This is a genomic window from Acinetobacter sp. SM34, from assembly GCF_022012365.1.
In the GTDB taxonomy this organism is placed as follows: domain Bacteria; phylum Pseudomonadota; class Gammaproteobacteria; order Pseudomonadales; family Moraxellaceae; genus Acinetobacter.
Window position 1 is genome coordinate 230,685 of record NZ_JAKLTP010000002.1, and the last position, 51,286, is coordinate 281,970.

Consider the following 51,286-nt stretch of genomic DNA (forward strand, 5'->3'; position numbering starts at 1 on the left):
AAAACCATCGCTAACATCCTCTTCAGCTATAAACTCTATTATTTCACCTGTATCTTGATCTTTAGCTATAATTTTCATTGTAGTGCCTTGTGTTGATTTAGCCCTATAATTTATCATTAAAACTTAATTCAACCCATCTTCATAACACCACTTCAAATCATCTAAAACAGTATCAACTTAATACTCCACAGCAATCACAAATGTATTCTCGCCCTCTAAATAAGTTTGAAAATTAAAAGCATGCTTGCGGAAGTATTCACCCAATTGTAAAATAGTACCCTTATCAATAGTATTTAGAGGTACTTTTAAACGAATTGGATTTTCCTTTCGTTTAGCAATAACTTCATGGAGTTTAATAAATAATTCCTCGTATTTGCTTGTGGTAATATTAGTCATTTTAGTCACCATTGATTACCCAAAATACAATTATAATTTAGATACACCCTCCTTAATGTAAGAATAATTTTATACTTTCAAGAAGTACTTGTTTCTTTCAAACAATCCCGACACACACTTTGACTTCTTCATCATCAATTGTGTAATCGATTTTAGTCGCACCATGTAGGCCGAATAAACACATTAAGAATCGGAGCATTTGTTTCTCCTGAATCTGGTGCGCCCGATCAGATTCGAACTGATTATCTCCCAGTTATAAGCGGGATATGCTTATACCACTTAAGCTTAAGGCCCATTGGCACGCCATGTAGGACTCGAACCTACAACCATTGGCATAGAAAACCCATGCTCTTTCCAATTGAGCTAATGGCGCAATGGTGGCGGTTATTAATTTAAAAACCACTAGAAATTAATAGGAACCGCCATAGATGCCCTGATATTGCTTACACATAACATTTCTCAGGGCATAAACAATCCCATCTGCATTATGAAGACTTAGTATCCCCCTTCATATAATGATAATTATTGTTTTTTGAATTCTTCTTATCTTTAAGCTTTTTATAACAATATCCGGCTACCACACCTGTACCAATCAAAGTTAATAGTTTCATCTTTCACCTCAATCAATCAGAAATGCAAGCATATATAACTATCACCTCTATTCATTACACTCCAAGCACGTTTCGATAGTTTTTTGTATGGCAAGTAAATTTATGTGTATTAAATAAAAAACCCACCATCTGGCAAGCTTTTGTTGGTATAGAAAAAATTAGGTTAAACACTTCACCTCAAGCTGATAATCATCTTGAGTAACTCTAATTTTAAGCTTCTTATATTTTCGCTTACTAGGCTCCATAGCTGAACCGACTACTTCTTCAAAGAATTTGCGATCTTTCATCAGCTCACCATACGCCTTATAACCAATTAATATTTTTTCAGGTGTTTGATTTTTTGAGACCATATCACCAATAAGTTTATCTAGTTTTTTTACATTGATATTTGGCATTTGAATTGAACCCAAACATTAAAAAAACATCATACTTTAATTTTATGAATATCTCATATCAAAAAAGCCCACCTTTCGATGAGCTCTTAAATTTAATTCTTTGGCTTTCTTAATATGGCTTCGATCCGATCTTGGGCTTTGAATCGAATTTTATCGAATTCAAAAGTTTACCTATCTAGATCACCACCAATACAAATATTCATACTGCTGCCTTATAAATAAATCCGCCATAAAAAAACCCAGTCTGGGTAGGCTGGGCTATAAACTTTGAATCTTTTTTCGTTGGTAGCGGGAGCTGGATTTGAACCAACGACCTTCGGGTTATGAGCCCGACGAGCTACCAGACTGCTCCATCCCGCATCAACGAGGTGACTTTATACGTCATAAGCAGCATCAAAGCAAACTTTATTAGAAATATAGTCACTTACAGAGGCAATTAGATTAATTAAACATCTTAACCCATACTCGACTCAGTCTTAAACAACGGATGAGAAATCCTATAAAGGCTCAATCTTCTTCTCTCATCTTCCAAAAAAGCCTTTGGCTCTTCTAGCCATGTTGATGCTCGTGAATCAAAATCTGAATTACCTAACACCCAATCAGAAATTGAGCCATATATAAAAGTATTATCGGCAAATACCAATTTTGCTTTATTAGGGATGTTACTTATAAGCACTTTGTGTGTTGGTAATGAACCCAATACACTTATTTGAGTGTATCGGTATTTATAAAATTCTGACATAAAACAAATTACTGAGTTGGTAGCCCACTATACCATCTACAATATGAAAAAAGCCCACCATTTGGCGAGCTTCTTAATTAACTTAGTGCATCACATACAATTCGGTCATTATAACAGAAATACACCATATCTCGGCATGCCAGTCAAATACTAATCAATACGTAATCGCTTATCATGTCCGGCCAAATAAAACTTCCCAGCATAGATCATATTTCTTAAAACGTTCCGGCCCAGTTTAAATTCATCTTCCATTTTTCGATCTGACAAACCTCGTACATTTCTCTCAATAAATAACTGAACTGCCACCTTCGCTGAATCACAAATCAGTTTTGATTGTTTTACATCAATGATGAGCTTCCGCACTTGCTCAGCTTCAAAATCATTAATCTTGCAAATGATCTGGTCCTTACGCGCAGCCACCCCTTTATTATTTTCACAGATCAACCAGTAGATCTGATTAACGCCTAAACTATCTGGCTCATTACCCGACTTCATGCGACAGGTCTAGATATATGCACCGTACTGCTTCAGCCACTCTTCCGCTGTAAATTTTGACCACTCCATTACTTGAGTCTTAACCATCGCATTCATCCCTATTTCCCTTAAATCTCTCTAACGTCTATGCCGTGTACTGATTTCATTAAGTGTTTCTTGTTTCGATAACTTGGCAATTTTCTCGTTGCTGGTGACTTCACATCCTCAATGATTAGCTGCTCATCCTTCAGGTATGTGAAATCTGCAAAATACCTCAAAGCAGATTTGGCCCTCTTTTCACCTGCAATTTTTACTTTGGGTACCAACTCAAATTTGACCTGACACTTTAAATCTTGAATTTCACCTCTTTGCATTTGCGCTGTAAGCTCGATATAGCGCCCATACTCTTTTTGGCTATCCAAACTTCATTCCATCCCTCTCAATCTTCACAGCATTAAATTTGTTGCGCTTGGTGGTAGTCTTTCGACCACTGCCATATAAGCCTGTCACCCTTCGTAAATGGGCTAGTTATGGAAAGGGTGATTTAACCCCCAGTTCGTACACAAAATGGTGCCAAATAGCGTTTGACGGATATTCGTAATTTGATTGGTGTGTGATGATCATTGAAGAAGGCCACTTTAATAGTGGCTTTTTTATTGCCAACTCTGCTTACACGTATTTATTTTTATTGCTTACATAGTGCTTACATGGATTCAGATATTAAAAAACCACTTACGATTAATGCACGTAAGTGGTTGTTTTATATGGTGGGCCCAGACAGACTTGAACTGTCGACCAACGGATTATGAGTCCGCTGCTCTAACCAACTGAGCTATAGGCCCTTATAAGCTGAATTTGTTATATATCAACAAGTTCAAGCGAGGCAATACTAACGAAGATTTTTTCAAAAAACAAGCATTTTTGCTTTCACTTGCACAGTAACACAACAATTATTTAGCACGTTTTAAAAGGTTATTATTTTTTCATAGAACTCAGTTCCATCCTACCCTAAACAATCTACAAATTTACTGAGCTTGTGTATCTATAATAAATTCTAAAAACATTTATATGAAGATGCTATACCAATATTTCCCGCTAATAAATTGAGAACAACTCACAATTTTTAAGAGAGGTTAGTAAATGAAGAAAATTGAATGATGATCGTGTCGCTTTTAACAATCACCTTTTAACAGATTGTGATTGAGTATTCAGTTTTAAAAATAACCAAACTAAATCAAGTCATCCCTCTCATCACATTTTTGAAATGCAAATCATGGGAAAAAGATGGATAACTTATATCTAAAAACTCTTATTTAAATTTTTATATAAATTTTAAATAACGATTTAAAAAATCAAAATAGTAAAATTCTTTAAGCTTTGACTGGTGATCAAGACTCAAAACTGCGTTGCTTATGCTCTTCAATGCGAATTTCGATTAAAGACCACACAACCACGAGCATAAACAAACAAAATGCTAATAGAAAAGCCGAAACATACATCATTCTTTTCAATCCTCATTAAACATCTGCCCGGTCGGGTCATGTGTTTAAAAAAACTTTATCTTCGACAAAAGTCTAATAGGTATTTTTTAATCTGGATAGCCATTATTCAGTCTTAATTTATATTAAATAATATTTTTTAAGTCTTTATTTGAGCTATTTTATATATAAAACCAATTAATGGCTGTATTTTTAAAAGCTATGTAAAATGTATTTATTTGATTGTTTTTAACGCATCAGCACTTGACTATAAATACGAACAGGCAGAAATTAGCCCACTTTCATATTACCAAATATCCCTCATATCCATGTTAAAAAAATTTATTGGTGAATCTGCATTTAAACTTGCAGGATGGAATTATCACGTTGAACCAGATGTACTTGAAAATAAGCAGGTAATTGTTGGGTTTGAACATACTTCCATGATGGATGCCGTGCTTTCCCTAGCGCTATTCCAGATTTATGATATAAAAATTCATACCCTGATTAAAAAAGAATTATTTAAAGGCCCGATGAAACCTTTATTAGAGGCCATTGGCGGGATTGCGGTCGATCGTAAATCCAATAAAGATATCGTGTCATTAATGGTTGAACATTTTCAGCAGAATGAAAAATTCAATCTGGTAATTGCCCCTGAAGCGACCCGGGCCAAAACAGGTGAAACTAGAAAACCCATCCGCACAGGTTTTTGGCATATAGCCAAAGCTGCAGGTGTACCTATCGTTTTAATGTATGCCAATTCACAAACTAAACAAGGTGGAATTTTAGGTAAAATTTATCCTACGGAAATTAATCATGACCTGGCTTTGTTAAAACAGCTTTACAAAGAAAAAGTAGGATTGGATATTATTATTCCCGAACCTAAAAATATTCCTGAAACCAAAAACTAAGTAGCATTTGTTTAAAAACTCAAAAGCTAGCCCTTTCTAAGAAAAAAGGGCTTATGGTAGAATTTAAAACATTCGATTAGGCATAAAGCCAATCTACAAGGAGCATAGTTCGCATGGCGGGTCATTCCAAGTGGGCCAATATCAAGCATCGTAAAGCAAAACAAGATGCTAGCCGTGGTAAAGTTTTTACCAAATACATTCGTGAGTTAACCACAGCTGCAAAACTTGGCGGTGGTGATGCCGCAAGCAACCCACGTTTACGTGCTGTAGTTGAAAAGGCACTCTCTGTAAACATGACACGTGACGTGATCAACCGTGCTATTCAGCGTGGTGCGGGTGGTGAAGACAACGACGACTTAAAAGAAGTCACTTATGAAGGTTATGGTGTTGGTGGTGTTGCCGTTATTGTTGAAACAATGACTGATAACTTAAACCGTACTGTTCCTGATGTACGTCACTGCTTCTCTAAAACTGATGGTAACTTAGGTACTAACGGTTCAGTTGCATTCTTATTTACTAAACGTGGTGAGATTAGCTTTGAAGATGTTTCTTTAGAAGATCAAATCATGGATGTCGCATTAGAAGCTGGTGCTGAAGATATCGAAGTAGATGAAGATGAAATTCTGGTCATTACTACTCCTGAAGCATTCGGTGAAGTACAAGATGCTTTAGCTGCAGCAGGTTTAAAATCTGACAATGCTGAAGTGGTCATGAGTCCTTCTACCAAAGCTGAAATCACAGATATCGACCAAGCGAAAAAAATCATGAAAATGATTGATATGCTTGAAGATCTTGATGATGTTCAAAATGTTTACACCAATGTTGAATTCTCAGACGAAGTATTAGAACAGCTTGAAGGCTAATACTGACTGAATTTAAAAACGCACCTGAAGGTGCGTTTTTTATAAGCTCTAAAAAATCAAATAGCGACTACCTGAATATAAGAATAAATTTTCGCCTCAGACCCGATTGAGTAAGCCACTACAGTTCAACACCTTATATTCCTTAATCACAAAACTGGAATGCAATGCCACCACATGTTCAATTTTCCCGATGCGCTTTAACAGAATTTCACTATAATTTTCCATATCTTTAGCCACCACTTCGACAATAAAGTCAGCGGATTGCCCCGTCACCAAAAAAGCATTGATTACTTCTGGAATACTTTCCAATTCTTCTAAAAATTTGGCAAAAGTATCGGTATCATGCTTATTTAAAGAAACCTGCAATAGCACATGCAAACTAAAACCCAGCTTGGCATAGTTAATATCACGCTTTAAATGCGTCATGATATTTGCTTCAATCAAATGCTTAATACGTCGATGTACAGAACTGACCGAAAGATTAATACGCTCAGACAGCTCATTTAAGTTCACATCTTCATGACTCAATATTTCAAGGATCTGTTTGTCAAAACGGTCGAGCTCCATCATGGACTCCCTATTTTTCTGTTCTAAAATGATGAAAGCTAGCATCGCGGACACCGGACTTAATCACGATCGGGATAAATTTCTTGGGCTTTCTATTATTTGTCTCAACAGAATAAAATGAAAGAGCGGATGGCAACTTTTTTCATAAATTTACTTATTTGTAAAAATAATCACCAGAATTAATTTTTATTTAATCTTTTTTTCTCATTAAAAATACTTTTTTAACTTTTTATCAGTCTTGTGTCTGTTATTCAAAGCACAAAGATGAGATGAGCGAAAAGTCTAGACACCACGCCAATCCACCCGTGCATTACGTTCGGTTTGATAGATGCGCAGCACATATTGTCCTAAGGGTAATGACGTTAAATACTCTTTGTATTGTCTAAATTCATCCGACAATGTTTCTTCGTACTCTTTTTCCCACGGCGTACCCGGAATTTCAAGAATGGGAGCAAGCATCGAACATACCGCAATATCGGCAAGGCCCAGACGTTCACCGACAAAATAACGCCCATGATTTTCAATCAATCTTTCATTTAAATTTTGAATTAAGCTCTCCATTTGCTGTTTAGACTCGGCCACCTTGTCTGCATTCAGTTGATAGCCTTTTGAAAGCAAAGCTTTAATAATTGGTTTGGAATATTTTTCAAACTGCCGTAAATAACCCTTTTCACCAATTAAAATATCTAAAGATTCTTCACTTTCTGACAAGGCGTGAGAAAGTCTCCAGCGGCGCACATGCCTACCCAGTTCGGTAGCCAGATCATTGATTTCCAAAGCCAATTGACGTTGTTGCGGATCAGCACGCAATAAAGAATGTTCTGGATAAACTTCATCCAGATATAAGGCAATTTCAGTCGAATCCGCGATCCAGAGGTCTTGATCACGTAAAATAGGCAATTTATTCTGCCCCGTTTTTAGCTGTGCGAAAGCACGATGTACACCCGGTACTAAATTTTGTGCGACATAATCCAATTCTTTATGATCAAGCAACCAGCGCGCCTTTTCACAAAAATGAGATAAAGGAAACTGGTATAAAATTCGCATAAAAGCTCCGCGTTTATTTTTTTAGTTCTGCCAAATCAAAACCATCTAACTCAGTCCGATACTTTAGTCACCCTGCTTCGGAATTACAATGTACTTTTTATTCAAATTAAATGGCTAAATATCGAATCGCCTGTGTCTTATTTTTATATGTTTTTTTGTCTTGATTATCTTTAAAGCTGATATATCTTCAGTAAAATCAAGGAAGATAAATTTAAAACCAGTGAAATAATGTTGATTTTTAAACACTTAATATATTCCAAATAAATAAAAATCTAGCAGTTTTTATCCTAAATCATATTTCTTCTAAGCTTTGCAAAAGCAATTGCTTATTTTCAAACTCAATTGCCTGTAGCGTTCTGACATCGATTTAAGGTGTCATTATGTCTCGTTTAATTTCTGAAAATATTCATGTGATTGAGAACGATCTCGATGCATTTCATGCTGCTTATCATGTAGCAGATTTTGCTTTGGAAGGTCGCAATCAACGTGATCAACAGCGCTTGCTACCTTTTGCTGAAATTGATCTGTTCAGCCAGAAAGGCCTAGGTGGTCTTCGTATTCCTAAACAATACGGTGGTGCATTTGTTTCCAATAAAACCCTTGCTCATGTATTTCGCATCATCAACAAAGCAGATTCCAGTGTAGGACAAATTCCACAGAATCAAATTGCGCTGTTGAATATGATTCAAATTATGGGGACAGAGCAGCAGAAACAATTTATTTATCAGGAAATTTTACAAGGCAAACGTCTGGCCAACGGTGGTCCGGAGCGCAATACCAAAGATACCAGGACCCTAGCAACCACCTTAAGCTTTGAAAATGGTCGCTATTTTGTCGATGGTGAAAAATTCTATTCTACTGGTAGTAGCTTTGCTCACTGGCTGGCGATTAAAGCTATTCATCCTGAAGGCCATGTGGTTTTAACCATTGTGAATCGTGAGGCTACCGGTGTTGACGTGGTTGATAACTGGAATGGTTTCGGTCAACGCACCACATCTAGTGGCACAGTCAGACTTCAACACGTTGAAGTTAATCCGCTACTGATTTTTGATGAGCGTCTACTTTCCAGTCAACCCAATTACCGCGGTGCCTATTCACAATTATTACAGGTGGCAATTGATGTCGGCATAGCCGAAGCAGCTTTTGCCGATACCGTAAGCACGATTCATAAAGCGCGTCCGATTGTCGATGCACAAGTCGAAAAAGCCAGTTTTGAACATTACACCTTACAGGAAGTAGGGAAATCTTCCGTTCTTTTAGATGCAGCCATCTTACTGCTGGATGAAGCAGCTGAATATTTGGATGAGCTTGATCAACTGGAATCGGTGACAGATGAGCAGGCTGCAAAAGCCTCTATTTTAGTTGCTGAAGCCAAAGTCTATGCCAATGATGCAGCGCTGCATATATCTGAAAAATTACTGGAACTCGGTGGTAGCCGTTCAAGTCTGAGTCAGCACAACCTGGATCAGCATTGGCGCAATGCCCGTGTACATACCCTGCATGATCCGGTGCGCTGGAAATTGCATGCGCTTGGGGATTATTACCTGAATCATAAACTCCCTGCCCGCCACGCCTGGATTTAAGGATATTCACCATGACTTCATATCAAAATCTTACTTCATTTAATTCCGAACAGCTGGCGCATGCACACATTATTCAGTCTGATGCAGAAGCGCTAGAAATTGCACGCAATTTAGCTGAACAATTCAGAGTAGGATCCGTACAACGCGATGCCGAGCGTATCCTTCCGTTTGAAGAAATTGAAGCCTATAGCCAGTCTGGACTCTGGGCCATTACCGTACCAAAACAGTATGGTGGTGCAGAGGTATCCAGCTATACCGTAGCTCAAGTAATTGCACTGATGAGTGGTGTAGATGGTTCAATTGGCCAGATTCCACAAAACCATTTTTATGGTCTGGAAATCCTGCGCAATAACGGCACAGAACAGCAAAAACAAAAACTCTATGCCGAAGTATTAAAAGGTGCCCGTTTTGGCAATGCCTTGGCAGAATTCAAAACCAAAACTGCCGCACAACGCCAAACAGCTATCCGAAAAAATGCTGAAGGCTATGTAATTAATGGTGAAAAGTTCTATTGCACCGGCAGCCTGTTCGCGCATCGGATTCCCACACTGGTGGTCGATGAACAGGATCAGCAATTCCTGGCTTTTGTGCCACGTGATAATGAAGGTCTGACTTTGATTGATGACTGGAGCGGTTTTGGCCAACGCACTACAGGCAGTGGAACGGTAAAGTTTAATAGCGTGCAGGTATTAGAGGAAGATGTGGTTCGATTCGATACTGCCTATTCTCAGCCGACCATCTCGGGGCCTTTTGCGCAATTGATGCATGCTTCTATTGAAACCGGGATTGCCCGTGCGGCCTTTGAAGAAACCTTGAACCGCATCCGTCTGGCACGACCATGGATTGATTCAGGCGTAGACAAAGCGACTGATGATCCACTGACCTTATTTGAACTGGGCCGAATTGTGGCCGATGTCCGCGCCTCAGAAGTGTTACTCAAACAGGCAGCGCGTTCGATTGATGCCGCAAAGCCAGCACCTACTGCAGAAAATGTCGCTAAAGCCTCTCTGGATGTTGCCAAAGTGCGGGCGCATAGCAGTGAGACCGCATTAAAAGCATCCTCAAAACTGATTGAACTGGCTGGTAGCCGCGGCAGCCAACGTGAAGACGGCCTAGATCGCTTCTGGCGCAATGCACGCGTACATACCCTACATGATGCTTCGCGCTGGAAATATTATTTCATTGCCAATCATATTTTAAATGGCGTACTACCACCGCGTCGGGGGACATTGTAATGACAATAACAGCACAATCCGTACCCAAGAAAATCTTGCTGAATGCTTTTGACATGAACTGTGTCGGCCATATCAATCACGGATTATGGACCCATCCGCGTGATCAGTCGCACCGTTTTAATGAACTCAGCTACTGGACAGATTTAGCCCAAACCCTGGAACAAGGGCTGTTTGATGGCCTGTTTATTGCCGACATTACCGGAGTGTATGATGTCTATCAAAACAATATCGACCTGACTTTAAAAGAATCGATTCAGTTACCAAGTCATGACCCCAGTACTCTGGTTTCTGCCATGGCTGCTGTGACAAAAAACCTTGGATTCGGTATTACCGTCAATTTAAGTTATGAATCGCCTTATCAGTTTGCCCGTCGCTTCGGCAGTCTGGATCATCTGACCCAAGGCCGGATTGGCTGGAATATTGTCACCGGCTATTTGGACAGTGCACAACGCCTGATTGGTGAAAAAGGTTTGAAAGACCATGACCTACGTTATGAACAAGCCGAAGAATTTTTACAGCTTTGCTATAAATTCTGGGAAGGTTCTTGGGAAAATGATGCAGTCTTAAAAGACAAGCAGAATCGTATTTTTACCGATCCAGCCAAAGTACATCAGGTCAATCATCAGGGCCAATTTTACCAAAGCCAGGGCGTGTTTCAGGTCTCTCCTTCTATCCAGCGTACTCCAGTTTTATTCCAGGCAGGTGCTTCACCGCGTGGTATGGCCTTTGCCACCCAGCATGCTGAAGGCATGTTTATTGGCGGTGATCAACCTGCAAAAATCAAAAAACAGGTCGATCAGATCCGTCGTCAGGCAACTGAACAAGGGCGTGATCCTGAAGCAATTAAGATTTTTGTAGGCATTACAGTCGTTACCGCAGAAACGGATGAACTGGCTCAGCAAAAACTGGATGAATACAGCTCTTATGCAAGCCCCGAAGCAGGACTTGCGCATTTCTCAAGTTCTGTCGGGATTGACCTGTCTAAATTTGCCGATGATGAAGCAATTCCCTATCAAAAAACCAATAGCATTGCTTCGGTGAATAACAAGTTTAAAGAACAGCAGATCACACCGAACGATCTGAAAGCCCAGCATGTGCTTGGCGGACGTTATCCCCTGATTGTCGGTAGTGGTGCAACCGTGGCTGAAAAACTGATTCAGCTGATTGATGAAACCGGGATTGATGGCTTCAACCTGACCCGTACCGTTGCGCCTGAATCGCATCAGGATTTTATCCGTCTGGTTATTCCCGAATTACAGCAGCGCGGACGCTATAAGACTGCATATGAACAAGGCAGTTTAAGACACAAGCTGTTTCAGCAAGGCGACCGACTGTCTGCCTCACATCCTGTTCAGCAATTTCGATGTCAAAGCTCTGCATCAACTTCGAATTCCAACTTAAAGCAAAAACAATCAGCATAAATTTTGAGGTGCAACATGGCACAAAGCGCTAAAACTAAATTCACCATTATTGGGGTGATTATTGCGGTAGTGGTTATCGGACTGGTGGTCTGGAATCAACAAAAGAAATCCAGTTCAGATGAACTAGTGATTGGCATTAGTCCATCCTTTGCCAAGCCTTTACAGGTCGCAGCTGATGAAGCCAAGCAGCAAGGTCTGAACGTGAAACTGGTGGAATTCTCTGACTGGAATACACCGAATATCACGCTTAATCATGGCGATATTGATGCCAATTTCTTTCAGCACCAGCCTTTTTTAGACAATGCTAAAAAAGAAACAGACTTTAAGATCAAGGCCTTCGCTAAAGGCGCAGCAACACATGTCGGTTTGTATTCAAAGAAAATCAAAAGTTTTGATGAGTTAAAAGATGGTGCCAAAGTTGTGGTTCCAAACGATCCAGTGAATCAAGGACGTGCACTATTACTTTTACAACAGGCAAAACTGGTGACCCTTAAAGATCCAAACAACCACTTGTCTAGCTTAAAAGACATTGCAGCTAATCCGAAGAACTTACAGTTCGTTGAAGTCGAAGGCCCTCAAACGGCTCGTGCCATTGACGATGTAGATCTGGCTTTTGGCTACCCGCACTATTTGCGCTTGGCAAAAACAGCAGATCCGGAACAAGCTTTGTTATTTGACTCTAACAAGGACAACCGTTATGCCATTTTGTTTGCGGTACGTGAGGACTATCAAGACAAGAATGACAAACTGAAGAAATTTGTCGAAATCTATCAGAACTCGCCGAAGGTAAAACAGGCTTTGGATGCAGATTTCGGTGCCAAACTCTGGTTCCCGGGCTGGAAATAAGGGTTTAAACAATGTCTCAAATTTCCAAGCTTAATATTAAAAATCTGCTGATTGGCCTCACTATAGTTGTAGTCATTGCAGGATTGTTTGCCTATCGTTATGAGCAAAACCAGCAACAGGATAATGTCCTGACGATTGGTATTAGCCCACCCTATGCAGAACTATTACAGACAGTTGCAAAAGAAGTAGAGAAAGATGGCATTCATGTCAAACTGGTTGAATTTTCAGATTGGCAGGCACCCAATGTGGCAGTACAAAACGGTGATATTGATGCCAACTTTTTTCAGCAAAGCGTGTTTTTAAAGAATGCGATTAAACAAACCAATTACGACTTACATGCTTTCGGCATAGGAAGTGGCAGCCATGTAGGTTTATATTCCAAGCAATATAAATCTTTAGATGCCTTGCCACAAAATGCACGTGTGGTTATTCCAAGTGACCCTGTTAACTCGGCTCGTGCATTGATTTTGTTGCATCGTGCAGGTCTGATCCAAATCAAAGACAGCAACAATGAACTGTCAACCCTGCAAGATATTGTGGCGAATCCGAAACAACTCAAATTTTTAGAAGTTGAAGGTCCTCAAACAGCACTTGCATATGACGATGCGGATCTGATTTTTGGTTTCCCCCATTATTTAAATATGGCTAAAAAAGCCGATCCACACAGTGCTTTGTTTTTAGATCCAATTGATAAGAAATACGCCATCCTTTTTGTTACGCGTAAAGATTATCAAGACAAAAATCAAAAGTTAGAAAAATTCATTCACGCCTTTCAAAACTCATCACAAGTTCAAAATATTTTAGACAAAGATTTTGGTAAGAACATGTGGTTCCCTGGCTGGAAATAAGGAGAAAACGATGGTGAGTTTTGGTTCTCAGGTGGACTTCTCTGTCCCGCACATCAAAATCCGAAATCTGAACAAATATTATGATGTTCAGGGTAACTCGGTTCATGCCTTAAAAGACATTAATCTAGATATTCCTGAAGGTAAAATCTTTGGCATTATCGGGAAAAGTGGTGCCGGTAAATCTTCACTGATACGCACCTTAAATGGTTTGGAGCAAATCAGTGAAGGTCATATCCATATTCATCAGCAGGATCTGGCAGAATTGAAACATGCCAAACTGATCCAGTTGCGTCAGCGCATTGGCATGATTTTTCAGCACTTTAATTTAATGTCAGCGAAAACGGTTTGGGAAAATGTTGCCCTACCTTTAAAGGTCGCCAATTATAAAAAATCAGACATTGATGCACGTGTGAATGAAGTGCTGCAACTGGTCGGTTTAAGTGAAAAGGCACAGCACTACCCTTCACAGTTATCTGGCGGCCAGAAACAACGTGTCGGCATTGCCCGTGCTTTGGTGCATCATCCGGAAATTTTGCTATGTGATGAAGCAACTTCGGCCCTAGACCCGGAAAGTACTTCAGTGGTTTTGTCATTACTGAAAGAAATCAATCAGAAACTGGGTATTACCATTGTGCTGATCACCCATGAAATGCAGGTGATTCGTGAAATCTGCGATCAGGTGGTGGTCATTGAACATGGTGAAATTGTCGAATCTGGCGAAGTCTGGTCGGTGTTTTCCAATCCACAGCAAGAAATTACCCAAGAATTGCTAAATCTGGAACAGCTGGATTTACCTTTTGCCATCAGCCCGAATGTGATTTCTGAAAGTTCACATAGCATTTTAAAACTGCGCTATGCCTCCGATGTTCAACATTCACCTGATCTGAAACTTATTTTTGATCAGTTTGAAACGCCGGTACATTTATATCAGAGCCATGTTGATACTATCCAGAAGCATCTGGTCGGAAGTTTTATTGTAGCTGTTCCTGATCTGAATATTAACACCGGCTTACTTCAACAAAAATTAAAACAATACATTGCACAGATTGAGGTCATTGGCTATGCACGACCAGCTCATTGATTTATTACTGACCGGAACAATTGATACTTTGCTGATGGTCGGTGTGTCCGCCATTGTTGCCTTTATCATTGGCTTGCCTATCGCTGTGATTTTAGTCAGTACTGCCGAACACGGTATTTATCCCTCTAAAAGCATCAACCAGGGCTTGGGCTGGGTGGTCAACATTACCCGTTCGGTCCCGTTTTTAATTTTAATGGTAGCGCTCATTCCACTCACCCGCTGGATTGTTGGCACCAGTTACGGCGTATGGGCCGCGGTAGTGCCTTTAACCTTGGCGGCCACCCCTTTCTTTGCCCGTATTGCCGAAGTCAGTTTACGCGAAGTAGATCAAGGGCTGATTGAAGCGGCACAAGCGATTGGCTGTAATCGTAAACAGATTATCTGGCATGTACTGTTACCTGAAGCACTGCCCGGAATTGTGGCAGGCTTTACCGTGACTTTGGTGACTATGATCAACTCATCCGCCATTGCCGGTGCCATTGGCGCAGGCGGTTTGGGCGATATTGCCTATCGATATGGTTATCAGCGTTTTGATATGCAAATCATGCTCGCCGTGATTGTGGTACTGGTGATTCTTGTGATGCTGGTTCAGGCCGCGGGCGATTCAATCTCCAGTCAGCTGGATAAACGTAAAATTTAAGCTGTCCGATTTTAGGAGTTTTCAACAAACCATCTAGCCATGACCTGACTTTGTCATGGCTTTCATGTAAAATCATCGGCAATTTTTATATAACACGTTGTGAGTCTTTTCATGGGTTTTAATTGCGGTATTGTCGGCTTGCCGAACGTTGGTAAATCTACACTTTTCAATGCATTGACTAAAGCTGCCATTGCTGCAGAAAACTTCCCGTTCTGCACCATCGAACCGAACACCGGTATCGTTCCTGTACCTGACCTACGCATGGACAAACTTGCGGAAATCGTTAAACCACAACGTGTGCTTGCAACCACCATGGAATTTGTGGATATTGCCGGTCTTGTGGCTGGTGCCTCTAAAGGTGAAGGCCTGGGTAACCAGTTCCTTGCGAATATCCGTGAAACCGATGCCATTGCGCATGTAGTGCGTTGTTTTGAAGATGAAAATGTCATTCACGTGAATGGTAAAATCGACCCGTTGGATGATATTGCAACCATCAATACTGAACTTGCCCTTGCTGATTTGGAAACTGTAACCAAAGCAGTAACACGTTTAGCAAAATCAGCTAAAAGTGGCGACAAAGAAGCCGTTGCCACTAAAACTGTTTTAGACAAAATCTTGCCTTTGCTAGATGAAGGCAAACCTGCACGTGCAGCCGATCTTGATGATGATGAACGTAAACTGGTTCGTGGTTTTGGTTTAATGACTTTAAAACCAACCATGTACATTGCCAACGTGGCTGAAGATGGTTTTGAAAATAACCCGCATCTAGAAGCGGTTAAAAAATTGGCTGCCGAAGAAAATGCGATTGTGGTTCCGCTTTGCAACCAGATTGAAGCTGAAATTTCATTGCTTGAAGATGAAGACCGTGCTGAATTCCTGGAAGCTATGGGTATGGAAGAACCAGGTCTGAATATCGTGATTCGTGCCGGTTACAGCTTGCTTGGCTTACAAACTTACTTCACCGCAGGTGTACAGGAAGTTCGTGCCTGGACTGTGAAAGTAGGTGCAACTGCACCACAAGCAGCCGGTGTGATCCACACTGACTTTGAAAAAGGCTTTATCCGTGCTGAATGTATTGCTTATGATGACTTCGTTCAATACAACGGCGAAGCCGGTGCGAAAGAAGCTGGTAAATGGCGTCTGGAAGGTAAAACTTACGTGGTTCAGGACGGTGACGTTCTGCACTTCCGTTTTAATGTTTAATTCGTGATTTAATAAAAAAGCCCCATTATTGGGGTTTTTTATTGTCTCAATCAGCTGAATGCTCATCTTTCAGTAAGATCGGTATAGCATGTGAATTGATCGTTAGATTTAATGTACTTTTTCAATAGCCAATATCAGTACCCGCTTCAGAACAAGCAGGCTAGATCATGGGTAAATCTTTAAATTATTACTACTTGGTCTGACGATGGTTTGTCTGGAGAATTAGTCCTGTGTCCAATCATCAAAGCGCATTAAAACAGCATAGACGATTTACACATCGAGATATACTCGGTTATTTTTCTCATTAAACTTAGGCCTTAGGCTATTTTATCTGGTCTATTGTTTAAGTTTCAGCAGCTCAAACTTAAAACCTGCTTAAAACCCAAAAAACACCAACAATTTCACTGTAACTTATTGCTTTTCAGCAACGATTCTACAACTCAATTGTGAATAAAATTTGCCTATTTTACATACAGGTACTGATGCCTGTTTTCAAAGAATAATAGCAATGAAAAAACTCAGCACAATTTTTACCGCAGCGATCTTCACAATGCTTAGTGCCACTGCATTTGCTTGCCCTAAAGGCATGACCATGACGGGTGGTACAGGTCCAAATCATAAAGGCGGCACATGTGTTACTACAAAAGAAGCCAAAAAACATGCTGCTACGCAGCATGAAAAAAGCAAAGCACATGCTGCAAAAGAACATAGCAATATGATCAAACCGGCAGAAAAAGATATGCACAAAGCCAACACTGAAATGAACAAAGCAAAAATGGATATGAACAAAGCCAATACCGAGATGAGCAAACCAAAACCATAATTGCTAAAAAAAGCCGGTTTAATAAACCGGCTTTTTTATCTTGAAGCTTTTAAGTTAATTAATATTCACAATCTTGGCATCCATTTCAGCACGTTGTTTGCGTGCCTCAACTACCATTCTTTGCTGTAAATCTTTGCGCAATCCCAACAAGAACACAAATTCTGCCAACACAAATAAAGGGCCGATCGCCAGACCAATCACATCATCAAAAAATGCCGGCTTTTTCTTTTCATAGTAGTGACCAACAAATTGAAACAGCCAGCCCACCACGAAAATGCCGATACTCAAGCTGAACCAGCTCGCCATTTGCATTTGTGCAATCTGGTAGGCTAATGGATAGATAAGCGCAAAAATGACCAGCATTACAATCCCGAAAATGCGGTCCAGAATGAAATAATAGATGCAACTTGCTATCATTAATAATAAGGCAAGGGTCAGTTCAAAGCCTGCAAACAGTATACCTGCGCGTGCAGTCAAACAGACGATGGAAAAAACAATCAGCGGAATGCCAATAAAATGGGTAAAAATATTCTTTTGATCGAGGTGATAAGCTGCATACTGGCTTAACAGCTGTTCTAATTTGGTCATGTTATTCTTCCTTGCTCCACTTATTGTTCTACTATATAAAAAAATCCAGGGACAAGTTGTCAGTTAGCCGACAACTCAAATAAAAAAAGGAATTAACGTGCTCGAGACCATTTATATCGATCATTTAGAACAAAATGTCTGGTTCACCCAATTGCCTGTACTGTTTAAGGACTTTATTGTGAACAGTGCTGTGCAGCTGCATTTCGACAAGGAACAAACCATCTTTCATGCTGGGGATTTATTTAATGGCATCTATGCCGTTCTAGAAGGTGCAGTTCGCTTAGGCTATATTGATATTCATGGCAAAGCCGCAGTTGCTGCCATTGTAGAACCGATTATGTGGTTTGGTGAAATCTCTCTGGTCGATGCCAAGCCGCGTTCCCATGATGCCATTGCCACGCAAAAAAGCCTGATTCTGCATATACCGAGTACCGCGCTACAATTTCTGCTGCAACAACATCCAGTTTTTTGGTATCACATTGCGCAACTCACCAGTCAAAAACTACGCTTTGCTTTTTTAGAGCTAATTTCAATCCAAACCCAAAACATGACCCAGCGCTTGGCACAACGCTTGCTGTTTATTTTAAATGGATATGGCAATCATTTAAGCATTGAAAAAAACATTATTCATTTATCGCAAGAACAGCTGGCGCAAATGCTGACCTGTTCCAGACAAACCATCAATCAGGAACTGCAAGCTTTAGAACAGCAAAATATTTTGCGTCTATCTTTTAAGAAAATTGAAATTTTAAACTTGGCGGAACTGCATCGCATTGGCCATGCTTTTCCAGGCAACTGAAGTAAAAATACTGGTTGATCAACAGATTAAGTAAGGATTAAGCTTTAAATATTTACCGCCAACCAGAACAAATGAAGTGACTTGTCTGATCATTCGCAGGTTGAACAGATAAGATCTTATGAAAGTAACTGACACACATTCACATCATCAAAACCATTGGTGCATGCTGCAACTTCATGTTCGCTCTCTGAGGAAGATTGAACAGCCTGTACTTGTGCTGATGCAGTCGCTAGCTGACTAAAAGTGCTGATTGCGATAGTCATACTTATTGAAAAAAACACTTTATTAAACATATCTTTTACTCCTAATCAGCAACTAAGTAGAAATTATTTAGATTTTTATCAAAATAATAATATATTAAATTGTTATTATTATACACAAATTATCATTTAATGATAATTTTATATATTTATCATATTATCGTTTTATTATCTTATTCATCCCTTAAAACTATAAGTAAAAGTATATTTTAAAAAGTAGAGTACATAAAAAACGAGGCATAAGCCTCGTTTTGATTTCCATTCTAAGAGCCGATTTTTTTCGGATCAGTATTTCCAAGTACCGGGTTATCGATTGCATCTTTACATTGCTGCTTATCACGCTCGTAATCTGCCTGTTTCTGCGCCACTGAACTGGATTGATCCATGGTTTCACGTGCCCAAATTTCCAGACTGGTCAATGCCTTACGGCATAAAGCATATTTCCCTTCAGTTACGGAATCAGTCATTTTGACATTAATGCGCCAATCTGTACTCAGCTTGCGTGCCGGTTTACGGACCTGCTCTTCCAAGGCATCAACTTTTTTTGCATACACCAGACCATCCACCCGATTAATGAATTTCCACGCTTCATTGGCATAAGTGGTTGCATCATTGGTCAGTTTAGGTGCGGGTTTAATTTCAGCTTTTTCAGTTTTATTGCCATCATTTCCACAAGCCTGCAGCAAAACACTACTGCATAATAAAGAAACAATCAGCATTCCACGTGTCTTCAACATCAACATATCAGGCTCACCCAGATAAACAATTCGGCACTATGCTAGTGAATTCGAGTACAATACTCAATCATCATTTGACCCGTTGTTCAACTCTCCCGCAAAGGTGTGTCGTGTCTGAGCACAAAATTCCTCCAGTTCAAGCTGCTGGCTTTTGGCAAGGTGCTAAAGACAGCCAAGCCATTATTTTTACTTATCTTCCTGTTTCATTTGCTTTCGGTGTTTCGGCCAGCCAATTTGGCTTTAGCTCTTGGGAAGCGCTGTTTTTATCCTGTTCCATGTATGCCGGCGCCAGTCAGTTTTTAGTCGTAGCTTTACTGGGCAGTGGCACATCCATCTGGATGACTGCCCTCACCGTGATTGCTTTAGATATTCGGCACGTGCTTTACGGGCCAGCTTTACAAAATCTGATCCAGGACAAATTGAATTTAAAGAAAACTGCTGTCTGGGCTTGGGGTTTAACCGATGAAGTCTTTGCTTCGGGGATGATTAAACTTTCGCAACGGCGTCAGGAATGGTCAGAATCCTGGATGCTGGGCTTAAGCCTGTTTAGCTGGATGTCCTGGGCCTTAGGTTCATTTTTAGGTGGATTATTTGCCGATCAGGTCAGTACCTTACCTCAGTTTTTACAGGCCGCTCTGGATTTCTTGCTGCCCGCGTTATTCCTGAGTTTCCTGCTTGCTGCCTTTGAGAAAAAGCATAGCTTTATTGTCGCGGTCTGTTTAGTGGTATCCGCTATTGCCTGCTATTTCATTAATTTATCGGCTGCGATTTTTATCGGGATTTTCTCCGGTATTCTGGCTGGCCTATTTAAACACTATGTTTTAAAACAATATGATGATGAATTTGGAGAGGCGCATGAATCTTGAAATTATTCTGGTCGGGATCATTGTCGGGATTGCCAATTTTGCCTCGCGTTTTGGGCCATTTTATCTCATTCAAAAAAGCCGTCAGAATTCACAAAAACGCGGTGCAGTCTGGATCAAGATTGCTTTAGGCAGTATCGGTATTGCTGCAATCAGTTCCATGCTGGTGGTTGCTACCCTACCGCCACTGATGGAAAGTCCGAATAAAAGTTTTGCCATGCTGGTCGGTTTTCTCACCCTGGCGGGTCTGTATTTTAAGTTTAAGAAAATTGTCCCGGCGACCTTAACTGCAGCGCTTGCGTACGGATTGATTTATACTTATCTGCCGGTTTCCTTCTAAGTATTTTAAAAGTCTCTCCTTTTTAAAGGGGAGACTTAGAGTGAATTAAAAATAGAGATAACTTATAAATAAAATTGTTGGACAATATCATTAATTTATGTGAACGAAACCTTAACTCTTAAACCAGTTCTGCTATGCTAAAAGTCCATAAAATCAAGCATGGATGATTTACATGAGCGTGACCATTGGTACTCCACTTCAGTCTTCTGCTTTTAAAGTTTTATTATTGGGTTCGGGAGAATTAGGTAAAGAAGTTGTGATTTCCTTACAACGCCTAGGTGTAGAAGTTCATGCTGCGGATCGTTATGATCATGCCCCTGCCATGCAAGTGGCCCATTATTCTTATACTTTAAACATGGCAGATGCCGAAGAACTCAAACAACTGATTGAAAAAATTAAACCCAATCTGATTGTTCCTGAAATTGAAGCTATTGCGACTCAAGTTTTAGTCGATATCGAACAACAAAATATTGCCACCGTGATTCCCTCTGCCAAAGCAGTCAACCTCACCATGAACCGTGAAGGCATTCGTCGTCTGGCTGCTGAAGAACTTGGCTTACCGACTTCTGCCTACCGCTTTGCCGACTCTTTAGAATCTTTCCGTGCTGCCTGTGATGACATTGGCTATCCAAACTTTGTTAAACCGGTAATGTCCTCTTCAGGTAAGGGCCAATCACGGGTTAAAAGTTTTGATGAAGTCGATGCTGCCTGGGAATATGCGCAAACTGGCGGCCGGGTTAATCAGGGTAAAGTCATTGTTGAATCGCAAATTGATTTCGACTTTGAAATTACCTTACTGACAGTACGTGCCAAAAATGCCGAAACAGGTGAAATTGAAACCCACTACTGTGACGCGATCGGACATCGTCAAGATTCTGGCGATTATGTAGAAAGCTGGCAGCCGCAAGCCATGACTCCGGCGGCTTTAGAAGAAGCTAAACGCATTGCCCATAAAGTCACAACAGCTTTAGGGGGCTGCGGTATTTTCGGTGTGGAACTGTTTGTCAAAGGCGATAAAGTATGGTTTAGTGAAGTATCTCCACGTCCGCATGATACAGGGCTTGTCACCCTTGCATCACAATATCAGAGCGAATTTGAATTACATGCGCGTGCCATTTTAGGTCTGCCAGTGAATACTTCACGTCATAGTGTTGCAGCCAGTGCGGTCATTTATGCAGGCATTGATGATACCAATTTGTCTTTTTCTGGCTTAAATCTTGCTTTAACAAATCCGAACACTGATTTACGCCTTTTTGGTAAACCCGAAGGTTTTAAACGTCGTCGCATGGGGGTTGCAACTGCACGTGCTGAAACCACAGATCAGGCGCGTGAACTTGCACTAGAGACTGCATCTCTAGTCAGTGTTAAACAAAACTAAACTTGCTATCTTATTAACGGACCACTGTTCATGATCAATACCTCTCCACTGCTGAATTACGTTAAAAGTAACCATGACATACAGGCGATCAATCAATGGCGCACCGATGTTGAAAATCAGCTTCAGGAAAGTTTTGAAAATGGACAGTCGATCCGAGAGATCATTTTGGCCCGATCCAACCTGATTGATGAAGCCCTAAAGTTTCTCTGGAAACATGCTGAACTTGATCAGACCGATCTGGGTCTGTTTGCTGTGGGTGGATATGGCCGCCGGGAAATGCTGCCTTATTCTGATGTGGATATCATGATTTTATCGGAAGATAATATTACTGCCGAGCAGGAAAAACTGATTTCCACTTTTATCTCCTCGCTTTGGGATGTTGGTAATTTCAAACCCGGCATTAGCGTACGTACCATTTTCGAATGTGTTGAACAGGCCACCAATGATTTAACCGTTGCGACCGCGCTGATTGAGTCGCGTTTGATTACGGGCAACCCAAATTTAGCCAAATGGCCACGCCGTATTGTTTCCCAAACCTGGACCGATAAAACCTTTTATGATGCCAAAATGGATGAGCAGGCAAAACGCTATGCTCAGCACAACAATACCGAAAGCAACCTGGAACCGGATATTAAAAACGCACCGGGCGGTCTGCGTGACATCAACCAGATTGGCTGGATTGCCAAACGGCACTTCAGGGTCAACCGTATTTATGACCTGGTTCATTTAGGCTTTATTTCAGATTTTGAACTGGGTGTATTAGAAGAAGCTGAAAGTTTTCTATGGGAGATTCGCCATCATTTGCACCGTTTGACCAAACGTGATGAAAACCGTTTATTGTTCGATTATCAACGTGATATCGCTGCCCTATTTGGTTATACACGTGAAGAAAATAAATCACCGAATTATCCGATCGAACAGTTCATGAAGCGTTATTATCGGAGCGCGCAACAAGTATCTACCTTAAATGAAATGTTGCTGGCTTATTTTAACGAGTCTGTCATCACACCACGTTTACCCAATTATGAACGCAAGATTGAAGAAATTAATGCAAACTTCAAACTGGTTGATGGCAAACTTGCAGTTCAGCACCATAAAATCTTCTCGGAACGTCCAAGTGCAATTTTAGAACTGTTCTATTTATTGGCAAACCGTCCTGAAATTGAAGGCATCCGTGCCCGTACCTTACGCCTTTTGACTCTTGCAGCAAAACGTATTGACCAGAACTACCGTAATAATCCTGAACATCAAGCGCTATTCATGGCCATCATGCGTTCACCGCATCGCCTGTATAACACACTGGTGGCGATGAAACGTTATGGGGTATTGGGCAATTATATTCCGGCATTTGGTCAAATTATGGGACTGATGCAGTATGACCTGTTCCATATTTATACCGTAGATGCACATACCTTATTGTTATTGCGTAATTTGAATCGCTTTAAGGAACCCGAGTTTGCCAAAGACTTCCCTGTGGTCAGTTCGGTGTTCCAGCGTCTTCGCCGTCGCGACATTGTTTATCTGGCTGCTTTATTCCATGACATCGCCAAAGGTCGTGGTGGTGACCATAGTGAGCTGGGTGCAGAAGATGCAATTGCATTCTGTCGAACCCATGGCTTTACCGAACGTGAATGTAATCTGGTGGCCTGGCTGATTCAAAATCATTTGCTGATGTCGATGACGGCACAGAAAAAAGATATTTCCGATCCGGATGTGGTACAAGATTTTGCCCAAAAGCTGGGGGATATGGAGCATCTGGATTATCTGTATGTACTCACCGTTGCCGATATCAACGCGACCAATCCAAAACTATGGAATACCTGGCGCGCGTCCTTGATGCGTCAGTTGTATACTCATGCGCGTGATGTGATTCGTACCGGTCTTGGACATCCGGTGGATTATCAGATGCTGATTGAAGACACCAAATTTGCTGCCAGTGAAATGCTGGTCAATGACTTTGCGCTCGAAGAGGTAGAAAAAGTCTGGCAAGAGCTCGGTGATGAATACTTCATTAAAGAATCAGCCGATGAAATTGCCTGGCATACCCGTGCCATTTTGCAACATGGCAATAATCCGGAACCTCTGGTATTGATGCGTGCCCATCGTCAGTCAGCACAAGATGCGGTACAGATCTTTATTTACACTCAGGATCAACCCAATTTATTTGCCACTACCGTGGCGATTTTTGACCGGATGAATCTGGACGTGCAAGATGCACGGATTATTACTGCATCAACCGCCTTTAGCCTGGATACCTATGTGGTGCTTGACCGTTTTGGCACCTTGCTCACCGACCCGGAACGTGAAGAAACCGTGATTGAGGCTTTGGTTAAAGCTTTAAGCCAATCGGACAAATATCCTGGTCTGATGCAACGTCGTATTCCACGCCAATTACGCCATTTTGATATTGAAAATACCGTGGATATCACCCTGAATGCTGCACTTCAACAAAACATGGTTGAAATTTCAACGCTCGACCATCCGGGTTTACTTGCCAAAGTAGGTGGTTTATTTATGATGCAAGGTTTAGATATCCATTCTGCTAAAATTGCGACCTTGGGTGAACGTGCAGAAGATATTTTCTTTGTCACTAAAAAAGATGGCATCCCAATGTCCGATTCAGAAGCTAAAACTTTTGCTGCTCAATTGAAGTTAGCACTGGATGAAGCCTCAAATCTTGTCTCTGGCCAACATTAACTTAAATTTACGCGGTACCTATTTCATGAACTCTAGTTTGTCATTATTGCATCCTTATCCTTTTGAAAAGTTAAATAAACTTTTTCAGGGGATTCAACCTGCAGATTTACCACTCATTCCATTATCGATTGGTGAGCCAAAGCATCCTGCACCAGAGTTTGTGAAACAGGCCATTATTGACAACTTCAAGCATTTATCGACTTACCCGAACAGCAAAGGCTTACCTGAACTACGTCAAAGCATTGCCAACTGGTTAACCCGTCGCTTCAAGCTCAACAGCATTAGCGCTGAAAACCATATTCTGCCTGTATCCGGTACTCGCGAAGCCATCTTTTCTTTTGTTCAGGCTTTAGTCAACCGCGAAGATGCACCTTATGTGGTGATGCCGAATCCTTTCTATCAAATTTATGAAGGGGCAACCTTGCTTGCAGGTGCCAAACCGTACTTCATTAACTGCACTGAAGAAAACAATTATCTGGGTGATTTTGATGCCGTCCCTGCAGAAGTGTGGGAAAAAACTGCATTATTGTTTGTCTGCACACCCGGCAATCCTACCGGTGCCGTATTGTCAAAAGAGCAATTTAAAAAACTGATTGCACTTTCAGACCAATATAACTTTGTGATTGCTTCAGATGAATGCTATTCGGAACTCTGGTTTGAGCAAGCGCCTGTAGGCTTGCTTGAAGTCTGCGCTGAAATCGGCCGTGATGATTACAAAAACTGTGTGGTGTTCCATTCCCTGTCCAAGCGTTCAAACTTGCCGGGCATGCGTTCAGGTTTTGTCGCAGGTGATGCTGCATTGCTTAAACCTTATTTGCAATATCGTACTTACCATGGTGCTGCCATGCCGGTTCAGCATCAACTGGCATCTATTGCCGCTTGGGATGATGAAGCGCATGTGGAAGAAAACCGTAAGCTGTACCGTGCCAAATTTGAATTATTCCAGAATGAGCTGGGTCATTTATTGCCACTGAAAAAACCGGATGCAGGCTTCTATTACTGGCTAAAAGTGGACAATGATGAAAACTTTGCCAAAATGCTGATGGAAAAAGCCCATATTAAAGTCCTGCCTGGCCGTTATCTGTCACGTGATACCGAGCAAGGCAATCCAGGTGAAAATCATGTCCGTATGGCATTGGTTGCCGATATCGCACAATGTGAACAAGCCATTCAGCGTTTGAAAGCCATTCTTTAATGGGTTAAATAAGCAATAAGATCAACTATTATCCACTGCTACAACAGTGGATAATTTTTTTCACATCCACTTAAACCCAGCAGATAAAATGAGAAAGGGCGATCCATAAATCGCCCTATATGTTTTTTATTATCAAACTTACTTGGTCAAAGCCACTTCAATATCCCTTTCCAGATCTTCTGGCTTGGTGGTGGGTGCATAGCGATTAATGACTTCACCTTTTTTATTAATTAAAAATTTAGTGAAATTCCATTTAATGCCATTTCCCAAAACCCCTTTACTATTATTGGTTAAATAGCGAAAGATGATGTGTGCTTCAGGTCCTTTAACATCCACTTTGGCAAACATCGGGAAATTCACGCCATAATTTTTTTGACAGAATGCACCAATCTGTTCATTAGAACCGGGATCTTGCCCACCAAACTGATTACAAGGAAAACCCAAAACTTCTAATCCCTGATCTTTGTATTTTTCATACAACTTTTCAAGACCTGCGAACTGGGGAGTAAAACCGCATTTACTTGCAGTATTTACGATCAATAAAACTTTACCCTGATAATCGGCAAATGATTTATTTTTTCCATCTAACAACTCAGCCTCAAACTGATAAATGTTGGTCATGGATATGTTTCCTCATCATTTTTTTCTTGTGTTTTTAATTCTAAAGAAGCTGAATTAACGCAATAGCGCAATCCTGTAGGTTGTGGGCCATCTTCAAAAACATGCCCTAAATGCGCGCCACAATGATGGCAAACAATTTCCGTTCTGACCATACCATGGGTCGAATCCTGATGTTCTTCAACAGCTGAACTATTTACAGGACGATAAAAACTTGGCCAGCCACTGCCGCTGTCATATTTGGTTTCGGAAGAGAATAATTCTTCGCCACAACAACGGCAAAGATAGGTTCCTGTTTGCTTAGTATTCCAGTACTTACCGGTAAATGCTGGCTCCGTCCCCTTTTGACGTGTAATACGGAATTCTTCAGGTGATAACTCTCTTTGCCATTCTCTGTCTGATTTACTGAGTTTTCCCATGATTACGCACCTTTCTATCTTGCTATTTAAAATAGGATAATCCTATATTTACGTGATTCATTTTAAAAATTCTAGTCTTTATTTAACATTTTACAAAAGACATATAATATCTAAAAAAGCAAAAAGTAAGCAAAAATAAAAAACAAAGTAAGCATTTTATTTATTAAATGCTTTTTTGTGAGCAAATTTAGTGGTAGGCTTAGTACCATTCTTGCTCAGGATTAAAAAATGTCGCAAAAAAAGAGCGTAATTTTTAAAAATCTACTACCTGTGATTAAACAGTATCAACAGCTAGGATTTACGCATGAAAAAATTGTTGCTTTACTAAGAGATGAACATAATCTCGATCTAGTCACAACTGAGACATTTAAAAGTTATTTATATCGTTATGCAAAAGTGACCTCCACTCTTTCCGAGAACATCAAAATGCCGAACACTTTCCAAACCCCTCGCGAAATTAAAAAATCGTCTAAGCTCGAGCATGTATGCTACGATATTCGCGGACCTGTGTTACGAGCGGCCAACGAAATGGAAGAGGCCGGGCATAAGATTATTAAACTGAATATCGGAAACCCCGCCCCATTTGGTTTCGAAGCACCGCAAGAAATTATTAATGATGTGGCTTTAAACCTGCCTAATGCTGTTGGTTATACCGACTCAAAAGGGATTTTCCCTGCGCGTAAAGCCATTTGCCAGTATTATCAGCAAAAAGGCATTCTCAACATGCATGTCAACGATGTGTATGTGGGGAATGGTGTGTCTGAACTGATCGTGATGGCGATGCAAGGCTTGCTGGATGATGGTGACGAAATGCTGGTTCCAATGCCGGACTATCCATTATGGACAGCTGCAGTCAACCTGTCTGGCGGTACCGCAATTCACTATAAATGTGATGAAGAAAACTTCTGGTATCCGGATATTGCGGATATGGAAAGTAAAATCACGCCAAATACCCGCGGTATTGTGATTATCAATCCAAACAATCCGACCGGTGCGGTCTACCCACGCCATATATTGCAACAAATCGTTGATCTTGCAAAAAAATATGACCTGATTTTGTTTGCTGACGAAATTTACGACAAAATCATTTACGATGGCATTGAACATGTCGCGGTCGCCGCACTTGCAGGTGACCAGCTTTGTATTTCTTTTAATGGCTTGTCTAAAGCCTACCGTATTGCCGGCTTCCGTTCAGGCTGGATGGCCATTACCGGTGATAAATCACGTGCCATGGATTATATTGAAGGCTTAGACATGTTGGCATCTATGCGTTTATGTGCCAACCATCAGGCGCAATATGCCATTCAAACAGCCTTGGGCGGCTATCAGTCCATCAATGACCTGATTCGTCCGGGTGGCCGCTTATATGAACAACGCAATATTGCCTGGGAAATGTTAAATGACATTCCAGGGGTAAGTTGCGTAAAACCTGAAGGTGCCATGTATTGCTTCCCGCGTCTTGATCCTGAAATTTATCCAATTCAAGATGATGAAAAATTCATGCTCGATTTATTGCGTGCCGAAAAAGTGTTACTGGTGCAAGGAACCGGTTTCAACTGGCCAACTCCAGATCATTTCCGTGTGGTGTTCTTGCCTGCCGAAAATGAACTTCGTGAAGCGATTGGCCGCTTAGGTCGTTTCCTTTCCAAAATGCGCTAATTTTCTAGTTTCCCAGATAGATAAAAAACCGCGTTATCAAACGCGGTTTTTTATGGCTGTTTTTTAATCCTTCAGCGGATTACCAAACTGTTTTAAATATGCAATGCCCAATTGCCGAGAGCCTTGATTATTAATATGGTTCGTGTCTTTATTTCGATATAAAGGCACATTATTGATCATAATTTTACACTCTTGCTGATTACACATCGCCTTGGTTGGGTCAATGATTTTCAAGTGAGGGTATTTCAGTTTCGCTTCGGCAACAATTCGATTAAATTTCATCAGTTGTGTCTCATAATTTTTTCTAGACACAGTACATTGGGCATCGGTATTTAAAATTTCGTTGCGCAGATTACAATCGGCAGGTACCCCATCTTGATCTAGCCGAGGAACATCATTCAACAATATAACTTGATCACTGGACTGATAAGCAATTTTCAAAGCCTTCATAAAACCAGCTTTGAATATCTCCTCATTTGAATGATGAATGCCATCTTCAAGTTTCACTTCATGACCAAAATACGGTACATATGAACCCGCTAAAATAATGGTTGGATAATGGTTTTTTGCAAGATACGCAGTAATGGCCTCATTTCTTAATTTAAACTCGCTCAGCTCTTCCCAATCGTTGAAATTGGCATCCAGACGCTGTACCTCCGGTAAATAAAAAGTCGAACTTTGAGTGACATCATAGCCGCGCAAATTCGCATCTTTAGCCCATACATCCAGCATCGCGGTATAAGCATTGGCATGAGAGTCACCGAGCAATAGAAAATCTATTTGAGCTTTGGCTTTGCCCAATACACAATCATCCTGATCCGGTAAAGCTTCCGGATCCTCAATATCCATACATTTATTTCGAATTACATGCGCAAATGAATTCAGTGCTTCTTGCTTGATATAAATAGACTGTGGAAACCTGTCTGGAAAACCTTTATTGATATTGATGGTCTTGGCAATGGCAATAAAACTCAGGGCTGGCACCAGAAAACCGATGATAATCACTTTATAATTCGCTGCCATGACAAAACGTTTGCTGGGTTTTTCAATAAGCTGATAAGTTAAAAATGCCAATATAATGGACAATACTACAATCACGGCCTGATTTTCTGCGTTTAATGGCCGCATATAAATGCCGAATAACACAATAATGGGCCAGTGCCATAGATACAAAGGATAAGAAATTCTTCCAATCCAGGTACTGAAACGATTACTCAATAATACATTACTTGAAGGTGAACATTGGCCTAGATAAATAATCAACGCTGTCGCTAGACACGGGATGAGGGCCATTGCTCCAGGAAATGGCGTCTGTTTGTTAAAATACACTGCTGCTGCAAACAATGTGATTAAAGCTAGCCAAACCAGAATTTGCAGTATCTTTTTTGGCAGTTTGAGCTGTGGCAGAAAGCCAATCAATGCACCAATAAGCAACTCAAAGGCACGAACCGGCATACTGTAGTACGCCTTCTCTGCGTTTTGGGTCAATTTATGTTGGGCATAAAGTAATAAGGTTATGATTAATGTCGTGATGATTGCCCACATATATTTACGGGGCGTCTTTCTCACAAACAGCAATAACAACAAGGGCCAGAAAATATAAAACTGCTCTTCTACCCCCAGCGACCATAAATGCAATAAAGGAATCCCTTCGGCAGTCTGGCTAAAGTAATCGCCCACTTCATTGCGCATATAGATATTTGCCATCAGCAAGGTGGCATACATGACACTATCAAAATATTGGGTCAGATCCCCAGGCAGCATGACCTGCCAGGCAATGATGCTCACAACGCTGAGTACGGTAAAATAAGCCGGTGCTAAACGTACCACACGCTTCTTGTAAAATCGTGCGATAGAAAATCGTTTGGACTGAATCTCGTGGGTTAAAATGATGGTAATTAAATAACCTGAAATCACGAAAAAGACATCGACACCAATATATCCTCCAGAAAAGAAAGACAATCCGATATGGTTAAAAATCACCAATAAAACAGCGATAGCCCTTAAGCCATCAATATCAGCGCGATATGAAAAATTCATAATTCAAATAAGTACAATAAAGTAGCGGCATTGTATGCCTTTATTGAAAAAATTCAATTTTCAAAATAAAGGGTTATATATCCCACAATGCTATAAAAGTAGTCTTAAATATTACTTAATAACGCGTGTAGACAAGTTTTTATAGTATTTCTTCGTACTGGTCCTATTCATTATTGGACACTCATGTTATTTATTGTGATGAATTAACGCGAAATAGCTGCGAGTACATGGATGTCCTCAAACAATATCAAGCTCAGTATTTTTCTATGTTTAAGCATGTGCTTAGGGATTGGTATTTTGCGCTTCTCTTATACCGCGCTGTTACCCGGCACACGTGAAGCTTTCGGCTGGAGTGCAGGTTTTGCCAGTCTTTTAGGCAGTGCCAATTTATTGGGCTATTTAATTGGTGCTTTTGCAGCCATGCGATTGCCTCAAAACAAAAGCATGACCCTATACATTCAGATAGCCGCAATTGCCGGCATGCTCAGTTTAATGTGCTGTGCTTTTGCAAGTTTTCCGCAGGCCTGGTATATCGTGTGGCGCGTGATTTCGGGAATAAGTGGTGGATTATTGATGATTCTTTCGCCTAGTATCGTGGCGCAGTGCTGTGATATTCAGGATCGTTTTAAAATCAATTTTATCGGCTTTAGCGGCATTGGCCTTGGAGTTTTATTAGCTACACTTTTCTTGCCTTATCTGGATCAGATTTCCATACAGACAGCCTGGCTTATTTTATGTGGATTTGCGCTGATTATTTGTGTTGGCTTGAGTATTTTACTGCAACAATTTAAGCACCATTTGTCTGCGCAAACCGTTGCCACCAGCAGTAAAGTAACGCACAACACACTCTTTTATAGCTTGCTGATTGTGTATGCCTGCAGTGCATTTGCCTATATTCCACATTCATTATTCTGGATTGATTATCTTAGTCATGAACTGAGGCTGAATTTATTTTGGATCAACGTGAACTGGATTCTTTATGGACTGGGCAGTGCTTTGGGGGCTTTTTCCGCTTACTCACTGGCAAGAAAATTTGGCAATTTTACTGCCCTGAAAATTCTTTATAGTCTCTATATCCTGGCAATTTTTATTGCAACTCTAAACGCTAGTCCACTGCTGACTTTTGCCTCTTCCTTTTTTACTGGCATGCTGAATCCGGCAGTCGTATTTTTGACTTCTTATACCATTTTACAACTTTATGGTCTTGCCTATAAAAAGCTTTGGAGCATTGCAACACTGGTTTTTGCCTCTGTGCAGCTGATTGGCGGATTAAGTTTTAGTACCCTGCAAAAGTTTGGGATTGGTTACCATCAGCAATTTATGCTGGCAGCTATCGTATTATTGATCGGAACATTCATCTTTATTATTTCTCTGAAGCGTAATCCCATACCACAAACTCAATAATCGATTTTATATACCCTAAAATTACAGATTCAAGCGAAAAGATGGTTTGGATTATTCAACGATCTTTCGTCATACGGTATGCTTCCTGAGCAATCGCTAAACTTTTCTTTTTCCCGTCCATCGTATCTGGAATTTCGTTTGTAGTTCCATTTTTTGCAGGCTGTGGATAGGCTTGATTTGATTTAATTTGTACTCGGTTTTCTCGTTGAAAATCAGCGTCCGCGGTTTTCCCTGGACATGGTTTAGACTGATAAACCGTTGCTCCATTTTGATTGCATTTATACACATTGCCTGCATGTGTAAATAACGGAATCCCCAATAGCACAGCTATAGCCAAATGATTTTTCATATTTATACTCCTTGTAATTACTGCATAAAATATCAGCAATAGTTCCAAATCACTACTTTTTTTATTTTTCTCCCTCAGTCCAACATATAAAAAAAACCCACTACAAATGCGGGTTTTTAGACCATGATTAAATCATCAAAAACTTATTCCATGTTGTTAATGACCGCTTGACCAAATTCCGAACAACGTAACAAAGTCGCATCAGGCATTAAGCGCTCAAAGTCATAAGTGACTGTTTTCGCAGAAATCGCGCCAGAAATACCCTTAATGATCAAGTCGGCAGCTTCAGACCAGCCCATGTCACGAAGCATCATTTCAGCTGAAAGGATGATTGATCCCGGGTTTACTTTGTCTTGCCCAGCATATTTAGGCGCAGTCCCGTGAGTCGCTTCGTACATCTGGATTGCACCACCGATGTTTGCACCAGGAGCAATCCCGATACCACCTACTTCAGCAGCAAGGGCATCAGAAATATAGTCGCCATTCAGGTTCAGCGTTGCGATGACTGAATAATCAGCAGGACGCATCAGGATTTGTTGCAGAAACGCATCAGCAATGACATCTTTAATAATAATATCTTTACCATTTTTAGGATTTTTGATTTTAACCCATGGACCACCATCAAGAAGTTCACCACCAAAACGCTCAAGCGCGATTTCATAGCCCCATTCTTTGAAGGCACCTTCGGTGTACTTCATGATGTTGCCTTTGTGAACCAGCGTCACGCTTGGCTTGTCATTGTCGATCGCGAATTGAATGGCTTTACGTACCAGACGTTGAGTCCCTTCTTTAGAGACCGGTTTAATACCGATCCCACAGTTATCTTCAAAACGGATTTTAGTTACACCCATTTCTTCTTTCAGGAATTTGATAATTTTTTTAGCTTCTGGTGAATCTGCTTTCCATTCAATACCCGCATAGATATCTTCAGAGTTTTCACGGAAGATCGTCATGTCAGTCAATTCTGGGTGTTGAACTGGAGAAGGCACACCTTCAAACCAGCGCACTGGACGTACACATACGTAAAGATCCAGTTCTTGACGCAATGCTACATTGAGAGAACGGATACCACCGCCAACGGGAGTAGTTAATGGACCTTTAATAGAAACAACGAACTCACGAAGTGCTTCAAAAGTTTCTTCCGGCATATAAGTACCGTAGATTTTATCTGCCTTTTCGCCGCAATATACTTCCATCCACTCGATCGAACGTTTGCCACCGTAAGCTTTTTGCACCGCAGCATCAACCACTGCTTTCATTGCTGGGGTAATATCCACCCCAATACCATCGCCTTCAATAAAAGGAATAATAGGATTGTTTGGAACATTGAGTGACAAATCTGCATTTACGGTAATTTTGCTACCATCTACAGGAACAACGATCTTCTTATAACCCATTGTATAGGTTCTCCCTTTGTAGCTCGCGCATATAAAAAATATTTGCCGATTAGGCAATACTTTCATCCTTTCTTAACGCATAATAGTTTAATTGAATTCCACTGTGTTTAAGATTTATACGGGAAATAACAACATTTCCCCATTGAATAAAACTTAACCTTTTTTAGTCTTATGTAATTAAAGAAGTTATTTCCTATGAAAATCGTCATTCTCAACAAACCTTATGACGTCCTCTCCCAATTCCGTAAAGACGAAGCGCACATGACCATGGCGGACTTCGTAGATGACCCGACTTTGCGTTTGGCGGGTCGTCTTGATATGGACTCAGAAGGTTTAGTATTTTTAACCGACCACGGCGGTTTAAACCAATATATCACCAATCCGGCCAACAAGAAGTTTAAAACTTATCTTGTTCAAGTCGAAGGTGATGTTACTGAAGAAGCATTAGAACAACTTCGTAAAGGTGTTGAACTGAAAGACGGTATGACCCTTCCAGCTAAAGCCATTAAAGTGCAACAGCCAGAATGGTTATGGGATCGTGATCCACCGGTTCGTTTCCGTGCATCTGTGCCTACCTCTTGGGTTGAAATTTCAATCTGTGAAGGTCGTAACCGCCAGGTTCGCCGTATGACTGCTGCTGTAGGCTTTCCAACTTTACGTTTAATTCGTACCAAGATTGGTGCTATTGATTTAGTTCAACTGGGTCTTCAGCCTGGTGAAACCAAAGAAATTGAACCTTTATTATATCCAGACTTTAAAGATGTACCTGCCGAAGAGCCATACCGTTCACGTTCTTATGTGAAAAAACCGGGTGGTACAGGTGGCAAGCCAATGGTTCGCAAGAACAAAGACGGTTCTGTGAAGAAGTCAGGAACTAAACGTATCTGGCAAATGGATGAAAGTGAAAAACCACGTCGTAAGACCAATGGTACAACACGTCCGAATACCAAAGCTCCGCGCGGTCGTGGGCGTGGGCGCGGTTAATTATATTCTTTTACAAAAGGGTGCTCCATGCACCCTTTTTTTATAGCCAATCCAAAAATAGAAGTGTTTTATATGATGTAGACCGATTTAAAATTTGAATTGAAGTCAGCATGATGAAAACAACTATTCTTTCTATTTTGATCGCCAGTTTTTCGACTTTGAGTTTTGCTCAAAATCCTTTAAGTGTTCATGTACTGAATCTGGATTCAGGCTTGCCTGCTTCCAATGTATCCGTAGTACTAGAAGCACAACAAGGTGATAAATGGACCAAACTCAATGAAGCGAAAACCAATAGTGAAGGCCGGATTACGGACTTATATCCTAAAGAAACCACTCTTCAGAAAGGCATTTATAAAGTTACCTTTAAAACCGGTGACTGGTTTAAAACAAAAAATCAGCGTTCATTCTTTCCAGAAGTGCCTGTAGTTTTTGTAATTGATGGCAGTTTAGAGCATTACCATATTCCGCTTTTGTTGAGTCCTTATGGTTATTCGATTTATCGGGGGAATTGATAAATTTCTTAAGTATGATTTAGCTAAATTTAATCTTAAAATGCCTTAAATTTTGACCATTGTTTTCAATACGTATTGGTTTTTCTAAATGATATGAATTACCTAGTATATCTTTGTACTCTATTTCTAAATTATATTCTAAGGTATTAAAATCCCGTTTAAATTTTTCCTTAAGTGGCACACTAAGTTGAATTTTTTGAGACATATCAACTGACAATTTTGGTATAGTTTGGCATTCTGATTCACATATCACTATAGTTTCAAGTGCTTCCCCAACACCTATATTTGAAATATTAAAATTAAATTGAAACCTCTCATTTTCAATTAACTGGCAAAGGCCATTATCTATTTGAATCTGTGGCTTAATCCTAGTTTTGGCTTCTTCTCTTTCTTTACTTAAAAGTAAAACAATATTTTTTTGTTGTTCAACATTTTCCTTCATCTCATCAATTTGCAGCTGAAGAGCTCTTTCCTGCTGTTCTAAAGCCTTGGTGTTTTGATCTAACTGTTTACCCTGCTGGACATATCCTAAAATCAGCCAAAAGAAAGCTACGGGTGCGAAGCTACCTGCAAGAAAATCACCTAAAGAATTTAAATCATTCTTCTCAAATCCAAAGTTAGCCCAAATGCAAAAAATAGTGATTCCTAAAAACCAAACTATCGTTACACCAATCCCAATAAATAAACTTTTCTTATTCATTTTCTACTGAAAACTCTCACAAAATTTTGATACACGTAAACGTCATCTGCTGCTGTTTGAGGCAGGACGACTTTTATCATTAAAGTTTCTGCGACCCCTTAAATTAGTCATGTACTTTGACGAGTTCAGCAGATGACAATGGTTTTGGTTACTTTTGACGAAACAAAAGTAACTCGAACCGAAGGTTTAGCTTAAATCTAAAAAAATTGAATAGAACTAAATATAAAAAACCGATGCCTAAACACCGGTTTTACATGAAGTTTAAATAGTATGCAAATTAAGCCTTTAACCACTTTTCAGCTTTGGCCTGATCTTCAACTTTGAGCTCAACTTCAGTCAATTCAGAACCGCCTGCCTGAACTTCAAAAGTCATCAGCTCATCACGGCGGAAAGCAAGTACCGTATAAGTACCCTCTTGGTTTGCATACTTCTCAACAAGTTTAACTGTCGCTTTCAGGCCATCAATCGCGATAATGACATCATTGGCAGACAATCCCGCTTGAGCAGCTGCACCATCACGACGTGCTGATTGAACCAATACACCTTCAGGCTTATCGACAGTTTTTAAACCAAATGGCAATGACTTGTCATTTTTAATGTCAAAACTTAGACCAAAATCAGGGAACAATTGATCCAGCGGTAATTCATCTGTGGTATTGATCAAATGATTGATCTGTTCTAGCCAGTTATCACCCGTCAATTCATTACACAATTCGAAGATGGTGCGCTCATGCACTTGAACACCATTTTGCGCATTTTTATACAATTTACGCATTAAGGCATCCAGGCTTGAACCCCGTAAACGCAAACCTAAGTCCAGACACAGCGCCACTAAACAGCCCTTGTTATAGTAGCTGGTACCGGCGTTATTCGAGTTTTCATCCTGACGGTAGAATTTAACCCAGGCATCAAAACTTGAATCTGTAACACTTTGAATCGCACGTCCCGGATTTTGTAAGTAGCGGTCTATCTGTGCCTTTAATAATTTCAGATAAGATTCTTGAGAGATTACTCCACTACGTAGCAGTATCAAATCATCATAATACGAAGTGAAACCTTCAAAAATCCACAATAATGAAGTGTAGCCTTCTTTGTTTAAATCATAATTGACGAAATTTTCAGGACGGATAAATTTTACCAGCCATGAATGGAAATATTCATGACTGCATAGCCCCAAGAAACGCTGATAATCTGCAGACGGTTCATCAGGTTCATCCGCTTTCGGCAAGTCATCACGCGGGGTAATTAAACTGGTACTGTTCGGATGCTCCAAACCGCCATAACTATTGCCTGTCGCCATGGTCATAAAGGTATAGTCGGAAAATGGCGCAGAACCAAACATTGAAATTTCAGTGCTACAGATTTTTTCGATGTCTTGCTGCATGCGCGCGGCATTCATGGCATGTTTGCCAGACAGCACAAATTCATGCGGAATACCATTGGCTTCAAAGCTAAAGCGCGTTTGCTCTGCCAGCTCGAATGGCGAATCAATCAACTGGGCATAGTTTTCTGCTTTAAGCGTAAACCGACCTTTCACTAAACTTTTAGAAGCTAAGCCTGTAGCCAATTGGAAATTTTTCAGCTCATCTGGCAAGAATACTTCCACTTCAACCGCTTTATCTTCCTGCCCTTCTAGTCCCAAACATGCACAGGCCGGATTCACATAGAGACGGGTTTGATCGACATAAGCACCACGTACAGATAAATCATACGCATAGACATCATATTCCACCGTAATCAGCTCATGATCGGTGTTAAACAAGCGCCATTTATTCTTTTCGAATTTCTGGATTTGTAAAATGCGGCCATCTTCATCATAAGCACGGACGGATTCAATATGCTTGGAAAATTCACGAATCAGGTAACTTCCCGGAATCCAGGTCGGCAATGACAATACTTGGGTTGGATCAGCAACAAAACGTAAAGTGACATGGAGCAGATGTTGACGATAATCGTCAAATTCGATTTGATAATGCAACATAATGGGCAATATAAAATTTAAAAAAACCTAACTTGAGGTTAGCTTAGCATTTTTTTACATTACAATGCTGAACTGTCGCAATTGTCTACAGTTTGGACTAGTCAGCACCAAAAAAAAGGCATAGCATGCCTAAGATTTTTTTGTATGTATGGCTAAGGGATTAGTCAATAAGGAACTTCATTGAAACACCTGATCTACCTCATCGCAGCACTCAGCGTTTTATGCTCTACCTTCGCAAATGCCACCCTGCTTAACCTTGTACCTGAAAGTGTTGAAGCCCCAGCTTGGACTATTCTAGATACCCAATCTGGACAAGTCATCGCCGAGCACAACAGCCATGAGCAACGTGCACCGGCATCCATGACCAAAATGATGGTCGCTTATATCGCACTGAAAGAAATTGAAGCGGGTCGTTTAAAGAAAGATGAGATCATCACGGCGACACCAGTGGTAAAAATGGTGCAGTGGGATGAGTCACAGATGTATCTTAAACAAGGTGATCAGATTACTGTAGATCAGCTTCTGGCAGGTCTGGTGGTGATGTCAGCCAATGATGCGGCTGTGACTTTGGCAGAACGTATTTCAGGCAATGTTCCAGCTTTCATCGAACGCATGAATAAGGAAGCCAAAGCGTTGGGAATGAACGATACGCATTTTGCCAATGCACCTGGTGTGACCATGCCGGATCATTTTTCATCTGCACACGACATGGCGCTACTGGGTCAAGCACTGACTATTCAGACCCCTGAATATTTGCACTATTCAGTGATGCCAAGTTTTAGTTATAACAAACGTTTTCACCGTGCAACCAACTTGGCGCTCAAATTTGACCCAAGTGTGGATGGTTTAAAAACAGGTTTTACCAAAGCGGCGGGTTATAACCTGGCACTGACTGCACACCGCCCTACCGCTAATCCCGCAATGCCTGAACGTCGCCTGATTGTTGTAGTGATGGGGACAAAAAATGCCTTAAAACGTGCTGAAGTTGCCCACACCCTGCTAGATATGGCGTATACCTATACTCGCAATGAAGTAGCCATTAAAGATAAACAGTTAATTGCTGAATTGCCGGTGATTAAATCTACTTTAAAAATGTTTAAGCTGGAAACCAAAAAACCGCAAATTGTGACCACGTCTTTATACGATCAGCCCTATGCCATTGACTTGCAGGCCTATGACACAGCCAATCAACGTATTATGCTGAATACAGGCAATGGCACCATTCAGGCAATCGAACCCTTACAAGAAACCAAAACGCACTTAAATGTGAAAATCAATGAGCAATTGCTTTCTGCTCCGCTTGCCAAAGTCATGCAACTGGCCACTGTACAGGTTTATCAAAATAACCAGCTGATCCGAACCATTGCCATTGAAGATCATGTGCAAATTGAAGAAGCCAATTTCTTGCAAAAAATTGCCATCTGGTTCAAGCAACTGTTTAGTTTATTTTCCACTGAAAAAGCTGAAGTCAAAATGTATCCTCTAGGTTAATGGATAGACTTGAGCCAGGTAATCTAACTATCAAATTAATCAAATAATCATTTAGATAAAAGCAATGAATTGAAGATGGCATATATAGCCATCTTCTTTTTTTGGGCCGAAAATTCATGGTGAATATGTTGAAAGCTCGAATTCAACTCTCCTCAAAACAAACTCAAATTGCCTATCCAACTTCACCCTGTCATTCAACCATCATCAAATTGCTGGAGTATGACGAGGGGTAAATCAAGATGCGTTGTTTTATGATCAGAAATACAGTTTCAATGAAAAAACTGTATTGAAATTAGAAAAACCATCCCCACTATTAAAAAAACGCCATAAAAGTATGGAAAATGCAGATTTTTGCTAAATTTAGTCTACAAAATTCGCTTTTCACTTTATTATGTACCCTTAAAAAATTGAATGGATCAATAACATGACTGCTATTGCAAATGACCTCGTAGTTTCTTTCCACTACACGTTGACTAACGCAGAGGGAGAAACTCTCGACCAATCACAAGGTGAGCCACTTGCATATTTGCACGGTGCAGGCAACATCATCCCTGGTTTAGAAAACGCTTTAGTAGGCAAAACTGTTGGTGAAAAATTCACTGTAAACGTTCCTGCTGCTGAAGGTTATGGCGAATACAATCCTGACCTAGTACAAGAAGTTCCAGCTAAAATGTTCCAAGGTGTAGACAACATCCAACCTGGTATGCAGTTCCAAGCTCAAACTGACGATGGCGTTCAAATCGTTACTGTTAAAGCGGTTGAAGGCGAGAATATTGTTGTAGATGCAAACTTCCCACTTGCTGGTCAAGATTTAACTTTTGAAGTTGAAATCGTTGAAATTCGTGAAGCTTCTGCTGAAGAATTAGAACACGGTCACGTACACGGTGCAGGTGGTCATCACCACTAAGATCGGCACCGGTCAGAAAAGGCAAAGTGTTTACTTTGCCTTTTTTATTGCCTTGAATTTTTGAGTGCAAATGGATTGGGCAAAAAAAATTCCGTTCATTACTTTTTTAAGTAACAGATTTATAACTGGCTTATGTGTTTTAAGCGCTGCATATCGAGAATTCGAATCTGGCTATAATTCCACTCGACAATGTGTTGTTGGATAAAATATTGCAGTTGCTTATTTAAAGTTTGCCGCGACACATTCAGTAATTCGGCAAAATCCTGCTGGCTCATTTTAAATTGAATGGTTGAATGGGTCTGACTTAGGGGCGTTGCCTGCTGTCCCAAGATGATTAAATGTCGCGCAATTTTTTGATTGATACTCGCGGTTTGTAAATAACGGTTTTTCTCCATCAAGCCATACATTCGTTCTCCCAGTAACTGAATAATCTGCCACATGGCTGGTGGCTGCTGCTGTAATTGCTCCAGAAAAACCTGACCTGAAATCACGGCGACTTCGACTTGCTCTACGGCATAAAAATCGAAATTTAGCGGTTTTTGCTGTAAAAATGGCACCAAGTTAAACACTGAATACATTTTCACATAGTCACTGACTTTAAACTCGCCCTCACTGAGCAACCAGCCAATCTGCATCCTTCCAGACAGCAACACATAAATATCATCCAGTTTTTGCTGATAACGCAAAATCTGTTGTTGTGGAAAAAAGCGCAGATATTTCACCTGCTGCAATAATGTTTGATGTGACTGTGCTGTGAATCCGGAAAAGACCGCATCCTCTGCAAAGATCTGCTGTAATTTGTCTGCGCGACTGAGCATGGAAATTTATCGATCTCATTCAAATAAAAAAACCTAGTAAACAAATACTAGGTTTTTTATATTTTTAGACCAACCAATTTTTAGCGCTATGTATATCTCGAATTCAGATCATTACGATTCTAGATAGCCAATTGGTTAATTTAGTCTTTAAGAGGCTTTTTCTAAAATTTGACCATTTTCGAAAGTAAAATTAGAAATGTCCTGTTTCACCACTTTCTTCAAGTTCACGCTTGGACGACCATCCACCCCAACTGGGATATCGCCTTCAATGGTGACACGGCGTACCACACGCAGGTCGTCGCCATAATCGTTGATGGCACGGTGCTGAGTTGCGCGATTATCCCAGATTGCCACATCCCCTACGCTCCAGCGCCAACGTACGATATTCTCTAAATTTACCGCATAGTCCTGGAAAAGTTCAAATAAGCGACGTGAATCTTGGCTGTTATAACCGACAAAGCGTTTGAAGAAGTGACCCAACAACAAGGTTTTCTCTCCGCTTTCAGGATGTACCCGCACCAATGGATGCTCTGTTTCATATTCAGTTGAATTGAATAGTGCACGATATTTTTCAGCATCAATGCGTGGATTGGTCGTCACTTTAGAGGCATAGTCATAATCATTGCTATGCACAGCACGCAAGCTATCTGCCAAAATTTTCAGTTCTGCTGGTAAATCGTTATAAGCTGATGTGGTGTTTGCCCAAACGGTATCACCGCCTGCCGCCGGTGCAACGATGCTGCGTAAAATGGAAGCCTTTGGATAATCTTCAATAAAGCTAATGTCGGTATGCCAGGTATCGGCACGTCCGCCACGTGAATCCAGCTCAAGTACATGTGCTGTTCCGCTTTTTACCGGAACGGTTGGATGGTTCAAAGGCGTTCCTAATAATGCAGCAAAACCCTCTTGCTCATCATCGGTTAAATGTTGCTGGTTTTTAAAGAAGATTGCCTTGTACCTGACCAAAGCGTGATTAATTTCATAAACCGTATCTTGATCTAGCGTTGAAGAGAGTTTAATCCCTTCAATTTCCGCACCAATACGGCCGGTAATTGGTTTTACTTGAATATGCTGATACTGATAATTTGGATCATATGGTTTTGTCTGAGTTTGGCTCATGGGTTATTCCTTATATTTCAATTTTTATTGCAAGGTTGTGTTGTTGAAATACAGTCTGCCCTGAATAGGCCATAAACACTGTCAAAGCTTTGACAGTGATCAGCACAATACGTGCTGAAGTTTTGAAATTTTCTGATTTAGTCATCTTGATGAATCACACAGACTCATCGCTCAAGGAAGAATTTAAATATTCAAATAAATCCAAACTATTAAAAAAATATAAATAATGTCGAATTTTAAAATTGAATTATTTATGATCAAGTCAAAATATAAAGAATGTCACTCGATGAATGAATGGAACGTTTCTTTCACAATACCATGTATGCAGCACGCTGGATTTTAGCCCCGGTCTATTTTGGGCTTTCATTTGCACTGTTGCTGTTGGCGATTAAATTTTTTTCAGGAAGTCTGGCATGTTTTGCCGCATATTTTGCAATATTCTGAAGCCGACTTAATTCTGGTGATTCTCTCTTTGGTCGATATGACCATGGTGGGAGGTTTAATTGTGATGGTGATATTTTCCGGCTATGAAAACTTTGTTTCACAACTGAAAATTCAAAATGAAGATACCCGCCTGAACTGGCTTGGAAAAATGGATGCCAACTCGCTTAAACTCAAGGTTGCTGCTTCGATTGTCGCCATCTCATCCATTCATTTACTACGCATTTTTATGGACGCTAAAAATATTCCGAATGACAAAATCAGGTGGTACATCATTATGCATCTGACCTTTGTGTTCTCTGCATTTATGATGGGATATCTAGATAAGATCAGTAAACACTAATTGTCCCATTCAAATATTCAAAGCCCCTGAGTTGGGGCTTTTTCTCACCAAGAGGATAAAACTTGATTACAGATAATCACCTTCACGCTCGGGTTGATACAACACGCGTTCTATTTTAACTTTCATAATGTGACCATCTGGCTGCGGCCATTCTATTTCCTGACCTTCAGCCAATCCTAAAATGGCAGCACCGACAGGTGCAAGTACATTGACCTGCCCTTTTTCACCGAGAAAATCATGCGGATAAACCAGGGTAATTGTTGTGGGTTCACTTGCAGGCGCAATGATAATCGATACCCGTGCATTCATCGTCACCACGTTTGCCGGCATATCTTTCGGAGCAACCACTTCAGCACGTGCAAGCTCATCTTCCAGATGTTGCATCGTGGGTGTCAGTTTAGATTGATGCTCAAGCATGGTTTCTAAACGTTCAAGATCTTGTTGTGAAATAACAATTGTGGGTCTTTGCATATTAAAATTCCTCTTTTTCCACTTTTTTTTCATTCAGTAATAATAAGGCTAACTATTTAGTTGATTTATAATTTATTTCAAGTATACATATGTATATAAACAATTACTCAACAAGAATAATACGATGTCGCTTACTGAACTTCATTCAGCAGTGGAGCCTGGCTCTCACGATTTTATGCAGAATATTCGCAGTCATTTTCAAACTCCAGAACACCAACATGAATTTTATATTGCTTCTGCACTTAAAACCGTTAATTTTGATGGTACATTTGCCAGTTTTGAGCGACTGGATCAGCTATTTACAGCATTTAAAAAGCAAATAGGTACACAAACTGCAGATTTTGTTGAAGATCCGCTAAAACTGAAGACAGTCTACCTGATCGCCAGTTATATAGGGCAATTTATCAGCCAGAAATTGGGCTTTGATGAAAAATGGCAAATTTTTGAAGAATTACAAACCAATTTTATAAAATTTCGCGATCGTCCCAATAACTTTGTACATAGCTATGCGCTGAATTGCAATAATCAAATTATTTTACCGCTGCACTATGTGGCAAAGCATTTTTGTGAAGATGATTTACCGCTCAGCATCAGCCAGGAAATTGAAGCAATTATTTTGAATTATCAAATTATATTTGCAGATGAACGCCATAAATTTACAGAACAAATGCACGATTTACAAAGCATGTATTTCAAAGCTTATCCACTCTTTTGCGGCTCTGCTTTTCAAAATCTGATCCAGATTTCTAATCTTGACCATAGCATTTCTAGTCTGGATCGTTTAGATGATCTGATGCGTGAAATTCGCCAGAATTATATGGTTTCAGTTGATAAATTCTTGGAAGACGATGCCAATTTTTTCTTTATTTTGTTTCTATCTGCTTATGTTGGACAAGTCATTGCTGAGCAAGCTGAAACTTCGCTACGCTGGTTCCGTCCTAAGCAAGTCAGCCAGATGCTGGGGCAGCAAATCTCGGATGCTTTAACTACCTGTCGGATTGCCCAGATTAATGCCTCGATTTTTTTTGTGACCCAGCATATTTGCCAGTTTTTATTTGAACCGGTCATTTCTGAATCAAGCAAACAATATGTTTTAAATGCCCTGCAAACCATCAAAGCCACCAGAAATCCTATTTATTTGGCGGAAGATACGCAAAAAACCAATAGCAATTTACATCAATCACCATTTTATGACGCTTTATATCGTGCAGGTCAGTTATGCCATTTTTTGTTGCTGCATATTCACGGAATGGTTCCCCGTACCTCTCCCGAGCAAAGCCTGACACCCACCAGTTTTCCACCGGGTCATACCTTTTTTAGCCATATGGAAGGACCGGATGGACCATTAAGGCAGCTGGATACCAACCCTGAAAAATATCCCTATAATGTGCTGGGTTATGAAATGTATGCTTGCCTACCGCATATACGTACTGATGCCATTTCCCTGCATGTACGTAATTATGGGGAACAGCAGATGAATATTCATTTGGTCATACCCTTTTTTCAGGTATTTGACTATCGTGGCTTTTGTATTTTGCAGCCTTATTTTCTGAGTAGTGATGCAATTACCAACAAAAATTTAACCGAGATTTATCGTGCAATGGGTGCATTTTATAAAGGTATTCAAGATAGCGAACAAAAACGCCCAGCCGCTTCCCAAATTTGGGCACAATATTACAAACCGAATAAACTCCCTTATCCAAAAGCCATGCAACAGAACATTCCACAGCTGGTGTCATAAAAAAATGCAAAAAAAAGCCTCCATACAGGAGACTTTTTTAAGTAAGAAACTTATTTTGCGTAAACAGGGAATTTAGCGCATACAGTTTCAATTTTAGCTTTAACAGCGTTAATTACAGCTTCGTCACCTTTGGCATCCAGGATGTCAGCGATCCAGCCAGCAAGGTCACGTACTTCAGCTTCACCGAAACCACGAGTTGTAACAGCTGGAGTACCAATACGGATACCAGAAGTCACGAACGGAGAACGTGGATCGTTAGGTACAGAGTTTTTGTTCACAGTGATGTGAGCAGCACCTAACCAGGCATCAGCTTCTTTACCTGTGATGTCTTGTTTGATTAAAGACAACAAGAACAAGTGGTTTTTAGTGCCACCAGAAACCACGTCATAACCACGAGCAATTAATACTTCAGCCATTGCTTGAGCATTTTTAACGACTTGTTGTTGGTAAGTTTTGTATTCAGGTGCCATTGCTTCTTTAAAGCAGATTGCCTTAGCAGCTACAGCATGAACCAATGGACCACCTTGGTTACCTGGGAATACAGCTGATTGTAATTTTTTCTCGATTTCTTCGTTTGCTTTCGCAAGGATTAAACCAGAACGTGGACCACGCAGTGTTTTATGGGTAGTCGTTGTGGTTACGTCAGCAATTTGAACTGGGCTTGGGTAAACGCCAGCAGCAACCAAACCTGCTACGTGAGCCATATCTACAAATAGGTAAGCGCCAACTTTGTCCGCGATTTCACGGAAACGTTGCCAGTCTACAATTTGGCTGTATGCAGAGAAACCAGCAACGATCATGCGTGGTTTGTGCTCTACAGCTAAACGTTCAACTTCTTCGTAATCGATTTCACCAGTTTCTGGGTTTAAACCGTATTGAATAGCATTATAAGTTTTACCAGAGAAGCTTACTTTTGCACCGTGAGTCAAGTGACCACCGTGAGCCAAGCTCATACCCAAAACTGTGTCGCCTGGGTTAAGCAGCGCCAAGTAAACAGCTGAGTTAGCTTGTGAACCAGCATGTGGCTGAACGTTAGCGTAGTCAGCACCAAAGAGTTCTTTAGCACGGTCAATTGCCAATTGTTCGATTACGTCTACGTATTCGCAACCGCCGTAATAGCGTTTGCCTGGGTAGCCTTCTGCATATTTGTTAGTGAGTTTTGATCCTTGTGCTTCCATTACTGCTGGTGAGCAATAGTTTTCAGAAGCAATTAACTCGATGTGCGCTTCTTGGCGAGCATCTTCGTTAGCGATTGCCTGAGCGATTTCCGGATCAAATTCAGCAATAGAGATATTGGCAAACATTAGCGAGGTCCTATTAAATTAGGGCTTTTAAGCCGTGCTAAGATTGGCGCGTATTGTAGCATGAAGTTTATAAATATTGAGAATGAACTTTACTCAGTTTTAAATAAAAAATGCTCATGCCTTGAAAAAAGCATGAACATTGATAGTCAAATCAAGTTATTGAATTGGCATTAGAGATTTTACATCTGTGACAATATTGTCGACATTTGCACTCACGACTGTGCTGTGATCCCAACGATCGGCCACATTTGTAATAAATTTATCGTCAATATACTCAAATGTCGTTCCTTTAGATGCAAGCACAGCCTTTAACAATAAGGTTGCAGCTTCAGGTACGGTGGTGTCATTTGAACCCTGATAAATAATCACCCGCTGATTTAACTTAACACTGCCCGGTTGCGAATCACCGACCAGAAAATTGTTAATCACAGGCACAGTCATAAAGCTATCTTGAGTACGACCATAACCGGTCAATGAATTATTATGGGTTGCTGCATATTGTCCCATCGCAGTACCCAAGGTATTTGCAACATCAGGAGCACATTCTGTTTCTGCAATTGGCACAATCGCGGCTGATTGAGGTTTAAATACCTGATCGTAATTCACAGACACAGTATGTCCTTGCATACCCGCCACAATTAAAGCCGTAAACATGTCTAATTTTGCATATACCGGTGCTTGTACATTTCCAGGCAGGCCTTTGACTGAGTTTTCACCTCCTGTCAAAATAGCTGCCAAATTTGAAGCTGGCGCAACCGCAATAGTGCCTTTGTAATTTAAATTTGCTCGGGATGCATATTGTGCAGCACCCAGAGCTGCATGCCCGCCTTGAGAATGCCCAACCGTCAGCCATTCTGTAGATACTTTTTCTCCCTGATCGGTTAAATATTTACGTGCCGCAACTACAGCATCGGTAATGGAATAAGCTTCACTTTTCAGATTCAGGAATGGATGATTTCCTTCCGATCCTAAACCTTCATAATCCGGGGCAACTACCACATAGCCAGCATCCAGTAATTTTTGAATCAAAACTGTTGTATTTCCCAAACCTTGCTCACTTGGCGCACATTTATCAGCCACACCAGTCGTTCCATGGGCCCACACCACAATTTTCCATCCATTTGCAGGAACGGCAGTGGTTGGAGTAAAGACTAAAGAAGTCGCCTGTACTTCCTTGTCATCAACACCTAACATTTTGTAAGTCAGTAATTGCCTGTCTGCATTTAGATCTGGGTATTCATCTCCGGTATTGGGATCAGTATAAGCATCCACTCGCACCACTGGATTTTGAATATTGTTTATTGGTATTCCATTACTTGGAATAAAATTTGAGTCGCCATCTCCACTTCCACATGCTATTAAAAGAATGACCGAACCACTTAGCAACACCGTAGCAAATGTTTTTTTCATGTTTGCATTTCCTTATATGTTTTTATTTTGATGATTTAAGTAATCATAAATACAAACTATTACCCCTCTTCCGCATTTGGAACAATGCAATTTCAGACCAAATGAACAGCATAAAAACAGGATGAATTTTACTGAATGTTAAATAATTGATTTTTAAAGTGATGGTTTTTATGCTTTTACAAATATCTAACAATATCAATTTAGTAAAATATTCTTGCTTGAACTTATATTTTGCGATTTTTTGTGAGGGTAAAATTTTAAAGATAAAAATCACTAACAACATGATTATTTAAAAACCGAATCAACGCTTATTTTTACCATGATTATGGACAACCTTTTGCCATGCTAAAATCGCATTTAAAAATGTTTTGATGATTTTGAAATATGCTGATTCTCAGCAATATGGAAATATCCTGATGCTGTTCAAAAAATGATACTCATTCATAAAGACTAGCTAGCTTTTATCAATATAAAGCTTTAATTTCGGGTACTGACATCAAAGCAGCACATTTAAACAGCATCTCGGTGCGGAAATAATCATGAATGGGTAAAAGGCTGTATTTTCAGTTTGTCTCCGCATATTTGAAAATGTTAAATTGACTCAAACAATCGCTACGGTTATGGACCAGTCATGCAAGCAATTATTCTCGATACCGAAACCCATACTTTAAATGGACAGCCGATTGAAATTGCGTATGCCCCGATTGAAATCCATGACAGCAAACTTACACTGGATAAGACTAAAATTTTCGACCAGTTGTATAGTGTCGATGAACCGATCTCTTTTGCCGCCATGGCAGTGCATCATATTCTGGAATCCGAGCTGGTCGGCCAACCTCACTACAGCACTTTCAGCCTGCCACAGGAAACCACTTATATTATTGGCCACAATATTGATTATGATATTCGTGCCATTGAAAAATGCGGCGTAGATACCAGCAAGATTAAAGCCATTTGTACCCTTGCACTGGCACGTTTAGTCTGGCCAGATGCCGAAGCACACAATATTTCTGCACTTATTTACATGATTAGCAAAGGCAGTGAAAAAGCCCGCGAGATGATTAAAAAAGCGCACCGTGCCGATATGGATATTATTTTAACTGCCAATATTTTAATGCATGAAATCCATCATCTAAATATTCAAAGCATTGAAGAACTTTATAATAAATCGGAAGAAGCACGTATTCCCCGTAGCATTAATTTCGGCAAACACCGCGGAACTACTATCGCGGATTTACCGGCAGATTATAAGCAATGGTTACTTCGTCAGGAAGATCTGGACCCTTATTTGCGTAAGGCACTCGAGAATGCCAATATTGTTACGCTATAATCTTATGATTTGTAATATTTTTTAACATTCCTGTCATGATTAAACCCTACAATCAGCCTTAATTTATTACAACGTAAATTAAAGCATGACTCAATTTCATAAAACTGATTTAGGCATTGAAAGTTTAAAACAGCGTTCAATGAATCTGAATGCTCGTCAGCGCAGACTATTACTATTGATTGGCACCGATGATTTTGATCTGCTCTCTGAACAATTTAAACGTCGTATTGCCCCGCCAGAATTACTCGAACAATTGCTCGAGATGGGTTTAATTAGCTGCCCTGCTCAGCAGCAGATTCAGGAAACACTCGCACCCAATAACCTGAATACAGAAATTGAAACCGATCTTCCCCTCCAAAGTACTCAACTTAAAGATCACTTTGCCGAACCGATCAGCATTTCCCAATCATCAATAAGGGATTCAAGTGCACAGCAACCATCTCATGAAAATGAAATGCAACTTAGTGCAGAAATACTGGACTTTGAACAAGTTAAACAGCTAATGGTACAACTGTTACAACAGCACTGCGGTTTAATGGCCAAACAGCTGATCACGCGCATTCTTCAAACTACCGATTTACGCAGTTTAAAACAGTGTCAGATGCAATGGATCACCACATTACAGGAAAGTCGCATTGCACCACAGGAATTAAACCGATGCCTCAGCCAGATCAATTCTTCTTTACAGAAACTGATGAGCTGAATAAGATTAAGAGCTTTTTTATGTTTTATTATTTATTTAAGGTCTTAGCCATTTAGGTAATATTCATTTTTATACTTATAAAACAATAAGATTGGATTTATTTCACTATCGCTCGATTAAACTACAATCAATTGCTTTATTCTAAATAAGACCTTAGCTGAATGGCAAATATTCGCTAAAAGCCCCATATAGTAAATATTTCAGGGGAATTCATGATGACATCCTTACATTATTTAGAATTTCATCCAGCAGACAATCCTATGTACTTAAAAAAAATAGGTAACTGGGTGCTTACATTTTTAAGTCCTCAACAAGACCTGACCCATATTCAACTTGCTATTACCAGTGTATTGCCCCGCCAAGTCAGCGAAAATTTGCAACCGCTTCGGGTCATTATTGAACAAACAGAAGTTGAAAATCGTTGGCTAATCCAGCAAATCATCTGTTATGACAGTACACAAGGCCATGATGAAATTTTTAGTTGTGATGATGCCATTGGAATCAAAGTGATTGAAAACGTTATGCAGGAATTTAATAAATATGATGTAGAGCTAAATTTAATTTAAGCATGGGTCTTTAGCTCACGGCAGTGAGCTTTTTTAATCGTATTAATTTCTTGAAAATATTTATTAAGCTTGGTTTTTCCCATTATAAAAACTCACCTTTACTTATTACTCATAAATAAGAAATAAGTGAGTTTTTATCTTTCCTCAATGATGTCTGCTGAGCTTTTTTAAATATTTTCACTATTCAACTATACGATAAATACTGTCGGAAATACGGCTTTCAAAAAGCAACTCAATACTTGGACGAATAATTTCGCCATTCACAACGATATGTTCAATCTTTTGAAATAATGAGAGTTTATGTAAGGCCGAATTTTCCGGAATCACCCGTAATAATGCTTGGACTGCATAAATATTGCTAAATTGGTCTTTAACCTTCACCTCAATCAGTTGAGTCATATTATTCTCTGCCATCTTTATTTAACCAGTCTTTTTTATAGCATACGTTTTATTTATCCATAATTTAGAGATGTTAGATTTCTTGGCAATGTAATTTTTTATAAACCAATAGATGATATCTATTTTAAATATACTATTCAGAACATACTTAACTTTTAG

At 40.2% G+C, this 51,286-nt stretch carries 51 protein-coding genes, 3 tRNA genes and 1 pseudogene (1 of these 55 running past the window's edge); 28 read left to right on the forward strand and 27 right to left on the reverse strand.

Annotated features, from left to right (window positions below; translation table 11 throughout):
* From LZZ98_RS02835 to LZZ98_RS02875, 9 genes and pseudogenes are all read right to left on the reverse strand, one after another.
* Window positions 1-78, reverse strand: partial view of a hypothetical protein gene (locus LZZ98_RS02835; RefSeq protein WP_237786554.1) — the start only. 147 nt of this gene lie to the left of the window's left edge; the window shows 78 of its 225 coding nt (coding positions 1-78); it begins with the start codon at window positions 76-78; its stop codon lies off the left edge, out of view.
* A 99-nt stretch (window positions 79-177) separates the two neighbouring features.
* Window positions 178-396, reverse strand: a complete 219-nt coding sequence (locus LZZ98_RS02840) for a hypothetical protein (protein ID WP_237786555.1) — start codon at window positions 394-396, stop codon at window positions 178-180.
* Between the two features lie 296 nt (window positions 397-692).
* A tRNA-Arg gene (locus LZZ98_RS02845) sits at window positions 693-769 on the reverse strand.
* Window positions 770-1,165: 396 nt separating this feature from the next.
* A complete protein-coding gene (locus LZZ98_RS02850) occupies window positions 1,166-1,402 on the reverse strand; it encodes a hypothetical protein (protein WP_237786556.1) in 237 nt (78 codons plus the stop codon).
* A 283-nt stretch (window positions 1,403-1,685) separates the two neighbouring features.
* Window positions 1,686-1,762: transfer RNA gene (locus LZZ98_RS02855), tRNA-Met, on the reverse strand.
* Between the two features lie 94 nt (window positions 1,763-1,856).
* Window positions 1,857-2,144, reverse strand: a complete 288-nt coding sequence (locus LZZ98_RS02860; RefSeq protein ID WP_237786557.1) for a hypothetical protein — start codon at window positions 2,142-2,144, stop codon at window positions 1,857-1,859.
* Window positions 2,145-2,294: 150 nt separating this feature from the next.
* Complete coding sequence (locus tag LZZ98_RS02865; RefSeq protein ID WP_237786558.1) at window positions 2,295-2,639, reverse strand: hypothetical protein; 345 nt, start codon at window positions 2,637-2,639, stop codon at window positions 2,295-2,297.
* Between the two features lie 107 nt (window positions 2,640-2,746).
* Window positions 2,747-3,128 (reverse strand): annotated as a pseudogene (locus tag LZZ98_RS02870) (DUF1064 domain-containing protein).
* Window positions 3,129-3,383: 255 nt separating this feature from the next.
* A tRNA-Ile gene (locus tag LZZ98_RS02875) sits at window positions 3,384-3,460 on the reverse strand.
* Window positions 3,461-4,425: 965 nt separating this feature from the next.
* On the opposite strand from LZZ98_RS02875, the gene LZZ98_RS02880 reads away from it, so the two are divergent.
* Together LZZ98_RS02880 and LZZ98_RS02885 are read left to right on the forward strand one after the other, a co-directional pair.
* On the forward strand, window positions 4,426-5,007 hold the full coding sequence (locus LZZ98_RS02880) for a 1-acyl-sn-glycerol-3-phosphate acyltransferase (protein ID WP_086175899.1): 582 nt from the start codon (window positions 4,426-4,428) through the stop codon (window positions 5,005-5,007).
* Between the two features lie 113 nt (window positions 5,008-5,120).
* The gene (locus tag LZZ98_RS02885) at window positions 5,121-5,870 is read left to right on the forward strand and encodes a YebC/PmpR family DNA-binding transcriptional regulator (RefSeq protein WP_086175900.1); all 750 of its coding nucleotides are present in this window, start codon (window positions 5,121-5,123) and stop codon (window positions 5,868-5,870) included.
* Between the two features lie 96 nt (window positions 5,871-5,966).
* Here the strand turns inward: LZZ98_RS02885 and LZZ98_RS02890 are convergent, their stop codons facing one another.
* Together LZZ98_RS02890 and LZZ98_RS02895 are read right to left on the reverse strand one after the other, a co-directional pair.
* Entirely contained in the window at window positions 5,967-6,437 is a 471-nt protein-coding gene (locus tag LZZ98_RS02890; RefSeq protein ID WP_086175902.1) for an Lrp/AsnC family transcriptional regulator, read from the reverse strand.
* Between the two features lie 282 nt (window positions 6,438-6,719).
* Window positions 6,720-7,484: a glutathione S-transferase family protein gene (locus LZZ98_RS02895; RefSeq protein ID WP_237786559.1), complete on the reverse strand. Its 765-nt coding sequence runs from the start codon at window positions 7,482-7,484 to the stop codon at window positions 6,720-6,722.
* Between the two features lie 380 nt (window positions 7,485-7,864).
* Here LZZ98_RS02895 and LZZ98_RS02900 point away from each other — a divergent pair, with 380 nt between their 5' ends.
* The 9 genes from LZZ98_RS02900 (at window position 7,865) to LZZ98_RS02940 (ending at window position 17,164) form a co-directional block, all read left to right on the forward strand.
* Window positions 7,865-9,067 (forward strand): SfnB family sulfur acquisition oxidoreductase, encoded by a 1,203-nt coding sequence (locus tag LZZ98_RS02900; RefSeq protein WP_237786560.1) that lies wholly within the window; start codon window positions 7,865-7,867, stop codon window positions 9,065-9,067.
* Between the two features lie 11 nt (window positions 9,068-9,078).
* On the forward strand, window positions 9,079-10,302 hold the full coding sequence (locus LZZ98_RS02905; RefSeq protein ID WP_237786561.1) for an SfnB family sulfur acquisition oxidoreductase: 1,224 nt from the start codon (window positions 9,079-9,081) through the stop codon (window positions 10,300-10,302).
* The gene (locus tag LZZ98_RS02910; protein ID WP_237786562.1) at window positions 10,302-11,723 is read left to right on the forward strand and encodes an LLM class flavin-dependent oxidoreductase; all 1,422 of its coding nucleotides are present in this window, start codon (window positions 10,302-10,304) and stop codon (window positions 11,721-11,723) included. Before LZZ98_RS02905 ends, LZZ98_RS02910 begins: the two co-directional genes overlap by 1 nt.
* Window positions 11,724-11,738: 15 nt before the next feature.
* Entirely contained in the window at window positions 11,739-12,569 is an 831-nt protein-coding gene (locus LZZ98_RS02915; RefSeq protein ID WP_237786563.1) for a MetQ/NlpA family ABC transporter substrate-binding protein, read from the forward strand.
* 11 nt (window positions 12,570-12,580) lie between these two features.
* A complete protein-coding gene (locus LZZ98_RS02920) occupies window positions 12,581-13,417 on the forward strand; it encodes a MetQ/NlpA family ABC transporter substrate-binding protein (protein WP_237786564.1) in 837 nt (278 codons plus the stop codon).
* A 10-nt stretch (window positions 13,418-13,427) separates the two neighbouring features.
* Window positions 13,428-14,498, forward strand: a complete 1,071-nt coding sequence (locus LZZ98_RS02925; RefSeq protein ID WP_237786565.1) for a methionine ABC transporter ATP-binding protein — start codon at window positions 13,428-13,430, stop codon at window positions 14,496-14,498.
* Window positions 14,479-15,138, forward strand: a complete 660-nt coding sequence (locus LZZ98_RS02930) for a methionine ABC transporter permease (protein ID WP_237786566.1) — start codon at window positions 14,479-14,481, stop codon at window positions 15,136-15,138. Before LZZ98_RS02925 ends, LZZ98_RS02930 begins: the two co-directional genes overlap by 20 nt.
* A 111-nt stretch (window positions 15,139-15,249) precedes the next feature.
* On the forward strand, window positions 15,250-16,341 hold the full coding sequence (gene ychF / locus LZZ98_RS02935; RefSeq protein WP_237786567.1) for a redox-regulated ATPase YchF: 1,092 nt from the start codon (window positions 15,250-15,252) through the stop codon (window positions 16,339-16,341).
* Between the two features lie 508 nt (window positions 16,342-16,849).
* On the forward strand, window positions 16,850-17,164 hold the full coding sequence (locus LZZ98_RS02940) for a hypothetical protein (RefSeq protein WP_237786568.1): 315 nt from the start codon (window positions 16,850-16,852) through the stop codon (window positions 17,162-17,164).
* A 54-nt stretch (window positions 17,165-17,218) separates the two neighbouring features.
* Here the strand turns inward: LZZ98_RS02940 and LZZ98_RS02945 are convergent, their stop codons facing one another.
* Complete coding sequence (locus tag LZZ98_RS02945; RefSeq protein ID WP_237786569.1) at window positions 17,219-17,752, reverse strand: Mpo1 family 2-hydroxy fatty acid dioxygenase; 534 nt, start codon at window positions 17,750-17,752, stop codon at window positions 17,219-17,221.
* A gap of 97 nt (window positions 17,753-17,849) precedes the next feature.
* Between LZZ98_RS02945 and LZZ98_RS02950 the strand changes: the two genes are divergently transcribed.
* Window positions 17,850-18,551: a Crp/Fnr family transcriptional regulator gene (locus LZZ98_RS02950; protein ID WP_237786570.1), complete on the forward strand. Its 702-nt coding sequence runs from the start codon at window positions 17,850-17,852 to the stop codon at window positions 18,549-18,551.
* 116 nt (window positions 18,552-18,667) lie between these two features.
* On the opposite strand, the gene LZZ98_RS02955 is transcribed toward LZZ98_RS02950, so the two are convergent.
* Together LZZ98_RS02955 and LZZ98_RS02960 are read right to left on the reverse strand one after the other, a co-directional pair.
* Window positions 18,668-18,814 carry a hypothetical protein gene (locus tag LZZ98_RS02955; protein WP_237786571.1) on the reverse strand — a complete coding sequence of 49 codons (147 nt, stop codon included), beginning with the start codon at window positions 18,812-18,814 and terminating at the stop codon, window positions 18,668-18,670.
* Window positions 18,815-19,074: 260 nt separating this feature from the next.
* Window positions 19,075-19,554, reverse strand: coding sequence for a hypothetical protein (locus tag LZZ98_RS02960; protein ID WP_237786572.1), 480 nt, complete (start codon window positions 19,552-19,554; stop codon window positions 19,075-19,077).
* A gap of 104 nt (window positions 19,555-19,658) precedes the next feature.
* Between LZZ98_RS02960 and LZZ98_RS02965 the strand changes: the two genes are divergently transcribed.
* The 5 genes from LZZ98_RS02965 to dapC all read left to right on the forward strand — a co-directional run bounded on the left by LZZ98_RS02965 (window position 19,659) and on the right by dapC (window position 26,021).
* Entirely contained in the window at window positions 19,659-20,414 is a 756-nt protein-coding gene (locus LZZ98_RS02965; RefSeq protein ID WP_237786573.1) for an AzlC family ABC transporter permease, read from the forward strand.
* Entirely contained in the window at window positions 20,404-20,751 is a 348-nt protein-coding gene (gene ygaH / locus LZZ98_RS02970; RefSeq protein ID WP_086175917.1) for an L-valine transporter subunit YgaH, read from the forward strand. Before LZZ98_RS02965 ends, ygaH begins: the two co-directional genes overlap by 11 nt.
* A 163-nt stretch (window positions 20,752-20,914) precedes the next feature.
* Entirely contained in the window at window positions 20,915-22,129 is a 1,215-nt protein-coding gene (gene purT, locus LZZ98_RS02975; protein WP_237786574.1) for a formate-dependent phosphoribosylglycinamide formyltransferase, read from the forward strand.
* Window positions 22,130-22,159: 30 nt separating this feature from the next.
* A complete protein-coding gene (gene glnD / locus LZZ98_RS02980) occupies window positions 22,160-24,826 on the forward strand; it encodes a [protein-PII] uridylyltransferase (RefSeq protein WP_237786575.1) in 2,667 nt (888 codons plus the stop codon).
* Between the two features lie 25 nt (window positions 24,827-24,851).
* Window positions 24,852-26,021 carry a succinyldiaminopimelate transaminase gene (dapC, locus tag LZZ98_RS02985; RefSeq protein ID WP_237786598.1) on the forward strand — a complete coding sequence of 390 codons (1,170 nt, stop codon included), beginning with the start codon at window positions 24,852-24,854 and terminating at the stop codon, window positions 26,019-26,021.
* Between the two features lie 138 nt (window positions 26,022-26,159).
* Here the strand turns inward: dapC and LZZ98_RS02990 are convergent, their stop codons facing one another.
* On the reverse strand, window positions 26,160-26,642 hold the full coding sequence (locus tag LZZ98_RS02990; protein WP_237786576.1) for a glutathione peroxidase: 483 nt from the start codon (window positions 26,640-26,642) through the stop codon (window positions 26,160-26,162).
* Window positions 26,639-27,058 (reverse strand): peptide-methionine (R)-S-oxide reductase MsrB, encoded by a 420-nt coding sequence (msrB, locus tag LZZ98_RS02995; RefSeq protein WP_086175922.1) that lies wholly within the window; start codon window positions 27,056-27,058, stop codon window positions 26,639-26,641. Before msrB ends, LZZ98_RS02990 begins: the two co-directional genes overlap by 4 nt.
* A 228-nt stretch (window positions 27,059-27,286) precedes the next feature.
* Between msrB and LZZ98_RS03000 the strand changes: the two genes are divergently transcribed.
* Window positions 27,287-28,717: a pyridoxal phosphate-dependent aminotransferase gene (locus tag LZZ98_RS03000; RefSeq protein WP_237786577.1), complete on the forward strand. Its 1,431-nt coding sequence runs from the start codon at window positions 27,287-27,289 to the stop codon at window positions 28,715-28,717.
* 63 nt (window positions 28,718-28,780) lie between these two features.
* Here the strand turns inward: LZZ98_RS03000 and LZZ98_RS03005 are convergent, their stop codons facing one another.
* Window positions 28,781-30,757 (reverse strand): acyltransferase family protein, encoded by a 1,977-nt coding sequence (locus LZZ98_RS03005; protein WP_237786578.1) that lies wholly within the window; start codon window positions 30,755-30,757, stop codon window positions 28,781-28,783.
* Window positions 30,758-30,988: 231 nt separating this feature from the next.
* On the opposite strand from LZZ98_RS03005, the gene LZZ98_RS03010 reads away from it, so the two are divergent.
* Window positions 30,989-32,161: a YbfB/YjiJ family MFS transporter gene (locus LZZ98_RS03010; RefSeq protein ID WP_237786579.1), complete on the forward strand. Its 1,173-nt coding sequence runs from the start codon at window positions 30,989-30,991 to the stop codon at window positions 32,159-32,161.
* 55 nt (window positions 32,162-32,216) lie between these two features.
* On the opposite strand, the gene LZZ98_RS03015 is transcribed toward LZZ98_RS03010, so the two are convergent.
* Together LZZ98_RS03015 and icd are read right to left on the reverse strand one after the other, a co-directional pair.
* A complete protein-coding gene (locus tag LZZ98_RS03015; protein WP_237786580.1) occupies window positions 32,217-32,510 on the reverse strand; it encodes a hypothetical protein in 294 nt (97 codons plus the stop codon).
* 143 nt (window positions 32,511-32,653) lie between these two features.
* Window positions 32,654-33,907: an NADP-dependent isocitrate dehydrogenase gene (gene icd / locus LZZ98_RS03020; RefSeq protein ID WP_237786581.1), complete on the reverse strand. Its 1,254-nt coding sequence runs from the start codon at window positions 33,905-33,907 to the stop codon at window positions 32,654-32,656.
* 195 nt (window positions 33,908-34,102) lie between these two features.
* Here icd and LZZ98_RS03025 point away from each other — a divergent pair, with 195 nt between their 5' ends.
* Both LZZ98_RS03025 and uraH read left to right on the forward strand, forming a co-directional pair.
* Window positions 34,103-34,891: an rRNA large subunit pseudouridine synthase E gene (locus LZZ98_RS03025; protein WP_237786582.1), complete on the forward strand. Its 789-nt coding sequence runs from the start codon at window positions 34,103-34,105 to the stop codon at window positions 34,889-34,891.
* Window positions 34,892-35,001: 110 nt separating this feature from the next.
* Window positions 35,002-35,403 (forward strand): hydroxyisourate hydrolase, encoded by a 402-nt coding sequence (uraH, locus tag LZZ98_RS03030; RefSeq protein WP_442862680.1) that lies wholly within the window; start codon window positions 35,002-35,004, stop codon window positions 35,401-35,403.
* Window positions 35,404-35,422: 19 nt separating this feature from the next.
* On the opposite strand, the gene LZZ98_RS03035 is transcribed toward uraH, so the two are convergent.
* Together LZZ98_RS03035 and LZZ98_RS03040 are read right to left on the reverse strand one after the other, a co-directional pair.
* Window positions 35,423-36,103, reverse strand: coding sequence for a hypothetical protein (locus tag LZZ98_RS03035; RefSeq protein ID WP_237786583.1), 681 nt, complete (start codon window positions 36,101-36,103; stop codon window positions 35,423-35,425).
* A 277-nt stretch (window positions 36,104-36,380) separates the two neighbouring features.
* Complete coding sequence (locus tag LZZ98_RS03040) at window positions 36,381-38,084, reverse strand: M61 family metallopeptidase (RefSeq protein WP_237786584.1); 1,704 nt, start codon at window positions 38,082-38,084, stop codon at window positions 36,381-36,383.
* Between the two features lie 180 nt (window positions 38,085-38,264).
* On the opposite strand from LZZ98_RS03040, the gene LZZ98_RS03045 reads away from it, so the two are divergent.
* On the forward strand, window positions 38,265-39,575 hold the full coding sequence (locus tag LZZ98_RS03045; RefSeq protein ID WP_237786585.1) for a D-alanyl-D-alanine carboxypeptidase PBP6B: 1,311 nt from the start codon (window positions 38,265-38,267) through the stop codon (window positions 39,573-39,575).
* A gap of 424 nt (window positions 39,576-39,999) precedes the next feature.
* Window positions 40,000-40,482 (forward strand): peptidylprolyl isomerase, encoded by a 483-nt coding sequence (slyD, locus tag LZZ98_RS03050; RefSeq protein ID WP_086175931.1) that lies wholly within the window; start codon window positions 40,000-40,002, stop codon window positions 40,480-40,482.
* A 119-nt stretch (window positions 40,483-40,601) separates the two neighbouring features.
* On the opposite strand, the gene LZZ98_RS03055 is transcribed toward slyD, so the two are convergent.
* A complete protein-coding gene (locus LZZ98_RS03055) occupies window positions 40,602-41,300 on the reverse strand; it encodes a Crp/Fnr family transcriptional regulator (RefSeq protein ID WP_237786586.1) in 699 nt (232 codons plus the stop codon).
* 147 nt (window positions 41,301-41,447) lie between these two features.
* A complete protein-coding gene (locus LZZ98_RS03060; RefSeq protein ID WP_237786587.1) occupies window positions 41,448-42,419 on the reverse strand; it encodes a TauD/TfdA dioxygenase family protein in 972 nt (323 codons plus the stop codon).
* Between the two features lie 367 nt (window positions 42,420-42,786).
* Between LZZ98_RS03060 and LZZ98_RS03065 the strand changes: the two genes are divergently transcribed.
* A complete protein-coding gene (locus tag LZZ98_RS03065) occupies window positions 42,787-43,203 on the forward strand; it encodes a TIGR00645 family protein (protein WP_237786600.1) in 417 nt (138 codons plus the stop codon).
* Between the two features lie 66 nt (window positions 43,204-43,269).
* Here the strand turns inward: LZZ98_RS03065 and rnk are convergent, their stop codons facing one another.
* On the reverse strand, window positions 43,270-43,674 hold the full coding sequence (rnk, locus tag LZZ98_RS03070; protein ID WP_086175935.1) for a nucleoside diphosphate kinase regulator: 405 nt from the start codon (window positions 43,672-43,674) through the stop codon (window positions 43,270-43,272).
* 175 nt (window positions 43,675-43,849) lie between these two features.
* Here rnk and LZZ98_RS03075 point away from each other — a divergent pair, with 175 nt between their 5' ends.
* Window positions 43,850-45,415: a hypothetical protein gene (locus LZZ98_RS03075; protein WP_237786588.1), complete on the forward strand. Its 1,566-nt coding sequence runs from the start codon at window positions 43,850-43,852 to the stop codon at window positions 45,413-45,415.
* A 50-nt stretch (window positions 45,416-45,465) separates the two neighbouring features.
* Here LZZ98_RS03075 and glyA read toward each other — a convergent pair whose 3' ends face one another.
* Window positions 45,466-46,719, reverse strand: a complete 1,254-nt coding sequence (gene glyA, locus LZZ98_RS03080; RefSeq protein WP_237786589.1) for a serine hydroxymethyltransferase — start codon at window positions 46,717-46,719, stop codon at window positions 45,466-45,468.
* 156 nt (window positions 46,720-46,875) lie between these two features.
* Window positions 46,876-48,129 carry an alpha/beta hydrolase family protein gene (locus LZZ98_RS03085; protein ID WP_237786590.1) on the reverse strand — a complete coding sequence of 418 codons (1,254 nt, stop codon included), beginning with the start codon at window positions 48,127-48,129 and terminating at the stop codon, window positions 46,876-46,878.
* Window positions 48,130-48,760: 631 nt separating this feature from the next.
* Here LZZ98_RS03085 and LZZ98_RS03090 point away from each other — a divergent pair.
* The 3 genes from LZZ98_RS03090 (at window position 48,761) to LZZ98_RS03100 (ending at window position 50,728) form a co-directional block, all read left to right on the forward strand.
* Complete coding sequence (locus LZZ98_RS03090; RefSeq protein ID WP_237786591.1) at window positions 48,761-49,459, forward strand: 3'-5' exonuclease; 699 nt, start codon at window positions 48,761-48,763, stop codon at window positions 49,457-49,459.
* 85 nt (window positions 49,460-49,544) lie between these two features.
* Entirely contained in the window at window positions 49,545-50,162 is a 618-nt protein-coding gene (locus LZZ98_RS03095) for a hypothetical protein (protein WP_237786592.1), read from the forward strand.
* Between the two features lie 215 nt (window positions 50,163-50,377).
* Entirely contained in the window at window positions 50,378-50,728 is a 351-nt protein-coding gene (locus LZZ98_RS03100; protein ID WP_237786601.1) for a hypothetical protein, read from the forward strand.
* A 180-nt stretch (window positions 50,729-50,908) separates the two neighbouring features.
* Here LZZ98_RS03100 and LZZ98_RS03105 read toward each other — a convergent pair whose 3' ends face one another.
* Window positions 50,909-51,127 carry a hypothetical protein gene (locus LZZ98_RS03105; protein ID WP_237786602.1) on the reverse strand — a complete coding sequence of 73 codons (219 nt, stop codon included), beginning with the start codon at window positions 51,125-51,127 and terminating at the stop codon, window positions 50,909-50,911.
* Window positions 51,128-51,286 lie beyond the last annotated feature (159 nt).

Coding starts and splice junctions, on each gene's coding strand:
- LZZ98_RS03040 (WP_237786584.1), bottom strand. CDS start 38,084: ATGTTGCATTATCAAATCGAATTTGACGATTATCGTCAACATCTGCTC.
- LZZ98_RS03005 (WP_237786578.1), bottom strand. CDS start 30,757: ATGAATTTTTCATATCGCGCTGATATTGATGGCTTAAGGGCTATCGCT.
- LZZ98_RS02900 (WP_237786560.1), top strand. CDS start 7,865: ATGTCTCGTTTAATTTCTGAAAATATTCATGTGATTGAGAACGATCTC.
- LZZ98_RS03100 (WP_237786601.1), top strand. CDS start 50,378: ATGACATCCTTACATTATTTAGAATTTCATCCAGCAGACAATCCTATG.
- LZZ98_RS03000 (WP_237786577.1), top strand. CDS start 27,287: ATGTCGCAAAAAAAGAGCGTAATTTTTAAAAATCTACTACCTGTGATT.
- icd (WP_237786581.1), bottom strand. CDS start 33,907: ATGGGTTATAAGAAGATCGTTGTTCCTGTAGATGGTAGCAAAATTACC.
- LZZ98_RS02840 (WP_237786555.1), bottom strand. CDS start 396: ATGACTAATATTACCACAAGCAAATACGAGGAATTATTTATTAAACTC.
- LZZ98_RS03035 (WP_237786583.1), bottom strand. CDS start 36,103: ATGAATAAGAAAAGTTTATTTATTGGGATTGGTGTAACGATAGTTTGG.
- LZZ98_RS02890 (WP_086175902.1), bottom strand. CDS start 6,437: ATGGAGCTCGACCGTTTTGACAAACAGATCCTTGAAATATTGAGTCAT.
- rnk (WP_086175935.1), bottom strand. CDS start 43,674: ATGCAAAGACCCACAATTGTTATTTCACAACAAGATCTTGAACGTTTA.
- glnD (WP_237786575.1), top strand. CDS start 22,160: ATGATCAATACCTCTCCACTGCTGAATTACGTTAAAAGTAACCATGAC.
- LZZ98_RS03085 (WP_237786590.1), bottom strand. CDS start 48,129: ATGAAAAAAACATTTGCTACGGTGTTGCTAAGTGGTTCGGTCATTCTT.
- LZZ98_RS02895 (WP_237786559.1), bottom strand. CDS start 7,484: ATGCGAATTTTATACCAGTTTCCTTTATCTCATTTTTGTGAAAAGGCG.
- LZZ98_RS02990 (WP_237786576.1), bottom strand. CDS start 26,642: ATGACCAACATTTATCAGTTTGAGGCTGAGTTGTTAGATGGAAAAAAT.
- LZZ98_RS02940 (WP_237786568.1), top strand. CDS start 16,850: ATGAAAAAACTCAGCACAATTTTTACCGCAGCGATCTTCACAATGCTT.
- LZZ98_RS02850 (WP_237786556.1), bottom strand. CDS start 1,402: ATGCCAAATATCAATGTAAAAAAACTAGATAAACTTATTGGTGATATG.
- LZZ98_RS03060 (WP_237786587.1), bottom strand. CDS start 42,419: ATGAGCCAAACTCAGACAAAACCATATGATCCAAATTATCAGTATCAG.
- LZZ98_RS03015 (WP_237786580.1), bottom strand. CDS start 32,510: ATGAAAAATCATTTGGCTATAGCTGTGCTATTGGGGATTCCGTTATTT.
- LZZ98_RS02905 (WP_237786561.1), top strand. CDS start 9,079: ATGACTTCATATCAAAATCTTACTTCATTTAATTCCGAACAGCTGGCG.
- LZZ98_RS03025 (WP_237786582.1), top strand. CDS start 34,103: ATGAAAATCGTCATTCTCAACAAACCTTATGACGTCCTCTCCCAATTC.
- glyA (WP_237786589.1), bottom strand. CDS start 46,719: ATGTTTGCCAATATCTCTATTGCTGAATTTGATCCGGAAATCGCTCAG.
- ychF (WP_237786567.1), top strand. CDS start 15,250: ATGGGTTTTAATTGCGGTATTGTCGGCTTGCCGAACGTTGGTAAATCT.
- ygaH (WP_086175917.1), top strand. CDS start 20,404: ATGAATCTTGAAATTATTCTGGTCGGGATCATTGTCGGGATTGCCAAT.
- LZZ98_RS03105 (WP_237786602.1), bottom strand. CDS start 51,127: ATGACTCAACTGATTGAGGTGAAGGTTAAAGACCAATTTAGCAATATT.
- LZZ98_RS02915 (WP_237786563.1), top strand. CDS start 11,739: ATGGCACAAAGCGCTAAAACTAAATTCACCATTATTGGGGTGATTATT.
- LZZ98_RS02910 (WP_237786562.1), top strand. CDS start 10,302: ATGACAATAACAGCACAATCCGTACCCAAGAAAATCTTGCTGAATGCT.
- LZZ98_RS02920 (WP_237786564.1), top strand. CDS start 12,581: ATGTCTCAAATTTCCAAGCTTAATATTAAAAATCTGCTGATTGGCCTC.
- msrB (WP_086175922.1), bottom strand. CDS start 27,058: ATGGGAAAACTCAGTAAATCAGACAGAGAATGGCAAAGAGAGTTATCA.
- LZZ98_RS02945 (WP_237786569.1), bottom strand. CDS start 17,752: ATGACCAAATTAGAACAGCTGTTAAGCCAGTATGCAGCTTATCACCTC.
- LZZ98_RS03010 (WP_237786579.1), top strand. CDS start 30,989: ATGTCCTCAAACAATATCAAGCTCAGTATTTTTCTATGTTTAAGCATG.
- LZZ98_RS02925 (WP_237786565.1), top strand. CDS start 13,428: ATGGTGAGTTTTGGTTCTCAGGTGGACTTCTCTGTCCCGCACATCAAA.
- purT (WP_237786574.1), top strand. CDS start 20,915: ATGATTTACATGAGCGTGACCATTGGTACTCCACTTCAGTCTTCTGCT.
- LZZ98_RS03090 (WP_237786591.1), top strand. CDS start 48,761: ATGCAAGCAATTATTCTCGATACCGAAACCCATACTTTAAATGGACAG.
- LZZ98_RS03055 (WP_237786586.1), bottom strand. CDS start 41,300: ATGCTCAGTCGCGCAGACAAATTACAGCAGATCTTTGCAGAGGATGCG.
- dapC (WP_237786598.1), top strand. CDS start 24,852: ATGAACTCTAGTTTGTCATTATTGCATCCTTATCCTTTTGAAAAGTTA.
- uraH (WP_442862680.1), top strand. CDS start 35,002: ATGATGAAAACAACTATTCTTTCTATTTTGATCGCCAGTTTTTCGACT.
- slyD (WP_086175931.1), top strand. CDS start 40,000: ATGACTGCTATTGCAAATGACCTCGTAGTTTCTTTCCACTACACGTTG.
- LZZ98_RS02880 (WP_086175899.1), top strand. CDS start 4,426: ATGTTAAAAAAATTTATTGGTGAATCTGCATTTAAACTTGCAGGATGG.
- LZZ98_RS02885 (WP_086175900.1), top strand. CDS start 5,121: ATGGCGGGTCATTCCAAGTGGGCCAATATCAAGCATCGTAAAGCAAAA.
- LZZ98_RS03095 (WP_237786592.1), top strand. CDS start 49,545: ATGACTCAATTTCATAAAACTGATTTAGGCATTGAAAGTTTAAAACAG.
- LZZ98_RS02930 (WP_237786566.1), top strand. CDS start 14,479: ATGCACGACCAGCTCATTGATTTATTACTGACCGGAACAATTGATACT.
- LZZ98_RS02860 (WP_237786557.1), bottom strand. CDS start 2,144: ATGTCAGAATTTTATAAATACCGATACACTCAAATAAGTGTATTGGGT.
- LZZ98_RS02865 (WP_237786558.1), bottom strand. CDS start 2,639: ATGAAGTCGGGTAATGAGCCAGATAGTTTAGGCGTTAATCAGATCTAC.
- LZZ98_RS02955 (WP_237786571.1), bottom strand. CDS start 18,814: ATGACTATCGCAATCAGCACTTTTAGTCAGCTAGCGACTGCATCAGCA.
- LZZ98_RS03075 (WP_237786588.1), top strand. CDS start 43,850: ATGCAGAATATTCGCAGTCATTTTCAAACTCCAGAACACCAACATGAA.
- LZZ98_RS02960 (WP_237786572.1), bottom strand. CDS start 19,554: ATGTTGATGTTGAAGACACGTGGAATGCTGATTGTTTCTTTATTATGC.